Below are 40,861 nucleotides of genomic sequence, written 5' to 3'. Positions count from 1 at the left end.
TCATTTTGAGAATAACCGTTTGGAACATTTGTCCCTTTACTTTGTGGTGGTTTATTTTCTTGTGCAGTACCACCGCTATTCCCTTTATTAGTTGTAGTACCTTTATTAGCGATAGAAGTAATATTTGTGCCAGCTATTGTTACACTGCCACCTGTCGCTTGATCAAGTGTACTAATCACATTTAGCAATGTAGTTTTACCAGATCCAGAAGGACCCATAATCCCTACAAACTCTCCTTCTTTAATACTTAATGAAACACCCCTTAATGCTTTTGACTGATTCTCATTTCTTTTCCCATACGTTTTTTCTACACTTTCTACAGTAACTACATTTGTTGACATCTCTTTCACTCCATCCCTTTTGTATAGTATTAATTTCTCACATATTTCTTATCTTTTTCTCATGTAAATCCTTAATTTTTTTTTAATCTTTCAAACAGAAAGAGATACATAAGTAGCATGAACCTATTTCCTACTTCATATTCTCACTTTTCTAAAACTCGTTCATTCGATTTCCCTTACATTTACCTTACATTTTTGTAAGGTAAAAAAGAAAACAAACCACTTCATAAGAGCATTTCTTTGGAATGCGAAATGCTTTTTATTTTTATCAAAATTAAAAAGATATTTCAAAAACAATAATAACACAACAAAAAAACAATACAATTTTATTGCAAAACGATAAATCACATGATAAAATCATGTTGTTATTACATAAGCGAGGTGCTTTCTATGAAACAAGTTACGACACTCTTTTTAAAGCTAGCTATTATTTTTATAGGAATCCCAGTTTTTGCATTGTGCATATTTTTGGTGCCTAAGATCGGGAATTTTGCTGGAGAATTGTATCCAGATATTGCTTATATGAAATCTCTCGTTTTAATCGATATGTACGCGGCAGCGATACCTTTTTATTTTGCTCTGTATCAAGCTTTTAAACTTTTAAGCTATATCGATAAGAACCAAGCGTTCTCGGAATTATCGATAAAGGCTTTAAAGAATATAAAATACTGTGCCATCACGATCAGTACCTTGTACTTGCTAGGTATGCCACTCTACTATCTCATAGCGAAAAAAGTTGACCCTCCAAGTTTCATACCAATCGGATTGGTCATCATTTTCGCCTCTATGGTGATCGCCGTTTTTGCTGCTGTTCTCCAAAGACTTTTACAAGAAGCTATTAATATAAAATCAGAAAATGATTTAACCGTCTGAGGTGGAAGATATGGCAATTATTATTAATATTGATGTGATGTTAGCAAAACGAAAAATGAGCGTAACGGAGCTTTCGGAGAGAGTCGGGATTACGATGGCGAATCTTTCTATTCTGAAAAATGGGAAAGCAAAAGCGGTTCGTTTTTCAACATTAGAAGCGATATGTAAGACTTTAGATTGTCAACCAGGTGATATTTTGGAGTACAAAAGCGACGAATACACTCAATAAAAACAGACATTAACTCCGTCCTACATTTAGAACGTGGTTATGCTTGTCTGGGTTTTTAAAATTAAATAACTTTATTGTCATTTTATATAACGTTGTTCTTTAAATATTACAGAAACAACGTTATTTCAAAGCAACGTATTTGTCGTTTTGATGAATGTAGTAATAAAAGTGGTAATACAGTGACTGAATGTAGTAATAAAAACCATAAAAAATAGGCGTATCAAGCAAAGTGTTGATACGCCTTAAAACTACTTTGTTAAACAACATGCGTCGTCGTGTAGTATATCTTTAATTACTTTAAATTCAGTATTACATATTAATGGTGTATTTTATTATCAATCTCTATTTCCTATTTTTCATTTCCACTTTCATACTTTCCAAAAACGCATCTAGTTCAACAACTTCTGACTTCTCTTCACCATATTTTCGTACATTTACAGCTTCGCTTTCCATTTCTTTATCCCCAATAACAAGAACATAAGGAACTTTTTGCATTTGCACTTCTCTTATTTTATATCCTAATTTTTCATCTCGCATATCTTGCTCAACACGAATGCCAGCTTGTGCTAATTTATCTACAACCTCATTTGCATATTGTTCATGTACTGCATTTGAAACTGGAATTACTTTCACTTGAACTGGTGCCACCCATGCTGGGAACGCGCCTCCAAAGTGCTCAATTAATATTGCTAAAAAACGGTCTAATGATCCTAAAACTGCTCGGTGAATGACAACTGGTCTTCTTTTTTCATTATTTTCATCTATATAATTTAAATCAAATTTCTCTGGCATTTGGAAATCAAGCTGGATTGTTCCGCACTGATGACTTCTATTTAAAGCATCTTTAATATGGAAATCAATTTTCGGTCCGTAAAATGCACCATCACCTTCATTTAATCTATATTTATAATTTAATGATTGTAATACATTTGCTAATGCTGCTTCTGCTTGCTCCCATAATTTATCATCACCCATTGAATCTTCTGGACGAGTAGAAAGCTCTACTTCATATTGGAATCCAAAAGTTTTATATACGTAATCAATTTGCGCCATTACTGATTTGATTTCATCTTCAATTTGTTCTGGTGTTACAAATAAATGAGCATCATCTTGGCAGAAAGTACGAACTCTTAATAATCCATTTAACGCCCCGCTAAATTCATGTCGATGTACTTGACCGAATTCACACATGCGAATCGGTAATTCGCGATAAGAATGCAATTTATTTTTAAACATAAGCATATGTCCTGGGCAGTTCATCGGTTTTAATGCAAAACTTTTATTATCCACTTCTGAGAAATACATATTATCTTTATAATGTCCCCAATGCCCTGATTTCTCCCATAATTCTTGGTTCATCATGAACGGAGTGCGTACTTCTTGATAATTGTACTCTTTTTGAATTTCTCTTAAAAATGCTTCTAATTCATTGCGAATAATCTGTCCTTTCGGCAAGTAAAACGGCATTCCCGGAGCTTCTTCCGAAAACATAAACAATTCAAGTTCACTACCTAACTTACGATGATTTCTCTTTGCTGCCTCTTCAACAAAATGCAAATACTCTTCTAATTCTTTTTGAGAAGCAAATGCAACGCCATATATACGCTGAAGCACTTGATTATTACTATCACCTCGCCAATATGCACCGGAAACGTTAGTTAATTGAAATGCTTTCAAATAACCTGTTGATGGTAAATGTGGTCCTCTACATAAATCTACAAATTCACCTTGTCTATATAGTGTTACACTTTCCTCATTAGGAATTGCTTCTAAAAGTTCTAATTTCAAACTATCATTCATTTCTTGAAACAGTTTTTTTGCTTCTTCACGAGAGACCTCTACTCGCTCTATATTTATATTTTCATTTATAATATTTTTCATTTCTTTTTCGATTTTCGGTAAGTCCTCTACATTTACACTACTTGCCAGATCCATATCATAATAAAATCCATTTTCAATAACAGGCCCTACACCCAGGTTAATGTCACCATACATTCTTTTTACAGCTTGCGCTAAAATATGTGCAGCGGAGTGTCTTGCAATTTCTACTCCTTCATTTGAGTCTAAAGTAATAATTTCAACTTTCGCACTTTCTTCAATGTTTCGTCGTAAATCAAAAGGCTGATCATTAACTTTTCCTGCGACTGCTTTCTTTTTCAAGCTACTACTAATTGCCCCAGCGATTTCTTCTAAAGTAATTCCTTTCACAAATTCTTTAACGCTACCATCTGGAAATTTAATTTCGATCATCTGTTCTTTCATTTTTCATCTCTCCATTTCATAATAAAAAGCACACTCATCCCTAAAATAGGGACGAGTGTGCTTTTACCCGTGGTTCCACCCAGATTCCCATCGTAAAAATACAATGGCTTCTTTTACGGTAACGTCGTTTACACGGCACTAGATACTTGATTTCCCCAGTGCAGCTCTAAGGTGGTAAGTTATTTTTCTGCGTTAGGAAGTTCTCAGCTTTTCTTCCTTCTCTGTATAACCGTTTAAAATAACTCGTGTCCTTTTCTTCGCTTATTATGAAATAAAATATAAAAAAGCATATTCATCCCTAGTAAATAGGGACGAATATGCTTATATTCGTGGTTCCACCCAGATTCCCATCACAAAAAACATAATGGCTTCTTTTGCGATAACGTCGCTTACACGGCACTAGATACTTGATTTCCCCAGTGCAGCTCTAAGGTGGTAAGTTATTTTTCTGCGTTAGGAAGTTCTCAGCTTTCCTTCCTTCTCTGTATAACCGTTTAAAATAACTCGTGTCCTTTTCTTTGCTTTTATAACAAATCCATTTATTGTTATTTAATATATCCTATTCATTTTATTTTTACAAGTGTTAAAAATATATTTTTTATTCAACAAAAAAAGAAACCAAAAACATTTTTTGGTTTCCCCTTCTCTTTTTTACCAATCTTGTGGTTCGTAATTTAAGTCTGAAAATAGGCGTTTTTTCTCTTTTTTCGATAAATCTCTCCACTGTCCAACCGGCAAATTATTCAATTCAATATTCATAATTCTCGTACGTTTTAACGTATATACTTGATATCCTAAAGCTTCACACATACGGCGAATTTGACGATTCAATCCTTGTGTTAAAATAATTTGGAACTCATATTTTGATAACTGTGTAATCTCACAAGGAAGAGTTTTTGTATCTAAAATTTTAACACCTGCTGCCATTTTCTCTAAAAACTCCGGTGTAATCGGCTTATCTACTGAAACGATATATTCTTTCTCATGCTTGTTTTCAGCACGTAAAATCTCATTAACAATATCGCCATCATTCGTTAACAAAATTAAACCGTCTGAGTCTTTATCGAGACGCCCGATGTGATTAATTCGTAAAGGATGATTCACTAAATCGATAATATTACCTTTTACTGCTTTTTCACTTGTACATGTAATACCTACTGGTTTATTTAAAGCGATATACACATGGTCTCGAGCAATTCGAAGCTGCTCTCCATTTACTCGTACGTCATCACCTGGATTTACTTGGTCACCAATTTTTGCAACCTTACCGTTAATAATTACTTTTCTCTCGTTAATTAACTTATCTGCTCCACGTCGAGACGCTTTTCCAGCTTCACTAATAAATTTATTGATACGCAAGTTAGGCACATCCTTTTCATAAAAAATTTCAAGCTCACACTGCTTCTACCGTACAATACAAAAGGGTAAGCCTCCTATTATAACTTAAATATATTAACATGAAAGGGTATATGACGTCTTCACTTAATTACATGTTTATTAGAAAATAATTGGTTCTCTTTTCCTTTTCACCTTAAACTGTTTAGCAGTCAATAGATTAACCCTTGAATATAACATCATTTATTTACTTTTTTCATAGATAATATACCGATATAAGTTTGATTAATAATGCCTAAATAACTCACAATATGTGAAAAACAAAAAAGAATCCTTTTGAAAATAATCAAAATGGATCCTTCTTCAACTAAACGAATACTAGTTTTTATACAAAAGTGTTCAATAATTATAATCTTTGATATAAAACATCGTTCAACAAACAAAATAATCTCGAACTCCCCTAATTTTTTACGCTTCAATATTTTCTTCACATACTCCAAAAAGAAGCCCTTGATTATCTATACAATAAGCAAAGTAACCCATATTAGGAATAGCAGTTTTAGGTACAACTACTTGTCCACCATTTTCAATAACTTTATTTATGTACTCATCAACTGAAGGTACTTCAATCGAATTAGTCGTCCTAGTAGCACCATCAGGTGATTTCATTAATCCACCATCGATACCAGGTCTATCACTCTCACCTGTAATTATGAACCAATAGTCATGTGGCCCAGGCATTTTTTCAAACTTCCATCCAAAACTATTTGTATAGAATTGAATAGCTTCTTCAGGGTTTGGGACTTGCAATTCAAATCTTAAAACTTTACTCATTTAAATACCCCCTCTTGTTCTTGTACAAAGTAACTATACCAGAACTAACGTTCTGTATCAACTTTATCTAAACCAGCTACTTTAACAAGTTCTAACTTTATTTCGAAGCGGCAACAGACCATTCTTCCTTCCGAATAACTTTCTTTCCATTTATATTTTCAACATACTCATTTACATTTGCTAACTGATATAACTCAGGGAAAATTTCTTTCATATAACGTTCATGTGCTATTTCATCTTGCCAATAAGTTAATACTATATAACGATTTTCAGTCTTTAAAGACTTCCCAACAACTCCACCCAACATCCCTTTTGCATTTTCCATTCCTTTATTCCAAATTGTTTCTTGCGTATGTAAAAAATTCTTTTCTTTTCTTTCTTTCACATCGCAAATTGCAACTCTTACAAATGACCCCTGTGCAATTACGTCTTTCAAAGGGGTTTCTGTTATATCATACAACGTTTGAAACATTTCAATATTACAGGAAACATATGTGCCTTCTTGATTACTATTTAAAAAAATTGTATCATGAGCATCATTCATGAATGATTGATATGCATTTCTATCTTTCCATAAAGTATACACACACGCTTCAGCTTCATTCCACCCACCCAATTGTCCATAGAATCCGTCTAAACACTGTAAATCACGCCATTTTTCTTGCGCATCAGAAAACAATTCCCTTTTCTCTTCTTCCACCTTGCAAAATATTGTTTTTAATAGCATTTCTAATCCCCCTTATGATACGGTTCATTTCCCTCTTGCAATACTTTCTACTTTTCCACCAACGCAAACATTAATTTTACTCTCAAACACCTCTGCTTGTATATGTATTAGAGAATGGCGATTTATCTCATACCCTTGTTCAACACGAATATTTATCTTTTCTGTTCCAAAATAACGATATTTTATAAGATACGCCGCTAAATATCCATTTGAGCTTCCTGTTGCCGCATCCTCTGGGATTCCATAATAATCTGCAAAATCACGGACATTTAGATTATTGATTTCCTAACTAAAAAATTCCTGATTTGCCATAAACACTGCAAGTTGATTACCTGAATACTTGCCTTGCGAGAATACATCCACAATGTAAAAATCCAAATATCTCACCTCTCTTCTTTGCTTCAATATAATCTGTTTACATAATGTAATTATAGTTTATTAAAATTGTATGTTTTTCAAAGGATCCTCTGCCTTTTCTATCAACCAATCACCAAACGTATTTAAAAATGCTAAAATTTCTTCTATATCTTTTATCGGTTCAATTACATATTGTAGTGCTTTCCTCATATTTTTTTCTTGTTCAGGAAAATGCTTACTAAATAACTCATATGCTGGATATAAGTCCCTGGAATAAAGCCCTTCTCTATCAATTGTTAATTGCTAAACCTGCCCTTGCCCTGATTATTATCTTCATAATCCAACGACAACAATCCGCTATATCATCCACGCCTTTATTATGAAGTAACTCTTTACGAGCTTGTCCAATTTGTTTCCGCAATTGAATAAGATGTTCATAGGCTAACTCCTGACTTACTTTATATTTAGGTAAAGACAATTTTACGTCTTCACCAAATATACATACACCATGTGTCTGTATCATAAAGCTTATAAAAGAAAAACAATTGGAATTTATCACTTCTTTTTCACTGTAAAAACTTAACTCCACTCCTGATATACAATTAAACTGTTGTAAACTTTGAACTTCTAGCCTCTTTCGCCAACTTAAGTCTATTAATTTAGGATCCTTTCGCACTAATATAATCTCATCTATATCTGCAATCCCTTCAATTCCAATCCCTCTTGGAATTGAACCCCTTATATAAACACTGTGCAATTCATCCTGTAACATTTCACCACAAGTATTTTTTATTTCTTGTATTACCTCCATAAATATAGGCTGAATTTTATCAATATGTGCATCATTTATAATATATCCATCATCATCTGTAGGACAAAAACGTCCTGTTTTTTTTATACTTGGCAAATTATCAGCTCATTTCCATACTAAATATTATTTTATTCTATACGCATAACAATTATAATTTGAATAATTCAGAATTAAAAATCAAAAAGAGATAGGAAGTAAACAATCCTGCAATATTGTTTACTTCCTATCTCTTTTATTATCAATTATTTTTCAAATATATAATACGTAATTTTTCCCGGATAATGTAATACGGTTACCTTCCGTTTGCCTTAGTAATATGCATTACACTTATATATTTATAATCCTCTTCATTATCATCGTTAATATGTATTGCTGACATTGGTACTGGAAAATCTTCAATTTTAGATTCTTTATTCATAAATATGAATGCAAATAAACCAACTAATAACATAGCCGTTGAAATATTTGAAACTAGTTTTTTCTGTTCATTTCCACTAAAAATCCCCTTTTCTCACATACTCCTTTCATCATTTTACCTTTTTGAATTATTTATGTATATAAAAATTGTAATTCAAATCACTACTGCTTATATTCTCTACCTTTAACAACATTATTGTTATATATTTAATTATAAGATTTTTGATTTTTGGAGGCGTTGCACATTGAAGAAATTGTTTTTTAATAAATGGATAGTTGTAATTTCTATTTTTATCATTTCCATTACGATTTTCTACACAATTAAAGATAAAAATAATAACGAAAAAGGAACCGTAGAAACAGTTGATACAAAAACATTCAAAACTAAATTGCAACCTAAAATTAATGAATTAACTATTAATTATAATGACATAATTGAGAAAGATTGGTTGCCTGCCTGGGAAGAGATTAACACGAACGGAGATTCAGTAGACAGAAATAAACTATTAGTTACAATGAGTGCTGTTTCCAAGCAGTTTGAAACAATTATGAAAGAAATAGACACGATGAAAATTGAAGAAAACATAACAGATATACATATACAAGAACAACTAATCTACTTCACAACTGAGTTTAAAGCTGCATCAAACTTCATGAAAAATGCAGCCGATTTGATTATAGACGGAGCTAATAACTCTACTCCAGCCAATGAAATAATTGAAAATACTAAACATGCTTTAGGACTTGCGGATCAACATATTGTCATCGCTTTATCTACTTTAAATGAAGTTGAAGATAAATTAGGACTTTCTAAAAAATAAAACTGTTTACTATTTTAAAATAAAAAAAGGATTGCAATTCACAATTTGTCTGTCTATAATATTTTTATTGATTTACAATCAATGCGTTTAAGTTATTAATTTTATAATTCGGATGAACCATTCAGGAGAAGATTTATTGATCTACCGACGGGGCAAAAAGTTGCTGAACCAACTTTGAAACTCTCAGGTCTTGTTTACAAGTAGAACTGCATGGGGACGAATCTCTGGAGAGACTCCCTCTCGCTTAATATAGCGCGGAGGAAAACGAGCACCGAAGGAGCAAATCCGCTAATATAGCGGATAATCTCTCAGGTAAAAGGACAGAGACAAGCGAAAGAAAATGCCGATTTGTATCGGTTTATTTTTCTATACCTTGTTTCTCCAGAGACCATTTCATTTCCTTGAAGTGGTTTTTATTTTTTCTAAAAAAGGAGAATACAGATGGAGACAGTAAGTAAAGTATTAGAACAAATTAATCAGTATGTGTGGGGGTTACCAACTTTGTTGCTACTCGTTGGAACTGGTATCATTCTCACAGTGCGCTTAAAAGGTTTACAGTTTCGTAAACTAATATACGCTCACAAACTAGCTTTTAAAAAATCAGAGGAAACATCTTCTTCTGGAGATATTAGTCACTTCCAAGCACTCATGACAGCTATGGCTGCAACGATTGGTATGGGAAATATAGCAGGTGTCGCAACTGCTGTAACAATCGGCGGACCGGGCGCAATCTTTTGGATGTGGATTACTGCTTTATTCGGAATGGCAACAAAGTATGCCGAAGCAATCCTTGCAGTGAAATACCGTGTTAGTAATGAAAATGGTGAATACTCCGGTGGACCAATGTATTATTTAGAACGTGGTTTAGGGAAAAAGTGGCTGGCTGTTTTATTCGCTATATTCGGCACAGCTGCTTCTTTCGGTATCGGTAATATGGTTCAATCTAATTCAGTTGCAGAGGCAATGCGAATCAACTTCTCTTTCCCTCCTGCATTAACTGGTATATTCATGTCATTCTTAATCGCTATTGTTATTTTAGGCGGTGTAAAAAAAATCGGTAAAGTGACTGGATATCTCGTTCCTATTAAGGCATTCTTTTATATAATCGCTGGGCTTATTATTATCTTTTATCACTTTGATCAAATTCCAGAGGCATTTTCACTTATTTTTTCTGGTGCATTTCAAGGTACTGCAGCTGCTGGTGGTTTTATCGGCGCAACAGTTGCATCTGCAATTCAAATAGGAATGGCGCGTGGTGTATTTGCTAACGAGGCTGGTTTAGGAAGTGCTCCTATTGCTGCGGCGGCTGCCAAAACAGATTCACCTGCAAAACAAGCTTTAGTTTCAATGACGGGTACTTTTCTCGATACATTTATCGTATGTACAATTACTGGTCTTGTATTAATTACAACAGGTGCATGGAAATCTGGTAAAACCGGTGTTGAAGCTACAACATTAGCATTCCAATCCGTATTCGGTACTGCTGGTAGTATGATTCTCGGTATCGCCATTATATTATTCGCCTACTCTACTATTTTAGGATGGTCGTATTACGGTGAGAAGTGTGTAGCTTATTTATTTGGACAAGGTGCTGTTCGATATTATAAAGCAATCTTTATCGTTATGATTGCTATTGGTGCAAATTTAAAACTAGGAATCGTCTGGACATTTGCTGATATTGCAAATGGGCTTATGGCCATTCCAAACTTAATTGGTCTTATTGGGTTAAGTAGTGTAGTTATTGCTGAAACAAATTGGTTTTTACAAGCAGAGAAATTGAAAGAAATTCATAATAAACAGGCAAGTTAATTTAAGTTTAAAAAGAATGCTCCTAAACTGACGAGCATTCTTTTTATTTACTTTATTATACGAATCACCTGTTTCTGCAATTCTACTTCTTTATCTGCTTTTACAATTCCTTTTTCTTCAACTACATGTTTATTTATAGTTTTATATTTTACATACGTATAAAATTCCATTTTAAATGGAAACGGTGTAATTCGAATTGTTTCTTTATTCACCCACTCTGCTTGAATAGGTTGCTCCTCCTTACTATTAAATATTTCTGTTCCTTCAAAACCATCTTTAAATAATTCAATTTCATCTTTCTTTTTTACACCAGGTTTATTCATACATACATATAAAGAAAGTTCATCGCAAAACTTTAATAATCTATAATGTTTATCGAACATCGCAAATTGTTCTTTTGTTAACGTTTTCAATATTCTTTTTTGTCGTTCCAATTCCCCTGTATAAAATGACATCATCTCTTCGTCTTCCTCATTTAATGGAAACGATAAAAAATGTTTACTACAAAGTAACGCCCCGTATGGATTTGACTCTTCAATTGCATTCAAACCAATCGTATAAAAAACAAAGCGTAATGAACTTGGACAATCCATAAATGTATATGGAATATTTTTAGCATCATTCAAAATCGGTACTTTATCAAGCTCTATCCATCCTCTATCATGCTCATATATAGCATCAATTGTCTCTTTTAAGTATATTTTATCTTCAAAAAAATCTTCTATTATATGTCTTGCAATTTCACCAGCTAAAAAACCATGATCATGTTGACGAATTAATATACTTTCTTTCTCATTCTTTTCACGAAAAATCATCCGTATACTCCCCCTCATCCTCATATTACAGCTTGTTGTATGCATCAATTCTTAATTAATCCCTAATTATTAGCAGGGATTCAGTCTCTTACAACGAAATTAACATAACTATACAGTATTCTTTCTACTAGCAAAAGTAGCTTATTCTATAACATTCATTATACTAAAACTTTTATTCTAAAATTTTTTTATGAGGTGAAAACATGAACAAAACAGAATTAGTTAAAAATGTGGCACAATCAGCCGATATTTCTCAAAAGGATGCTTCTGCGGCTGTACAATCCGTATTTGACACAATTGCTAATGCATTACAATCTGGCGATAAAGTTCAATTAATTGGCTTTGGAACTTTTGAAGTGCGTGAAAGATCTGCCCGTACAGGACGTAATCCACAAACTGGCGAAGAAATTCAAATCGCTGCTGGTAAAGTTCCAGCATTTAAAGCAGGTAAAGAATTAAAAGAAGCTGTTAAATAAACAAGAAACCAGCCATTTTATAGGCTGGTTTCTTGTTTATTTCTTATTTAAGCAGTTCCTTTATATTCTCTGCATGATAAACTTCACAAATATAAAATATACATTTGCAGTTACTTACAATTTGATATTTTCTAGTCGGATAAACATTCGCTGCTACCGAGCACCCATCAAACAACTCGATAATATTTCCAGAAGGCTGATACCCTTCGTATAATACGTTTCTTCTTACTTCCATCTTTTCTATAAGCTTTTCAACTGGAATATTTCCATCCTCTAATTCTTGCTTTATGGTATCCGGTAAAAACGATGTGTCCGCAAAAATTAGGTTTTCAGATAACACCTTACCTTTATAACTAACATGAGATACGCGGTAAAGAAATGTTCCGTTTTTATCAAAGAAATTCTTTGCTTCTTTCGGAATGTACTGTCTATCAAGTACCTCTTGTTCGAGAACATCAAACTGAACTGTATCATTCAAAAGCTTTTCTAAAGCATGAATAGATGATGTATCTCCAGAAAATAAAATATTCTTAATTGCTTGTACATTATAAGTTAATTCATTTTTTCTATTTTCCGCCACTAACATGAGGAACACCTCTTCTATAAAATATTTTATTAAACTTATTTATAATTTAAAAGCGATACCGCGTCTAACTGCGTAATTTCAGTTACTTCTTTACTAAATATTGCAATGGAAGCCATATAATCTAAACTAGGTCTTACATCTTCCATCATTGTATTTTCTGCTAACTCTTGTCTATCCTTAAAAATTAACAATTTAGGAGGGTCATTTGGAGCTGATACAGTAATTTCTACTGGTGGAATCAATAGTCCTTCACCTGTCGCTTTCAGCACTGCTTCTTTTCGAGTCCAATATGTTAAAAATCCTTCTAGTCGCTGCTCATCACGTAATGTCATAACTTGTGCCACTTCAATGTCTGTTAATACACCCTCAGTCATTTTCATAACATCTACATTTGTATTGATTTGCTCAACATCAATACCAATAGGTGCAGATTTTGTAAATGCAACGACAACCCACTCACCCGAATGTGAAACTGATATTTGCGGCATACCTTTTGGTAATTGCGGCCTACCATGCTGTAACTTACATACCGGGCACATTCGATCAATTGGTACTTGAAATGGCGACATAGAAAGTATCTTTCCGAGTACTAATCTACTAATTACGCAACCTATTATAAAACGTGTACGATCTGCCGAATGATGATATGAATTTGCTTTCTCTCGCTCTACATCATTTAATAAATTGTAATGCCATGATTGTAAATCTGAAATTCTCGCCCACCATATTTGACAACTATTCTCATTAAGAGTTGGTACAGAATCTACAACTTTACTCTCTATCATGTAAACTCTCTCCTTTTAAATGCCAATATCACTTTATTTCAAAAGAGTATCAGCATGCTGCAACTCATTCATTTACAACTTCTTTCTCTTTTTGTAATACAGATAACGGCTTTTTATTCTTTTTTGACATTACCTCTATATCGGAAATACGTAAAGAAAATAGTAATGCTATGAGTAAAAATATTGCTGATCCAATTAATGCCGCTTGATATGGCAAGAAATCTGATTGAGCATTATTCTGTACATTATTACTTCCAAAACCAGATAGTATACTAGCTAAAACAGCAACTCCTATTGCAGATCCTAATCGATTTTGCACATTGAATATAGTAGTTGCTCTTCCCATAGAAGGTGGTGCAATATTGTTAAAAGCAGAAAATTGAACTGCTCCTACAGACTGCCCTAAGAAAATACCTATGCCAAACAATAATGCCCGTATTTGCCATGGATTTGTATTATGATTTACAAAACTTAATAAAACAAATATAACCGCCGTACTTATTAATCCAATAGAGATTACCTTTCGAGCTCCTAATTTCTTATATGACCATGGCACAATCTGTGAAGAAATCATTAATCCAATCGCCTCTGGGAATGTAGTAAGACCCGATTCCAGCGCGGAAACTCCTATTACATTTTGATACATAAGCGGAAAAATAAATAACATTCCTAGTAAACCAGCTGATGAAAACAACGAAATAAGACTCATTTTTCTAAAGACCGGTTCTTTTAATAAGCGTAAATCTAACATCGGTTGCTTTACTTTAAGTTCTACAATAATAAACAATGTAAGTAATACAATCCCAGCTATCCCAGTACTAATTATTTCTGGAGAAATCCAACCTTTTGATGGCCCTTGACTGAGTGCATAGATGAGCATCGCAAATCCTGGTGCTGAAAGAACAAAACCGAGAGAATCAAAGCGACCAGCTGATTTTTCAACATGCTCTGTTAAAAATAGAAGACCAAATAGCAATGCAACGATACCAAACGGTAGATTAATATAAAATGCCCAGCGCCAAGACATTTGATCTACAAAGAAACCGCCAATAATTGGTCCAATCGCTGGTGCCACAGCAATTGGTAATACGATAAAACGTGATATTTTCGGTCTTTCCTCTGGTGAAAATGTTCGGAATAACATCGCCATCCCGACCGGTGTTAAAAGCCCGCCACCAGCACCTTGAATGATACGAAAAATATTCAATGAAGTAATATCATTTGCATACCCGCATAATGCAGATGCAATTGTAAATACGGAAAGAGCAGTTAGAAATACTCTTTTCGTACCAAAGCGATCTCCTAGCCAACCGGAAATCGGAAGGAAAATAGCTAAGCTAACTAAATATCCAACATTTACTGTCCCCATTGCAGAAGGAGGTACTTGTAGTTCTTTACTTATCATTTTCAGTGCTACATTCACAATCGTTGCATCCATCGCAGCCATAAACATCGCTGTTATATAAACGATACTTACAACTACTTTTGGATTTATTTTTGCTTTCATTATTGTTTCCCTACTAATACTTTTTCGCTAATTTGATTTTTTTCCGGCTCTAAATCGTTCCAGTTAACATTAATATATTCTAAGCAAACCTGCCTACCAGCTTCTTCATGCACAACATTCCATCCAATAGGTACATCGAGAAAGGCAGGCCAGAGAGAATACTGGCCCTCCTCATTCATTAATACTTTATATGTGTAATTATCATTTTCAAATGGATTCGTCATACTCTACTTACCCCTTTCTTATTCTGCAAATATTTCGCTAGCACTTGTCCAATTTCTGTAAGCGGACCTGGCTGACATAAATCTTTATGTCTACAATCAATATCATGTTGCACGATATCTCCATCTAAATAATTTAGCCACGTATTTGGAGAAATAGGATCAAACCAGTCTGGTATAACAGTAGATCTGAAAAATAAAATATCCCCGTTATAAACTTTCGGTACGTATTTCCCTAACAACCCTACCGAATTTACATATGTTTCTTTCAAGTTCAAAATAGTCTCTTCTTCAAGACTTGCTAATGCACTTCCATCTTTGCGAAGTATTGCAACCGCACTTTCCATAGTAAGTGGTTTACCATCCATGTTATCTGGATCATATCCACCTAAAGCAAGTAATGCGATTAACGCTTCTTCTTCAGTAGGCGCTTCCGTATTCGGTAAGAAGTGACCAGGATAAGAATCAAGCATAACGAGTAATTCTACTTCTTCTCCTTCATTTTGTAGTTGCGCCGCCATTGCATGAACAACATTTCCTCCAAGCGACCAACCGAGTAAACAATATGGTCCGTGAGGCTGTACTTCACGAACGTGTTTTAAATAATCCGCCGCCATTTCCTCTAAGCTTTTTGGAAGTTCTTCATTTTTAGCGATACCACGTGCTTGTACACCATAGATTGGATAATCTGTTCCTAAAGATTTCATAAGTCCTGCATAGCACCAACTTAATCCACCTGCTGGGTGTACACAATATAGTGGTAATTGGTCTCCGCTTGCTCGTAATGGAAGTAACACATCAAGTGCACTTTGACCATTCCCCATTTCAAGTCTTTCAGCAAGCCCTGCAACAGTAGGTGCTGCAAATAAAGTTCCAATATTCAGTTCAACTCCAAGTGCCTCTTTAATGCGGCTCATAAGCTGTACTGCAAGAAGTGAATGACCACCAAGATCAAAGAATCCGTCATCAATTCCAATTTGAGACACACTTAAAACTTCTGTAAACAAGTCACATAGTATTTCTTCTTGCGGTGTTCTTGGTCCACGGCTAGAAGATGATGCAATAAATTCTGGAGCTGGCAATGCCTTTCTATCTAATTTACCGTTTGGAGTTAAAGGTAACTCATTTACTACTACAACAGCGTATGGAACCATATAATCTGGCAAACTACCTCCAGCATACTGACGCATTTCATTCGTATCAATCGTTTCATTATTTGATGCGACGATATAAGAAACTAATCGTTTATCCCCTGGTTGATCTTCCCGTACAATAACAGCTACTTGTTCAACTTTATTGTGTTTCATCATTACCGCTTCTATTTCTCCTAATTCAATTCGGAATCCACGAATTTTTATTTGGTGATCTGCACGTCCTATATAATCTAACGTCCCATCTTGACGCCAGCGCGCTAAGTCTCCTGTACGATACATTCTTGTACCTGGCTTACCAAATGGATCTGCAATAAAACGTTCAGCAGTTAATCCTGCTCTTCCTAAATATCCACGAGCGAGCCCTGCACCAGCAACATACATTTCTCCAACTACTCCTGGTGGCACTGGTTGTAAATAGCTATCTAACACGTATACTTTAAGGTCGGGTATACTGCACCCAATTAAACTATTTGCTCGTAAAGAGACGATATTTTCATCTAACTCAATATAGCTAACATGTACCGTCGTCTCCGTTATACCGTACATATTAATAAGCTTCGGTGCGTTATGAGGATGACGACTATACCAATCCTCTAATCGACTTAATTCAAGTGCTTCTCCTCCAAAAACAACATATCGTAAAGATAATTTTCGACCAATCTCTTCATTTTCACGATCTGCTTGCATCAATTGATAGAACGCTGATGGAGTTTGGTTTAAAACAGTAACCTTTTCCTTAACAAGAAGGTGTAAAAATTCTTTCGGTGAACGACTTACATTGTGAGGCACGACAACAAGGCGTCCTCCGTATAATAAAGGTCCCCAAATTTCCCAAACCGAGAAATCAAAAGCGTATGAATGGAACATCGTCCACACATCGTCCGCGTCAAATTGGAACCAATGATCTGTTGCTCCTAAAAGTCTTACTACATTTTGATGAGGTATCATAACGCCTTTCGGTCTACCTGTTGAGCCTGACGTATAAATAACATAAGCAATATGTGAAGGAGATAAAGCCTTAATGCGCTCCATATCCTCAATATTGTCTTCACTGTATTTCTCTATTTCTTCTATTACTTTCACATTATCAACTAAAATCTTTAGTTCCTCATCACAATCAATGTCCACATCTGAATTTGTTAAAATACATGATGGTTTCGCATCGTGTAGCATAAATGAAATACGATCTGACGGGTAATCTGGATCTAATGGAAGGTATCCCGCACCAGCTTTAAGAACAGCTAGTAAGCTTACAACCATATTTAAAGATCTCGGCATCGCTAAAGCAACGAGTTGATCAGGACCGACTCCTTTTGCTATTAGCAAACGAGCAATTTTATTCGCTTTTCTATTTAACTCTTCATAACTTAGCGTTGTATCTTCAAAGACGACAGCAATAGAATCTGGACTTACATGGGCTTGCTTTTCAAATAATTGTGGCAATGTCATTTCAGGTACAATTTGAAAACCACCATTCCACTTTTCTAAAACTGTAGTTCGCTCTGCTAAAGTTAATATTTCTAATCTGCCAATTGATTGATCCGGATGTTTTGCCGCATCATCTAATAACAGAATGAATCGTTCTATTAGTTTTTGAACCGTTTCACGTTTATACAAATCAGTACTGAACTCCAATAAACCGTCTAAGCCATTTGGCGTACCATCAGCTCCAGTACTTTCACTAATCTCAAATGTTAAATCAAATTTTGCAGAACCAACGCTTTGAATTTCAAGGTTTGCTTCTAAATCTGGTACATCAAACGTTGCTTCTGGCGTATTTTGGAAAGCTAACATAACTTGAAACAGCGGATGACTATTTCGAGTACGTACTGGGTTTAACATTTCAACGAGTCGTTCAAATGGAACATCTTGATTTTCATAAGCAGCAAGGTTTGCCTGCTTCACTCTATTTAATAATTCTTTAAAACTTGGATCTCCTGAAGTATTTGTACGTAACACTAATGTATTTACAAATAAACCGACTATATCCGAGAGTGCATCGTCGTTTCTTCCAGCGATCGGACTGCCAATTGGTATATCAGTTCCAGCACCTAATCTTGTAAATAGCGCACTTAGTCCCGCTTGCAACACCATAAACAAACTAACCCCGTTTTTACGTGCAAGCTCTACTAACCTACGATGCATATTTTCATCTACATGAAAATGAATTGTCTCACCACGATAACTCATTTCAATTGGACGCTGAAAATCTGTAGGTAACTCCATTTGATCTGGTAAACCTTTTAGTTCCTCTTTCCAAAAATCTAATTGTGTTGAAATAAGACTCTCTGGTGTAGCTTCATCACCTAATAACTGTTGTTGCCATAGTGAATAATCTGCGTATTGTACTGGAAGTGTCTCCAGCTGAACTTTGTCACCTTGACATCGTGCTTTATAAGCCGCTGTAAAGTCTCTCGTTAACGGTTGTAATGACCATCCATCTCCTACAATATGATGTAAAAGAATTAGTAATACATGTTCGTTTTCACTCACTTTAAAAAGTTGCAAACGAATTGCTGGTTCGATATCAAGATTAAAACTATATCTTACAGCTTCAGACAGTGTACTTTCTAATTCATCCTTACATGTATTTGTTATAATCATTTTTAAATTCAATTTATCCATTTCTAGAATTTTTTGATATGAACTGCCAAGTGAATTCGGGAAAATCGTTCTAAGTGTTTCATGTTTCTCAACTACATCATAAAAGGCACCTTGCATTGCTTCCTCGTTCAAATTTCCAGACATACGAATGACTAACGGAATATTATAAGTAGGACTTGGACCTTCTAAACAATTTAAGAACCATAATCTGCGCTGTGCAAATGAGAGTGGAACTTCATTTGGTCTACTTACTTTCTTAATAGCTGGTCTTGCGCTTTTTGCACGATCCAATTGTTTCGCTAATTCAGCAACAGTTGGCGATTCAAATAGTTTCCCTATTCCTAATTCCACACTTAACGTTTCACGAATTCTTGTCATTAAACGAGATGCAAGAAGCGAATGACCACCCATTTCAAAGAAATTATCATCAATGCTAATTCGCGAAACACCAAGTATTTCTGCAAATAAATCACATAATATTTCTTCTTTCGGATTTCTAGCAACTCTCTCATTGTTCATTCCATTAAAATCAGGAGCAGGTAATCTCTTTCTATCAAGCTTACCATTTGGCGTTAACAGTAATTCTTCTAGCACAACAAATGCTGATGGTACCATATAATTCGCTAAACTTTCTGAAACATAAGAACGAATTTCTGAAAGATTAATCGTTTCCTTCTCCTCGGCAACGATATACGCAATGATTCGTTTATCATTTGGACGATTTTCTCGTACCATTACTACCGCTTGTTGTATATTTTCATGTCGTTGTAATACCGTTTCAATTTCAGCTAATTCAATTCGGAAACCGCGAATTTTAATTTGATGATCTGCACGACTAATGTACTCTAGCACACCATCGTTACGCCATTTCACAAGATCACCTGTGCGGTACATACGTGCTCCTGGTTCTCCATAAGGATTTGCAACAAACCGTTCAGCTGTTAACTCAGGTTTTCCTAAATATCCGTTCGCAAGCCCTTTGCCTGCAATATATAATTCACCGATAACTCCAGGTGGAACTGGTTGTAACCCTGCATCCAATACATACAATTCTGTATTCCAAATTGGCTTTCCAATAGGAGGTATACCACTTTCACTTTCATCAATGTTCATGAAAGTAGACCAAATTGTCGTTTCAGTTGGTCCATATAAGTTTGTAATAGAGCAACCTAATTCTATTAATTTATGTGCTAAATGTGCTGGAAGTGCTTCACCACCAACGAGCACGTTTAACCCTTGTAACCTCTCTGGAGATTCAGTTACTAACGCCTGCCACAACGTCGGTGTAGCTTGCATAATTGTCGCTCTTTCTTCTTGTAAAAGTGTCGCTAACGCCGAAGGCTCTTGGATTACCTCTTTTTGAGCAATTGTTATACTTGCACCACTAATAAGAGGTAAATAAATTTCTAAAGCAGAAATATCAAACGCAAACGTGGTAACTGCTAATAAATGATCGTTTTCATTAAATGAAAGCGTATGTTGCATAGCTAATAAGAAGTTACTTAAACCTTTCATAGGAACAATTACACCTTTTGGCTTCCCTGTTGATCCTGAAGTGTAAATTGTATACGCTGGGTTTAAAAGTGATTCATCATTTTTAAATGGTATATTCATATGAGAATATGTTTTTAACGCTATTTTCGTTTCTTCGCTATCTAATATGATTTTTTTAATATCATTTTCTATAACTAAAGTAGATGAAACAGATGAATGTGTTATGATACAAACCGGATTTGCATCATTTACTATATAATTAGTTCGCTCGGCTGGGTATTCTGGATCTATCGGTAAATACGCTGCACCCGTCTTTAGAACTGCTAGCATACTAACTACCATTTCTATTGATCTTGGAAATACTAAGGCTACAAACTGATTTGCTTGTATTCCTTCTTCTACTAAATAGGTTGCTAATTCATTCGCTCGTTCATTTAGCTCTTTATACGTAAGTTTTATCCCGTTACAAGTAACTGCTATTTTATTTGGATTTTTTTGTACTTGTTTTTCAAATAATATAGGTAGATTAATTAGCTCTTCAGCTTTCTTAGTTTCATTCCATTCCAATAAAACTTTATGATTTTCTTCAGGAAGAGTAATGTTTATTTTTCCAATCGGCTCGTCTTTGTGATAATTATTTATCACTAATTCTAATAAATTCATAAATCTTTCTTTATGCAATGCTAGTTCCGTATCGCTATATACTTCCGGATTCGCATCAAAATGAATCATTAACTCATTTTCATCGAAGCGCTTATATACATTTATCGATAAATCATCGACAGGTCCTGCTGATAAATTATGTGTAATACCACGATTCCCAGCAAAGTTAAGCCCGTAATCAAAAGGCATAACATTCACTAACGGCCCAAACAACCTTTGATTTTCACCTAGTAACTTTAAGTCTCTTCTTAATTCCTCATGACGATATTTATGATGACGACGTATATCTCGAATTTCTTCAGAAACTTGCTGTATTAATTCTGCAAAAGTTATATTTGGAGTTAACTTTAGACGAAGTGGAACTAAATTCATTACCATGCTAGGTGTATGAATAGATACAGAACCTAGACGCCCCATCATCGGTAAACCTAAAACAATATCATTTGCACCTGTTAATTTATGCATATAAATACTTGTTACGGCTACAACAAATTCGGGCCAACTCGTTAACGAAATATTGATATCTTCTAGTAAAGTTTTCGTACTAGCATTTGATAAATAAGCAGTTTCTCGTAAAAATCCATTTGATGTTCTCGGCGCTCGTTCTGCTAAACTTACAACTTCCGGTTCATCTGCAAACTTTTCTAGCCAAAAAGTACGATCTTCCTGAAATTGTTTAGATTCACGATACTCATTATCTTCTTGTACAATTTTTGCAAGAGAACCAAATGGCTTTTCATTCTTGTTTATTTCTTCTATAAGTGATGTATACTCATTCGCTACCTTTTGGCTAAGAAGTGAAAATCCATAGCCATCCATCACAATGTGATGGATGCGCTGATACCAAAAGAAACGATTATTTTCAACTTGAATAAGTACTTCAGTAAATAATTTATCCTCTTTTAAATCCACAGGCATAGATAAATCATTTTCCATCCATACCTTAGCAACTTCTTCAGGGTTTTTTTCTTTACGAACGTCAATAAAATGCATATGAAACTTTGACGATTCCTCAATAACTTGCCATGGGCCAATTTCATCCTCTTCGAAACGAACATGAAGTGCTTCTGCTTCTGTTACAACTTTACGTACAGCTAATTCGAAAATTTCTTGATTAATCGTTCCGTTTATTTCTACATATTCCCCAGTATTATAAATCGGATTAAGCGGATCTAATTGTTGCGCAAACCACATACCAGACTGCGCAGATGATAACGAATGACGAATCTTTTGACTGTTAGGCATTCTTTACTACCCCTTTATTATGTAGTCTATTTGTTACAGCACCTGTGCTGCTTGTGAAGATAATACACGGTACCAATCGGCAACTGTTGGACGTTCTGCTAAATCTGCAAAAGTGATTTCTTTCCCTTCGCGACGCCACTTCTCTACTAAACTCATAATTCTGACCGAATCAAGTCCTCTATTTAATAAATCTTCATCCACTTCAATACTCTCTACTGGCTCACGGAGTAGTTGTGCAACTAGTTCATGCACTTCCTGTAAAGTGATTCCTTCACTCTCAGCACCTTTTAAACTTTGTAAATCTTTTAATAGTAAGTTTGTTGATGTCGTTACTGCACATCTATTAGATGCATACTGCAATGCTTGTCTATGATGCTCTAGTGAAAAATCAGCAACTGCATCTGCTACAAAGAATGGCTGGATACCATCCATAAACGCTTCACAAGCTGTTAAAAGGCAGCCAATATGCGCATAAATACCGCAAATGATGAGTTGATCTCGTCCTTGTTCATTTAAAATTTCTAATAGATTCGTCTTTTTAAATGCACTATATCTCCATTTTGTTAGGAATATATCATCCTCATCAGGAGTAAGTTCATCGACAATTTTCTTTTTATCCGGTCCAGCAGGAATACCGTCACCCCAAAAATCTTGTAATAACCCTCGTTGTTCTAACGTTTGTCCACCAGGTTGTGCAGTATAAACAACTGGTATACCAAGTTCCTTACATCTTTCTCTTATCACCTTAATATTTGAAATTAGTTCTACCTTTGGCGATTTTTTATCGCTATATGCATCAAGAAAATACTCTTGCATGTCATGGATTAGAAGAACTGCACGTTTCGGATCCGGTGTCCAATTTACTTTATTTTTTGGTAGTTCTGATTCAACTGGCATTTTATATACTGAAATAGATGGGATAGCCATCTAATCACTTCCTTCCGATTTTCATTATTGTTTTACTATAATAAGTTTTTCAGCAATGACTTTACGTAATTCTTTTTTACTTACTTTTCCAACACCCGTTTGCGGGAATGATTCAATAAATTCGATTCGATCGGGAATCTTATAAGCCGCAATGCCTCGTTCTCTTAAGAAGATTTTTAATTCATTTGCAGTTAGGGCTTGTCCACGAGCGATAACAAAAGCACAAGTACGCTCTCCTAAATAATCATCAGGCATAGATACAATAGCTACATCATGTACTGCATCGTGTGCTAACAGATGATTTTCAACTTCTTCCGCAGCAACCTTCTCACCACCACGGTTAATTTGATCTTTATCTCTTCCTTCTACAATGATGTAACCTTGTTCATTTACTTTCACAAGGTCACCTGTGCGATAAAAACCATCTTCTGTAAATGATCTTGCATTATGCTCTTCCGCTTTATAATAGCCACGAATTGTGTATGGCCCTCGTGTTAATAAACTACCTACTTCACCAGACTTAACATCCTTATCATTTTCATCAACAACTCTTACTTCATCGAATGTAGACATCGGTCTACCTTGTGTATGAATAATAATTTCTTCTGGATCATCTAACCTTGTATAGTTTACTAATCCTTCTGCCATACCGAACACTTGTTGTAACGTACATCCGAATGTAGGGCGTATTCGTTTTGCAACTTCAGCGCTAAATTTCGCTCCACCTACTTGAAGTACTTGTAGGCTCGATAAATCTTTGGTACGCGAATCAACTGCATCAAGCCAAATCATTGCTAATGGTGGTACGAGAGCGGTAATCGTAACTTTTTCTTTTTCGATAAGAGCAAATGCCTCATCTGGACTACCTCCAGTTGCCAACACTACTTTTCCACCCGCATAGAAAGTTCCAAACGTTCCAGGAGAACTCAGCGGATAATTGTGTGCTACTGGAAGAACTGCCATATAGACACTTTCTGCATTTAAATTACAAATTTCAGCGCTAACACGTAAACTATAAATATAGTCATCATGTGTTCTAGGAATTAATTTTGAAAGTCCTGTTGTCCCTCCTGATAATTGGAGAAACGCAACATCACTCGGATGAACTTCTGGTAATGAAACCGGATCCATGTAAAGTTCATTTATGTTCACAAATTCTTCTTTTTCCCCTACTACGATTACATGTTGTACAGTAGGAACTTTTTCTTTCACTTCTCTTGCTAATTTTCGGTAATCAAACCCAAGTACCTTATCTGAAATAACGTAAGCGCTCGCCTCACCAAACTCGCAAAAATAACTAATTTCACTGCTTCGATGTGAAGGTAGTGCAAAAACAGGAAGCGCTCCAATTCGAAATAGTGCAAAACATATTTCGAAAAACTCTATAATGTTAGGTAATTGGATTACAACTCGATCCTCTTGCTTTATTCCTAAATTCAGTAAACCTGCAGCTAAGCGATCTACTTTTTTATCAAGTTCACTATAGGTTATTTGTGTATTACTACTTACAATCGCAATTTGATCTCCATGTTTTTCAGCGCGTTCTCTTAACATCGAACCAAATGTTTCTCCAAGCCAACATCCTTCTTCTCGATAAAGATCTGCAAATTCTTTTGGCCATTCCGTATAACCTGCTAACATTCTTTCTTCCCCCCTACTTTTCATTCACTGAGCTATCACTTAACCCTAAAGCTTTCAACATTGTTTGGAATTTAGCTGATGTTTCTGCTAACTCTTCTTCTGGCTTTGATTCAGCAACAACTCCAGCACCTGCATATAAACGAAGTGTATTCTCTTGCACTTCAGCACATCGAATTGTAACAATCCATTCGCCATCTCCATTTAAATCGCTCCATCCTAGCATTCCTGTAAAGAATTCACGGTCAAATGGCTCAATTTTTTGAATAGCCTCTCTCGCTTCTTCCATTGAAGTTCCGCAAACTGCTGGCGTAGGATGAAGAGCAATTGCTAATTCTAAAGAAGAAGTATTTGGATCCTTAAGTTCACCTTTCACTTCTGTAGACAAATGCCACATGGCTTCACTATGAATAACTGATGGTCTATCTGGAACGTGTAATGTATGACAGTACGGACGAAGCGCAGCGGCAACCGCTTCAACTACTACCGCATGTTCATGTAAATCTTTTGGAGAAGAAAGTAATTCCTCTACTCTTCTTTTATCTTCTACTGGGTCCTCGCTTCGTGGTCTTGAACCAGCTAATGGATTAGAAACGACTTGCATACCCCTACGTGAAACGAGCAATTCAGGGCTTGCTCCAATTAACGTCTTACTTTTCTCGTTTTCATCTTTCGGTAAATTAACAGCAAATGTGTAGCCGTGCTTATTATGCTCTGCTAATTTTCGAAGAAGTTTTTGCTTATCAATCTTTTCGGAAGATTTAACATCTAACGATCTAGATAGAACGATTTTCTTTAAATTTCCGTCCTGAATTTTTTCAATCCCTTGCTTCACACCATTCATATAAGCTTCAGGCTCTGGAACGGGTGTCATTTCAAATGTCAATTCCTCATTTGGTTCAATCTGATTAGTTACCTCTAATTGTAAACAATCGGAAATTCTGCTATATTCCGGTACGATAAGTTGAACTTCTTTTCTACGATCAAATGGCAAAGCACCTACAACGATAGGATTTGGATTTCCATCTTGTTTGGCATTACTTAATACCGCCTTTACAAGCTCTGGAAAGCTTTCGATTTCACTATGTTTTACTGTAGTAAACGCTCCTTCTGTCAATATCGTTCGATTTGGTGAAGCGAAAAAGAATGAAGATTCAGTCTTATATGCTTCTAAAAGTTTTTCTGACAGTTCCTTTACGGCTGTAAGTTCATTCATAGTATAATAACCTCCTGAATTTTTTATTAAGCTCCTAATGTAGCTCCGCCATCGACACATAAATTGTGCATTGTAATATGACTCGCTTTATCTGAAGCTAAAAACAATACTGCTTCAGCAATTTCTGAAGGTTGTGCAATTTTTTGTAACGGAATTCCGAGTCTATATGTATTTTGAGAACCAGCAATTATATTTTCAGCTCCATTCTCATCAGCCCATAGTAATCTTTGCATTTCAGTTTCAGTAGAACCAGGAGAAACTATGTTACAGCGAACATTGTATGCTGCAAGTTCTAACCCTAAACATTTCATAAACATCGTCGTTGCAGCTTTTGATGCAGCATACGCAGCCATCTCCATTCTCGGAGTATTTGCCGCATTTGAACCTACTGTAACAATTGCCCCTGACTTCCTTAACATCATATGTTTACTTATTGCTCGGGACATATAGAAAACGCCTGTAGTATTTACAGAGAATGTTTTATTCCAATCTTCGTCACTTAAAGAGTAAATTGGTCCCATACGTAATACCCCTGCAACATTTATTAATATATCTATAGGACCTAGGTCATTTTCAATATGATTGACTAGCTCTTCAACAGCAACGCTATCACTCACATCTAAATGAAATGTCTTAATACGCAGTTCATTTATTTTATAATCATCTAAAAGCATATTAAGTCCTTTTTCATTTTGGTCAACTGCAATAACTGTAGCTCCTTTTTCTAAAAACATTTTTGCTACAACACTACCTATACCTTGGGCTGCACCTGTTACTAAAACGGTTTTCCCTTCAAATTCCTCTAAGTTCATCTCCTCTATCCTTTCATATAAAAATTATCTAATCAAACAACATAAATGATAACAATTTTCATTATCACTGATGATGTAAAAAATAATACACTTACTAAACTAATTGGTCAAGTATGTTTTTTATTACATAATCATAGAAAAGAAAACAAATTCACCAATTGATAATGATTTTCATTTTCTTTATCCGCACCGAAATGATAATGTTTCTCAATATACTTGTCAATCTTTTTTTATTTTTCAGATAAAGTATTTTTACGTTTCTATATAAGATTGCATCTATAATCTTTAAAAAGTGCTTTAATTAAAAATTAAATCCATAATTCCTTCGCATCTTTTTTGAAATTCAAAAAGAAAAACTGCAGATTTCTTCATCTACAGTTTTTCTTTTCTCAATATTTTTCTGAAAATATCTCATTTTACATCTTGCATTTCTCAATGAATGTCATGTATATAATCTAAGATTTAGTAAAAGTTTCATATATTATGTATCACTTTATAATATTCCAGTATAATCCAACGAGATGTTTTACTCGCTTTTTTCATCAGGAAAATTCCGAAAATTATAAAGACTAGGTAGAGAAAATCAATTAAAAAATAGTTCATAAAGAAAAAAGGAAGTAGTTTGTCAGCCACTTCCCTTTCATAATTTTATAATATACCGTAAAAAAAGCACCCTATTTAATAGGGTACTTTTTAGTTATAGTAGTGTAATAGAAGATTTAAACACTTATGCTACGCTGCGATACTCTTCTTCTTTTTCTTTTTTCTCATTAGGTGCTTGAATTAAAATTGCGATAATAAATGACACGACACATAATACGCCGATCACCATGAAAGTTGGTTTGAATCCACCTAGAATTGCACCGATAAAGGAACCTGCGAGCGCTCCAAATCCAAAGCCTTGATACACGATTCCGTAGTTCTTACTATGGTTTTTCATACCGAAGAAATCACCAACAATAGCTGGGAAAATAGTGATATTTCCACCAAAGCAAAACGCTACACTTGCTACACAGACGAAGTAGATACCATAATTTAAATCTACGAAACTTAGAACCAAGACTGAAGTCGCCATAGCAACAAAAGTACCAGTAACGATTTTTAAACGGCCGATTTTATCTGATAACGGTCCTAGAATGATACGACCTAATGTATTGAAGATTGCAACCATAGCCACCGCATTAGCTGCTGTTGCTGCGCTAAGCCCTACAAGTTGAACACCGATGTCTTTTACCATGCCAATTAAGTATAAGCCACTCATACATGATGTAAATAACATAATAAATAATAAGTATACTTGTTTTGTGCCTAACATTTCTTTTGTTGTATATTCCTTAGTTTTTGTTTCATGAACTGCACCTTGATCAGCGGCTTGATGGATTAAACAAGCGCCAATCACAATCATAGCTGTAACAATTAAGCCCCAGTATATAAACGCTTGCGATACACCAACTGAATCAATTAACTTTGCGTTTATGTATTTAAAAATTAGGCTACCTGTACCATATGCAGAGACAGATATACCGGCGATTAAACCTTTACGCTCTGGAAACCACTTTATTAAATTGGATAGTGAAGTAATATATGCTGTACCATCTGCGTAACCTACAACAACTCCTGCTAGTACATAAAGTAATATTAATGAGGAAGCTTGTGAACTAAGCACTAATCCCATTCCTAATGCTAGTCCAGCTATCATAATAAGTTTACGAAGTCCCCATTTTTCTTGCAATTTACTCGCAAACAAAGTTGAAAACGCTAAAGAAAGGCTAGTAATTGAGAAAGTTATAGCAACAGCGTTAAGACTCCAACCGTATTTACTAACTAAAGGCTGATTGAATAAGCTCCATGTATATATCGTTCCAAGCCCCATTTGTACTATGACTGTGCCAAGAACAACAAGCCATGGATTAACCGATGCTTTTTTCATACCGTCTCTCCTCCTCTTTCTATTTCAATGCTATTCGCTAAATATGCTTTTTTCATTTTCATTTTCGCCACCTCATTCGATTTAACAACTTCATTGTATAGGATGTTACCGATTATGTAAGCACTTACAAGACGGAGCGTCAAATATATGGAACCAGTTACATAAAACGAAGGGTGAAATACAAAAAACTGCTTGTTAAATACGTAGCAGCTTTTATAATGTTTTGCATCAGTACGACTTACGGTGGCTTTTACATCCTCTTTTACAAAAAAATTTTATCGAATTATACCATGGCTGGACTTCAATATTTTGCTTATCCTATACAAACAAAAAACATCCTAGTCTTATTTAACTCTTCAGCGTTTATAACATGTTGCGTCTGTATTTCTTGATACAAATCATTTAATAGTCTTGTAATCTGGCTTCTCGTTACAATGCTTGTAATCAAAAATCCCATCATTTCTACTTCCGTATATCTTGTTTTTCTAACGAAACATACAGAATTACAACGTTTTTACAATTTTCTACATAAAAACAGAAAATATATAATTCATTTACATAATGTTGCACTTTAATTTTTATTAAACAACAAATATTTTATTGATAAATAAAATTAAACATTCACTAATATATCTATACGTGGTTTAATATATATAATAAACAAACATTTCTGTCTTTTATAAGGAGGTACTATGAAAGCAAACGTAGGGGATACTATACTATTTCAACGAAATAACTTAAAGATCACAGCATCTGTACTAAAACTATACACTGAATCGGTCTTAGTTGAAGTTACAGATGTAAGCGGTGGTACTTTTGAATTTGAGCGAACAATTGTAAATCATAAAAACTATAAAATTTTAAATGCAAATAAATAAAACAATACAAAATAGCCCCTGCTTAACAGCGGAGGCTATTTTGTATAATAACACTTCATTAATTTACATATCCTAAAACACTAACAATCTTGCTTGCTTTTAAATTATTAATGTAATAATAAATTTCTAATCCTCTTCTTTCAGCTCTTAGCACTTTACCTTTCATTTTTGATAAATGCTGTGAAACAGTCGATTGAGGAATATTTAATATTTCTGTTAATTGTGTTACATTACAAGTTTTGCGTGCACTTAATTCATTTACAATTTGTAATCGTATTGGATGCGCCATTATTTTTAAAATGTCCACATCTTCTTCAGTAACTAAACTTTTTTTTATCTCGCTCGTATATGTTGTCATAAGACATTCCCCTTTTATTTGAATTCCTTTTTATTAAAATCTGCTTCTAAATAAAATATTATCTCAAATATACAACCCTTATATAGAAATAATAGGATTTTGATTATTTAAAAACAGCAATGCTATATAATTTTATTTATTTGGTACATATACATAATACAATTTCAATTTGTGCTGCATGTGAAGTTAGCGTAAATTTAGGATGAAGATTTTTCAAATAATTGAAACTCTTTTTGATACTATAAGATTCATTTAACTTTCTATAATTTTTTATTATAAAACAAAAAACAACTAGATGATTCTACATATAACTATCCAGCTTTTTTAACACATGTTAGGCATTTGTATATACTATTACAAAACACATTATTATTGAGGGGGAATTTATATGCCAACACCGTCACAAGAACAAGTTGAAGAAGCTCGTGAAACGTATGTCAGTCGTATCATATTGGTTGGCGGATCAACTTTATTTTTAGTAGGTGGTGTAATATCGGCAATTTCAGCTTTTAAAACTTATAATCGCTTGGAAAATACGCCACCTTCTCCAAATGATTCATAATTGCATCGTTCATTCCTTTATATAATAAAAATGCCGCCTCTACTATAGAGACGGCTTTATATAAAAACATTATTAAATTCATTTGAACTTTATTGAAAAAACGTTATACCGATTTGGTACAATGTTCAAAGTAATGATAGATACTTTCAATTTGACAAGCTTATTTCACCACAAACCTCGTCTGACTACACCCATCCTTCTGCTTCGTGACCTCTAATACAGCTGGCATTGCGTTTTTCAGTTCTTGCACGTGTGAAATGACACCGATAAAGCGACCTGATTTTTGCAAGTCGATTAGGGCGTCAACTGCTTTCGTTAATGACTCTTCATCTAATGAGCCGAATCCTTCATCGATAAACATCGTTTCGATGGAAATACCACCCTCATACGCTTGAATTACATCTGCCATTCCAAGTGCTAAGCAAAGTGATGCGTTAAATTTCTCACCGCCAGATAATGTTTTTACATCTCGGGTTTGATCTGTATATGCATCGTATACATCTAAGCCTAATCCACTCTGTCGATTCCTCTTTTCAACTCGTTCGCTTCGTTTTAAATAAAATTGTCCATTTGATAATTTACGTAGTCGTTCGTTCGCAATTTGAACAATTTGTTCTAAATACTCAATTAAGATGTAACGTTCAAAGGATATACGACTATCGTTATCCCCTTTCATTACTTCATATAAATCAACAAGTTCTTGGAATGCTTTTTCTTCCTCATGAATTTGTTCATCAATTCGTTTAATATTTTCATGTAAATCCGTAATATATGATACGGCATTTTGAGCACGTTGTCGTTTTTCTTTAATAATATCAAGGTTAATTTCCAATTCTTTCACTTGCTCATCTAATGAAGAAATGTCCATATACTCTTTATCTTTTAAGTCTGCCTTTAATTCTTCAATTTGTTTTGTAAGTACTTCTAGAGATGAGTAATAACTTTGGATTTCTTGTTGTAACTTATCCATCTCAGCATCATTTAATTTAGATTCTGTATATGTTAATTGATCTGTAAATCCGCTTTGTTCTAGCTCTTTCATAAAGCGTGTGAAAGTCTCTTCTTTCTTCTCTTTTGCACTATTAAATTGATTAGAAGCACTATCATGTTCTACTTGAATACGTATATTTTCATTTTGCAAATGTTGATACGCTTCTTGTACTTTCTCCCATTCATCTTCCATTAACCTGAGTTCTTGCAGAGCTTGGTCAAACTGTACTTTCCAAGCTTGTACCGTTTGCAAGCTTTCCGGAATATTTTGCTTATCATGTTCATATGACGTACGAAGCTGCATACACTCCATTTCAGTACGGTGCTGTATTGTTTCTACTTCACGCTTTTGTTTCTGGAGTTCTTCCACTTTTTCTTCTACGCTTTTTATATTCACAGCAATTTTCTTACGTGTTTCTTCACTTGCTTTTAACGTATTAACTTCTGCTGCTAATTGCTTTCCTTTTTGAACGAGCGCACTATATGTTTCTACTAATTCTTCTGAGCGATACCCTCGCTTTAGCACTTCTTCTATCACTTGTTCATATTGAACTCGATAAAAATTCCACTTTTCTTCTAATTGAACATGCGATTTTTCCGCAACGTTTTTCTTTTCTCTTAGCTCATTTAACGCTTTTTCATCAATTGCATTACTTTGCTCTGTAGCTTTTTTCGGGTGATCCATACTACCACATACTGGACAAGATTCACCATCATGTAAATGAAGAGCTAATATACCAGCTTGTTCACTTAACCAGCGGCGTTCCATATTTTCATATGCACTAACTGCCTGTTGCATCTTATGAAACGCAATTTCTTTTTCTTGCTCGTATTTTTGTTTTTCTTGCCATACATCATATGCCTGCTTTAATACTTTTGCATCTTCTCGCATATTCGTTAGTTCTTCTACTTTAGCTACATATTGTTCAAGCGCTACTTCTAATTGCTGTAATTCGCCAGACATTCTTTGTTTTTCATTTGTATGCACTTCTAGTTGTTCATCTAACTTTTGCATACCTTCTTTTAATTTTCCTATTTGAATTTCAGCATTTTGCAAATTCAACTTTTTCTCAGCTAATGATGCAATAATTGGTTGTAACTCTTCTAGTCTTTGAACTTGTTTTTTAGCATTTTCTCGCTCAGATGCCTTATTCTTTAATGCTTCATATTTCTCCTGGGCAAGTTCAAAACTGTTCATTATAAGTTCTTTTTTTGTGATTATCTGTTTTAACAAACTTTCAGACTGCTGTTCATGTTGCATCGCTTCCTCATACCATTGCTCAAATGGTAATAATCGCTTCGCCTGCTCCGCATGTTTAAAAGATTTTTCTTTCATTTCGATTACGGCACGATTTTCTTGTAAAGTACTGTATTTCTCATTCTTTTGTTCTAAATCTTTGAATTTCTCATTTACAGCTTTTGCTGCATGAAAACGTGCCTCTGCTTCTTTTAATTGTTTCGTTTTGTCATTTTGTTCTACGTGTAATTGCTCAACCTCTGCATTGTACCAAATTGTTTCTTGTTCTAATGCCTCTACTACTTGATGTGTATTTACATGCTCTTGCTCCACTAATGTCTCTAATAATGCTCCATCACGTATTGGTAATTTAAATACATTACGGAAATATAGCTCACGTTCTTTTTGTTTTTCTTGTAAGACGTCTTTCCATTGTTTACGCTTTTGATCTAATAACTCTCGCATTAATTTATAACGATCTGTTTTAAAAATGCGGCGTAATATTTCTTCTTTATTTTCCGTTTCAGATGTTAATAATTTTCGGAACTCTCCTTGCGGTAACATGACAATTTGGCTAAATTGATGTTTACTTAATCCAATTAAATCTTCAACTTTTTTATTTACATCCGTTACATGAAAACGATCGACACATGGAACTTTTTCCTCATCAATTACTTCATATAATTCGACTGCATGTCCTGTAATTGTTTTATTCCCTTGTTTTTTATGGCCCAGTTGTCGTTTTATTTCATAACTTTTCCCTTTTAACTGAAAAGTTAATTCCACACTTGTATAAACATTATCATCAGCAAATTGGCTACGAAGCATGTTTGTATCACTGCGCTCTTCTCCACTAGCCTCTCCATATAATACATAACAAATCGCATCAAAAATCGTTGTCTTTCCAGCTCCTGTATTTCCAGAAATAGCGAAAATACGATGCTCACCAAGATCTTTAAAATCGATTACTTCTTTCTGTTTATATGGACCAAATGCGGTCATTATAAGCTGAATCGGTCTCATCCACGCTCACCTTCCCGTTCTTGCACTGTTTGCAAAACATCTAAAAATAGACGTTCTTTCTCTTCTGATAAATCTAGCCCTTTCATTTCTTTATAAAATGCTTTTAAAAGAGATAAATCATCCGTTTTATGTCTTGAAACAGTTACTTCATTTTCATCTGTGAACTCTCGTCTTTGAATAGATCTTTCAACATGCATTGCATTTGGGTATACAGAACGTATTTTTTCCATTGGCTGCAAGACAGGATTTTCATCTAATAATTTCACAAATACATAATCTTCATTTACTGGATGAAGCAATAAATCGTCTATTTTCGCTTCTACTGTACGCATTTTACGACGTGGTGTAAGTAAACGTTTTTCAATTGTTGTTTCACCTTTTTCATCCAGTTCCACAATATAATATCCTTTTTTATGCTTTTCTTCAGAAATAGAATATGCAAGTGGTGAACCTGAATAACGAATTGTCTCATTACGTACAAAATGCGCTTGATGTAAATGGCCGAGCGCCGTGTAATGGAACTTATCAAAATAATGGCTATTTACATATTCAGCACCACCAATTGAAAGTGGTCGTTCTGCATCACTCGTATTTTCCTCTGCCTCTCCTGAAGAAGTTACAAATGCATGTCCTACAAATATGTGTCTCGCTTCTTTATCCATTGTTTCAGAGAGTTCGTTCATAAAAATACGCATCGCATCATCATGAGAACGAACATCTTCATTTTTCAATATATGTCTAACAATACTTGGATCTGCATACGGAACGAGATGGAAATGAACCTCTCCGTATTCATCATTTAAAACAACAGGATTGTATGGAAACTGGAATTGTCCAACAATATGTAATCCTTGTTTTTTCATTAAATTGCTACCAAAATGTATGCGGTCTGGACTATCGTGGTTTCCTGCAACTGCGATTACTGGTGTTTGTAAATCAATAACTATCTTTTGTAATACATCATTTAATAAGTCTACTGCTTCTGTAGGTGGAATTGCTCGGTCATATAAATCTCCTGCAATAATTACAGCATCCGGTTTTTCTTCTTCAACAGCTTGTACAAACTGATCTAACACAATTTTTTGATCTTCAGTCATATATACACCATGAACAAGCTTACCTAAATGCCAATCCGCTGTATGAAAAAACTTCATATTACCCTTCTCCTTTTAGTTTACTGATTGTAGTGAAACAAGCTGATAGTTTAGTGTAGTTTTTCCGTTCTCCCATTCTAACTTTTGGACAATTGCACTACCGATTCTTTCTTCGTTTGATTTATATAAAGGTAATATTTCTTGAATAGTAAATAGATGATAACCATCTAAAATTAATTGAAATAAATTATCTTCTATATGTAATCTTACTTCTTTTTCATTTGAAATAATTTTTGTATGCATCTCAAATTTCATGCTAGATACAACCCCTTTTTTCTAATCTCTACATTTTAATAGTATAGTGGTCATGCAAGATTGACAAGTAAATACACCGCGATGTACATACTTTTTTAATTATAAATATTTTATGTTTTTTTACATAAAATACGGTATGTGAAATTATTAATCTATAAAAATAAAAATGCCATTCAGGCATCCTTATTTTTGTAAGTACTCTTTCATAACGTAGTACAATACAGTTATTAAGACAATCGCTACAAAAAACGCGAATACGGCCACAACATACCCATCTTTATTTAATAAAAAACATATGGAAATAGATATTATAAAAATCGGAAACACGAGACGTACCTTAGCCTTCACTTCTTCTGTCGTATCTGTATGATGAAAATACTGTGTAATTCCTACCATAAGAGATGACAAAATAATAACCGACAATAGTAAAGGTCCTGGCATTCCGATCTCTCCTTTCTCTATTTCTAATTATATACAAACCCCACGCCCTTTAAAAGTTAGATAATTCAGCCTTTTAATCTTTTCTACATCCACTCTTTAATGTATTGTTACGCCACGTATACTAACTCAATATAAGTTATACATATAATAGCGCCTTCAACACGACATTTTCAAATAATAGCACTTACAGTAATGTTGTAATATTCCTCTTCATTCTCTGAAATCCTGCAAATATAACTCGTCAAAATATGCGATAAATAATAACACTAAGCACCTAATTTAGACAAAAATTATAGAGGACATTTCAGCATGTATCCAGAAATAAGAATAGGAAGATATATAAGGGAGGATTTATAATGACTGAACACGTTTTATTTTCTGTTAGCGAAAACGGCGTTGCATCTATTACTTTAAACCGTCCAAAAGCACTTAATTCTTTATCCTATGACATGTTACAACCAATTGGGCAAAAACTTAAAGAATGGGAGCAAGATGAGCGTATTGAACTCATCGTTTTAAAAGGAGCTGGGACGAAAGGTTTTTGTGCAGGTGGTGATATTAAAACGCTATACGAAGCACGTTCTAACGAAGTTGCATTACAACATGCAGAGCAGTTTTTTGAAGAAGAATATGAAATTGATACACTTATTTATCAATACAAAAAACCAATTATCGCTTGTTTAGATGGAATCGTAATGGGCGGTGGTGTCGGTCTGACAAATGGAGCTACGTATCGAATTGTAACAGAGCGTACGAAGTGGGCAATGCCTGAAATGAACATCGGTTTCTTCCCTGATGTCGGTGCTGCTTATTTCTTAAATAAAGCACCTGGATATACTGGTCGATATGTTGCTTTAACAGCATCCATTTTAAAAGCTCCTGATGTATTATATATTAACGCTGCTGATTACTTTATGACATCAGATTCATTACCAAATTTCCTTACCGCACTTGAAAATGTAAATTGGAAAAAAGAAGATGTACATACGCATTTAAAAGAAGTTATTCGTACATTGGCAACTGCTCCAAACTTAGATGGCAATCTTTCTTCTTCATTAGAAGAAATTAATTCGCATTTTGCATTCGATACAATTGAGGGAATCATTCAATCGTTAGAGAAAGATCAAAGTCCATTTGCCCAAACAACGAAAGAAAAGCTATTATCCAAATCCCCTGTTTCATTAAAGGTAACATTAAAACAGTTTATCGATGGCCAAGAAAAGTCAGTTGAAGAATGTTTCGCGACAGATCTTATACTCGCTAAAAACTTCTTGCGACATGAAGATTTCTTTGAAGGAGTACGCTCCGTTGTAGTTGATAAAGACCAAAATCCAAATTATAAATATAAACAATTAAGTGATGTTTCAGAAGAAGATGTAAATCGATTCTTTAACTTACTTAACGCCTAAACAAAAAGGCCATATAGAGTAGCTCACTCTCAGCTACTCTATATGGCCTCTTCTTTTCAGTTAAATAATTTTAAATATAATTTAATTTTATTTAACTAAAATATATGTTAAACTAACGTTAATCGAATTTTCTAAAAGCAACGAAGGAAGGCGGATAACATTTTGGAAAATTTTTTTCTGTTTATTATTATGTCTATATGTCTTATTATTCTACCCGGTCCTGATACAGCAATGGCTACGAAAAACACATTGGTTGCTGGCAAAATCGGTGGCGTAAAAACTGTTTTTGGTACTTGTGTTGCGCTTTTAATTCACACTTTAGCTGCTGTAATTGGTCTTTCAGCACTTATTGTGAAGTCTGCTCTTTTATTTTCTATTTTTAAATATGTTGGTGCTGTATATTTAGTCTATATTGGTATTAAAGCCCTTTTAGCAGTAAGAAACACAGAAGACTTAAATACAAATGACGTTCCAATAAATAATGACAATAAACATACTTCTTGCTTTCGCCAAGGGTTTCTTACAAATTTACTAAACCCTAAGGTTGCAGTCTTCTTTTTAACTTTTTTACCACAGTTTTTAAATCCAAATCATAATACATTTATACAACTTCTCGTTATGGGACTTACTTATCTCATTTTAACAGTCATTTGGTTTGCTTTTTATATATTTTTAATTGATAAAATTAGTGCTTTTATGAAAAAACCGAAGACACAGCGTTATATTCAAGGAATTACAGGAATCGTCTTAATTGGGTTTGGTATTAAATTAGCCTTTGAAAGAAATAGTTAACATAATACAAACGAAAATACACTACTCCATTATGAGTAGTGTATTTTCGTTTGTATTATGTTTATAATGAGTGGGAATGCACCCCACTCATTATCATTTCACTTTATTAAAACCAGCGCTCAGTTACAACTTTTTTACGTGTATAAAATTGAACGCCATCCGTACCATTTGTACCAAGATCTCCAAAGAATGAAGCTTTATTTCCTGCAAATGCGAAGAATGCCATTGGTGCTGGAACATTAACGTTTACACCAATCATACCAGCATCAATATTGTCTCGGAATGTTTGTGCATGTTTTCCATTTGATGTATAAATAACAGCACCATTCGCAAATTTCGATTGATTTGTCAGCTTAATACCTTCTTCTAAATCTTTTACTCTTACAATACTTAATACCGGAGCGAAAATTTCATCTTGCCAAATTTTCATTTCTTGATTTACGCCATCAAAGATTGTTGCACCAACAAAGTAGCCTTCTCCAACTTCTTCATTGATTTTACGGCCATCTACTAGTAAAGTTGCTCCATCTGCTACACCGCTATTAATATAGCCTAAAACACGTTCTTTATGAGATTCACGGATTAATGGTCCAACATAATTATCTTCGTTGAAACCGTCACCTACTTTTAGTTTTTTCGTCTCTGCTACTAGTACGTCGATGAACTCATCAGCAATTTCATCTACTACTGCTACTACTGAACATGCCATGCAGCGCTCTCCACTACTTGCAAACGCAGACCCAATTACACCTTGTACTGTTTTCTCAAGGTTGCAATCTGACATAACAACCGCATGGTTTTTCGCACCTGCTAACGCTTGTACACGTTTACCATTTTTTGTACCAGTTTCATATACGTAGCGTGCCACTGGCTCAGAGCCAACAAACGAAACTGCTTGAATATCTTTATTTTCTAAAATACTATTTACAACATCTTTTCCGCCTTGTACTAAATTTAATACCCCTTTTGGAAAACCAGCTTCATAGAATAACTCTACAAGTCGCTCAGCTAAAAGTGGTGTTCTTTCAGATGTTTTTAATACGAATGTATTACCGCAAGCAATTGCAAGTGGGAACATCCATAATGGAATCATCATCGGGAAGTTAAACGGTGTGATACCAGCAACAACTCCGATTGGGTAGCGCCAAATCGATCCATCAATTCCGCTAGCAATATTCGGAAGAGCTTGTCCCATCATTAAATTTGGTGCTGATGTTGCAAGTTCTACCGCTTCAATACCACGCTGTACTTCACCTGTTGCATCCGTTAGCGTTTTACCGTTTTCTAGCGTAATGATTTTTGCAAGCCCATCTTTATTTTCTTGTAACAGTTGTAGATATTTGTATAGTTGTCTTGAACGATTTGGAACTGGCACTTTAGACCATGTTTTGTATGCCGCTTTTGCCGCTTCAACAGCTTTTTCAACATCTTCTTTTGGAGAAAGTGGAACGTAAGCGATGATTTTTCCAGTTGCCGGATTTGGAACCGCTTCTACTTCCGTACCAGTAGATTCTACCCATTCGCCATTAATATGATTTTTCACTCGTTTAATTTCAGTTGTAATCATTATATTCTCTCCTTTTTTATCATGATTTTTATAAGTGCACTATTTTTGATTAGAAATTAATTGTTCGCTAACTTTCTTATATAAAGCAGCCATATCGTTTTCACCATATCCTGCCTCACTCGCTTCTTCATATACGTTTAATAGCATCTCACTTACTGGTAAGTGAAGTTCACTTTCTTTAGCTAAATCTACCGCAAATCCTAAATCTTTCTTTAATAAATTTACAGTAAAGCCCGGCTCATAATTTTCTGATGCAATGAAACTTTTATAATTACGCTCATAAATTCTACTTTGACCGTAACTTACATTTAAAATATCAAACATTTTATCTAAATCCATATTGTTCTTTTTCGCTAATGTTAAAGCTTCACTCACACCAGCTGTATAAAAACCAATTAATAGATTGTTAATTAATTTAACAGTTGTACCACTATCAATCTGCTCACTAACATGGAAAACATTCGCTCCAAGTACTTCCATGACAGATTCAGTTTTTTCATATACTTCTTTCGATCCACCAACCATAAACGTTAATGTACGGTTTTCTGCACCAATTACCCCACCACTAACAGGTGCTGCTAAAAAGTCTACTTTCTTTTTCTTCGCAGCCTCTTCTAACTGTTTGTTTAACTGTGGAGATACTGTACTTGTATCAATTAAAACTACATTTGAGTGGCTATTTTCAAATAACCCTTCTGCTCCAAAATATACTGCTTCAACAGCACGAGGTGACGGTAAACTTGTAAAAATCACATCACATGTCTCTGCTAGTTTCGAAATTGATAAACCGATAATTCCGCCTTCTTTTTCAAAGGAAGCTTCAGCTTCTTTATTCAAGTCCACTCCGTATACTGTGTAACTTGATTTAACTAAATTTTTAGACATTGGAAGACCCATGTTACCTAAACCGATAAAGCCAATCTTTTTCATATCGCTTTCCTCCTATTTACACAATATATTTCCCGCGATTTATAATAGCTTTCGCAATATCTCTCTTTTTCGTAAATAAGTTCGTGTATAAAGGCACTAATAATTGACGGATTTCAGCTAAAACTACACTTCTATCTTGTTCTTCTGTGACAGCTGCTGAAAGAATGGAAATCGCAGCTTCTTCTACTTTACGATATCCTTCTTCACAAATAACATCTGTTATCATTTGCTTCGTACGCTCTTTTTCCTCACCATTTTTACTAACTGCTTTCCTCGTACGTAAAAATGCTGATTCCATGACGTACACGTCCGTCAACATATTTGATAATACGCGTGAATATTCTTGCTCCTGATCAATTTTTAAGTCCGGAGTTTT

Annotated in this window: 34 protein-coding genes, 2 pseudogenes, 1 riboswitch and 2 other annotated features (1 of these 39 running past the window's edge); of the genes and pseudogenes, 9 read left to right on the top strand and 27 right to left on the bottom strand. The window is 34.5% G+C overall.

The features are described 5' to 3' along the window. On the bottom strand, positions 1-350 hold a 350-nt coding region (locus tag MR071_RS14200; protein ID WP_242236532.1), incomplete at its 3' end, for an ATP-binding cassette domain-containing protein. A gap of 381 nt (positions 351-731) precedes the next feature. On the opposite strand from MR071_RS14200, the gene MR071_RS14195 reads away from it, so the two are divergent. Continuing rightward, the gene (locus MR071_RS14195; protein WP_242236531.1) at positions 732-1,214 is read left to right on the top strand and encodes a DUF2975 domain-containing protein; all 483 of its coding nucleotides are present in this window, start codon (positions 732-734) and stop codon (positions 1,212-1,214) included. Positions 1,215-1,224: 10 nt separating this feature from the next. Further along, entirely contained in the window at positions 1,225-1,443 is a 219-nt protein-coding gene (locus MR071_RS14190; protein WP_002168434.1) for a helix-turn-helix domain-containing protein, read from the top strand. 342 nt (positions 1,444-1,785) lie between these two features. Here the strand turns inward: MR071_RS14190 and thrS are convergent, their stop codons facing one another. The 7 genes and pseudogenes from thrS to MR071_RS14150 all read right to left on the bottom strand — a co-directional run bounded on the left by thrS (position 1,786) and on the right by MR071_RS14150 (position 8,300). Continuing rightward, entirely contained in the window at positions 1,786-3,705 is a 1,920-nt protein-coding gene (gene thrS / locus MR071_RS14185) for a threonine--tRNA ligase (protein WP_242236528.1), read from the bottom strand. Between the two features lie 44 nt (positions 3,706-3,749). Next, positions 3,750-3,972 (bottom strand) — a binding site (T-box leader). A 37-nt stretch (positions 3,973-4,009) separates the two neighbouring features. Then, positions 4,010-4,233, bottom strand: a binding site (T-box leader). A gap of 123 nt (positions 4,234-4,356) precedes the next feature. Then, positions 4,357-5,064, bottom strand: a complete 708-nt coding sequence (locus tag MR071_RS14180; RefSeq protein ID WP_002200551.1) for a pseudouridine synthase — start codon at positions 5,062-5,064, stop codon at positions 4,357-4,359. A gap of 444 nt (positions 5,065-5,508) precedes the next feature. Then, entirely contained in the window at positions 5,509-5,874 is a 366-nt protein-coding gene (locus MR071_RS14170; protein ID WP_097905340.1) for a VOC family protein, read from the bottom strand. 97 nt (positions 5,875-5,971) lie between these two features. Beyond that, positions 5,972-6,601, bottom strand: coding sequence for a YdbC family protein (locus MR071_RS14165; protein ID WP_242236526.1), 630 nt, complete (start codon positions 6,599-6,601; stop codon positions 5,972-5,974). A 24-nt stretch (positions 6,602-6,625) separates the two neighbouring features. Further along, the gene (locus MR071_RS14160) at positions 6,626-6,883 is read right to left on the bottom strand and encodes a PhzF family phenazine biosynthesis protein (protein ID WP_105587130.1); all 258 of its coding nucleotides are present in this window, start codon (positions 6,881-6,883) and stop codon (positions 6,626-6,628) included. A 156-nt stretch (positions 6,884-7,039) separates the two neighbouring features. Further along, positions 7,040-7,865 (bottom strand): annotated as a pseudogene (locus tag MR071_RS14155) (nucleotidyltransferase). 146 nt (positions 7,866-8,011) lie between these two features. Further along, a pseudogene (locus MR071_RS14150) lies at positions 8,012-8,300 on the bottom strand (hypothetical protein). Between the two features lie 131 nt (positions 8,301-8,431). Between MR071_RS14150 and MR071_RS14145 the strand changes: the two are divergent. Together MR071_RS14145 and MR071_RS14140 are read left to right on the top strand one after the other, a co-directional pair. Next, positions 8,432-9,007, top strand: coding sequence for a hypothetical protein (locus tag MR071_RS14145; protein WP_242236525.1), 576 nt, complete (start codon positions 8,432-8,434; stop codon positions 9,005-9,007). A 214-nt stretch (positions 9,008-9,221) separates the two neighbouring features. Next, positions 9,222-9,341, top strand: a riboswitch (glycine riboswitch). Between the two features lie 107 nt (positions 9,342-9,448). Further along, positions 9,449-10,816, top strand: coding sequence for an alanine/glycine:cation symporter family protein (locus MR071_RS14140; protein WP_242236523.1), 1,368 nt, complete (start codon positions 9,449-9,451; stop codon positions 10,814-10,816). Between the two features lie 47 nt (positions 10,817-10,863). Here MR071_RS14140 and MR071_RS14135 read toward each other — a convergent pair whose 3' ends face one another. Then, on the bottom strand, positions 10,864-11,631 hold the full coding sequence (locus tag MR071_RS14135; RefSeq protein WP_242236521.1) for a DUF3891 family protein: 768 nt from the start codon (positions 11,629-11,631) through the stop codon (positions 10,864-10,866). Positions 11,632-11,834: 203 nt separating this feature from the next. Here MR071_RS14135 and MR071_RS14130 point away from each other — a divergent pair, with 203 nt between their 5' ends. Next, positions 11,835-12,107, top strand: a complete 273-nt coding sequence (locus MR071_RS14130) for an HU family DNA-binding protein (protein WP_002012780.1) — start codon at positions 11,835-11,837, stop codon at positions 12,105-12,107. Between the two features lie 43 nt (positions 12,108-12,150). Here MR071_RS14130 and MR071_RS14125 read toward each other — a convergent pair whose 3' ends face one another. From MR071_RS14125 to MR071_RS14080, 10 genes are all read right to left on the bottom strand, one after another. Continuing rightward, entirely contained in the window at positions 12,151-12,693 is a 543-nt protein-coding gene (locus tag MR071_RS14125; protein ID WP_242236519.1) for a chorismate pyruvate-lyase family protein, read from the bottom strand. A 35-nt stretch (positions 12,694-12,728) separates the two neighbouring features. After that, complete coding sequence (gene sfp, locus MR071_RS14120; protein WP_242236517.1) at positions 12,729-13,478, bottom strand: 4'-phosphopantetheinyl transferase Sfp; 750 nt, start codon at positions 13,476-13,478, stop codon at positions 12,729-12,731. 64 nt (positions 13,479-13,542) lie between these two features. Beyond that, positions 13,543-14,985, bottom strand: a complete 1,443-nt coding sequence (locus tag MR071_RS14115) for an MDR family MFS transporter (protein ID WP_242236515.1) — start codon at positions 14,983-14,985, stop codon at positions 13,543-13,545. After that, the gene (locus tag MR071_RS14110) at positions 14,985-15,209 is read right to left on the bottom strand and encodes an MbtH family protein (RefSeq protein WP_242236513.1); all 225 of its coding nucleotides are present in this window, start codon (positions 15,207-15,209) and stop codon (positions 14,985-14,987) included. The genes MR071_RS14115 and MR071_RS14110 overlap by 1 nt, the downstream gene beginning before the upstream one ends. Then, complete coding sequence (locus MR071_RS14105) at positions 15,206-22,366, bottom strand: amino acid adenylation domain-containing protein (protein WP_242236511.1); 7,161 nt, start codon at positions 22,364-22,366, stop codon at positions 15,206-15,208. The genes MR071_RS14110 and MR071_RS14105 overlap by 4 nt, the downstream gene beginning before the upstream one ends. A gap of 33 nt (positions 22,367-22,399) precedes the next feature. Then, a complete protein-coding gene (locus tag MR071_RS14100; protein ID WP_242236509.1) occupies positions 22,400-23,293 on the bottom strand; it encodes an isochorismatase family protein in 894 nt (297 codons plus the stop codon). 24 nt (positions 23,294-23,317) lie between these two features. After that, the gene (locus MR071_RS14095) at positions 23,318-24,934 is read right to left on the bottom strand and encodes a (2,3-dihydroxybenzoyl)adenylate synthase (protein ID WP_242236506.1); all 1,617 of its coding nucleotides are present in this window, start codon (positions 24,932-24,934) and stop codon (positions 23,318-23,320) included. A gap of 13 nt (positions 24,935-24,947) precedes the next feature. Then, positions 24,948-26,147, bottom strand: coding sequence for an isochorismate synthase DhbC (gene dhbC, locus MR071_RS14090; protein WP_242236504.1), 1,200 nt, complete (start codon positions 26,145-26,147; stop codon positions 24,948-24,950). Between the two features lie 26 nt (positions 26,148-26,173). Continuing rightward, positions 26,174-26,959 carry a 2,3-dihydro-2,3-dihydroxybenzoate dehydrogenase gene (dhbA, locus tag MR071_RS14085; RefSeq protein WP_242236503.1) on the bottom strand — a complete coding sequence of 262 codons (786 nt, stop codon included), beginning with the start codon at positions 26,957-26,959 and terminating at the stop codon, positions 26,174-26,176. Positions 26,960-27,686: 727 nt separating this feature from the next. Beyond that, entirely contained in the window at positions 27,687-28,889 is a 1,203-nt protein-coding gene (locus MR071_RS14080) for an L-lactate MFS transporter (protein ID WP_242236501.1), read from the bottom strand. 692 nt (positions 28,890-29,581) lie between these two features. On the opposite strand from MR071_RS14080, the gene MR071_RS14075 reads away from it, so the two are divergent. Next, positions 29,582-29,767 (top strand): YkvS family protein, encoded by a 186-nt coding sequence (locus MR071_RS14075; RefSeq protein ID WP_242236499.1) that lies wholly within the window; start codon positions 29,582-29,584, stop codon positions 29,765-29,767. A gap of 58 nt (positions 29,768-29,825) precedes the next feature. On the opposite strand, the gene MR071_RS14070 is transcribed toward MR071_RS14075, so the two are convergent. Next, positions 29,826-30,125: an ArsR/SmtB family transcription factor gene (locus MR071_RS14070; RefSeq protein WP_002012759.1), complete on the bottom strand. Its 300-nt coding sequence runs from the start codon at positions 30,123-30,125 to the stop codon at positions 29,826-29,828. A gap of 388 nt (positions 30,126-30,513) precedes the next feature. Between MR071_RS14070 and MR071_RS14065 the strand changes: the two genes are divergently transcribed. Then, positions 30,514-30,687 carry a hypothetical protein gene (locus MR071_RS14065; RefSeq protein ID WP_105587078.1) on the top strand — a complete coding sequence of 58 codons (174 nt, stop codon included), beginning with the start codon at positions 30,514-30,516 and terminating at the stop codon, positions 30,685-30,687. A gap of 160 nt (positions 30,688-30,847) precedes the next feature. On the opposite strand, the gene MR071_RS14060 is transcribed toward MR071_RS14065, so the two are convergent. The 4 genes from MR071_RS14060 to MR071_RS14045 all read right to left on the bottom strand — a co-directional run bounded on the left by MR071_RS14060 (position 30,848) and on the right by MR071_RS14045 (position 35,787). Continuing rightward, positions 30,848-33,937: an AAA family ATPase gene (locus MR071_RS14060; protein ID WP_242236497.1), complete on the bottom strand. Its 3,090-nt coding sequence runs from the start codon at positions 33,935-33,937 to the stop codon at positions 30,848-30,850. Beyond that, positions 33,934-35,091, bottom strand: coding sequence for an exonuclease SbcCD subunit D (locus MR071_RS14055; protein ID WP_242236495.1), 1,158 nt, complete (start codon positions 35,089-35,091; stop codon positions 33,934-33,936). Before MR071_RS14055 ends, MR071_RS14060 begins: the two co-directional genes overlap by 4 nt. A 15-nt stretch (positions 35,092-35,106) precedes the next feature. Further along, positions 35,107-35,346, bottom strand: coding sequence for a DUF2584 family protein (locus tag MR071_RS14050; protein ID WP_002085739.1), 240 nt, complete (start codon positions 35,344-35,346; stop codon positions 35,107-35,109). Between the two features lie 183 nt (positions 35,347-35,529). Beyond that, positions 35,530-35,787: a hypothetical protein gene (locus tag MR071_RS14045; RefSeq protein WP_002012747.1), complete on the bottom strand. Its 258-nt coding sequence runs from the start codon at positions 35,785-35,787 to the stop codon at positions 35,530-35,532. A 356-nt stretch (positions 35,788-36,143) separates the two neighbouring features. Here MR071_RS14045 and MR071_RS14040 point away from each other — a divergent pair, with 356 nt between their 5' ends. Further along, a complete protein-coding gene (locus MR071_RS14040; RefSeq protein WP_242236493.1) occupies positions 36,144-37,196 on the top strand; it encodes an enoyl-CoA hydratase/isomerase family protein in 1,053 nt (350 codons plus the stop codon). Between the two features lie 159 nt (positions 37,197-37,355). Next, on the top strand, positions 37,356-37,988 hold the full coding sequence (locus tag MR071_RS14035) for a LysE family translocator (protein WP_242236536.1): 633 nt from the start codon (positions 37,356-37,358) through the stop codon (positions 37,986-37,988). A gap of 106 nt (positions 37,989-38,094) precedes the next feature. Here the strand turns inward: MR071_RS14035 and MR071_RS14030 are convergent, their stop codons facing one another. The 3 genes in view from MR071_RS14030 to MR071_RS14020 are tightly spaced (at most 39 nt apart) and all read right to left on the bottom strand, a layout consistent with a single transcriptional unit that may run on beyond the window. Next, positions 38,095-39,555, bottom strand: a complete 1,461-nt coding sequence (locus MR071_RS14030) for a CoA-acylating methylmalonate-semialdehyde dehydrogenase (RefSeq protein WP_105587083.1) — start codon at positions 39,553-39,555, stop codon at positions 38,095-38,097. A gap of 39 nt (positions 39,556-39,594) precedes the next feature. Beyond that, complete coding sequence (locus tag MR071_RS14025) at positions 39,595-40,485, bottom strand: NAD(P)-dependent oxidoreductase (protein ID WP_105587084.1); 891 nt, start codon at positions 40,483-40,485, stop codon at positions 39,595-39,597. Positions 40,486-40,501: 16 nt separating this feature from the next. Next, positions 40,502-40,861, bottom strand: the final stretch of a protein-coding gene (locus tag MR071_RS14020) for an acyl-CoA dehydrogenase family protein (protein WP_242236491.1). The gene runs 1,350 nt beyond the window's last position; 360 of the gene's 1,710 nt are visible here — the last part of the coding sequence; the start codon falls outside the window, past its right edge; its stop codon occupies positions 40,502-40,504.

It is taken from the genome of Bacillus cereus group sp. BfR-BA-01316, from assembly GCF_022664195.1.
In the GTDB taxonomy this organism is placed as follows: Bacteria; Bacillota; Bacilli; order Bacillales; family Bacillaceae_G; genus Bacillus_A.
The sequence above is the reverse complement of the archived record's forward strand: the minus strand, read 5'-3'. Positions and strand labels throughout refer to the sequence as shown.

What these genes read in the sequence shown, in the direction of transcription:
- MR071_RS14110 (WP_242236513.1), bottom strand. Translation starts at nt 15,209, where the DNA reads ATGACGAATCCATTTGAAAATGATAATTACACATATAAAGTATTAATG.
- MR071_RS14115 (WP_242236515.1), bottom strand. Translation starts at nt 14,985, where the DNA reads ATGAAAGCAAAAATAAATCCAAAAGTAGTTGTAAGTATCGTTTATATA.
- MR071_RS14105 (WP_242236511.1), bottom strand. Translation starts at nt 22,366, where the DNA reads ATGCCTAACAGTCAAAAGATTCGTCATTCGTTATCATCTGCGCAGTCT.
- MR071_RS14165 (WP_242236526.1), bottom strand. Translation starts at nt 6,601, where the DNA reads ATGCTATTAAAAACAATATTTTGCAAGGTGGAAGAAGAGAAAAGGGAA.
- MR071_RS14065 (WP_105587078.1), top strand. Translation starts at nt 30,514, where the DNA reads ATGCCAACACCGTCACAAGAACAAGTTGAAGAAGCTCGTGAAACGTAT.
- MR071_RS14075 (WP_242236499.1), top strand. Translation starts at nt 29,582, where the DNA reads ATGAAAGCAAACGTAGGGGATACTATACTATTTCAACGAAATAACTTA.
- MR071_RS14055 (WP_242236495.1), bottom strand. Translation starts at nt 35,091, where the DNA reads ATGAAGTTTTTTCATACAGCGGATTGGCATTTAGGTAAGCTTGTTCAT.
- MR071_RS14190 (WP_002168434.1), top strand. Translation starts at nt 1,225, where the DNA reads ATGGCAATTATTATTAATATTGATGTGATGTTAGCAAAACGAAAAATG.
- MR071_RS14195 (WP_242236531.1), top strand. Translation starts at nt 732, where the DNA reads ATGAAACAAGTTACGACACTCTTTTTAAAGCTAGCTATTATTTTTATA.
- MR071_RS14100 (WP_242236509.1), bottom strand. Translation starts at nt 23,293, where the DNA reads ATGGCTATCCCATCTATTTCAGTATATAAAATGCCAGTTGAATCAGAA.
- MR071_RS14135 (WP_242236521.1), bottom strand. Translation starts at nt 11,631, where the DNA reads ATGATTTTTCGTGAAAAGAATGAGAAAGAAAGTATATTAATTCGTCAA.
- MR071_RS14070 (WP_002012759.1), bottom strand. Translation starts at nt 30,125, where the DNA reads ATGACAACATATACGAGCGAGATAAAAAAAAGTTTAGTTACTGAAGAA.
- sfp (WP_242236517.1), bottom strand. Translation starts at nt 13,478, where the DNA reads ATGATAGAGAGTAAAGTTGTAGATTCTGTACCAACTCTTAATGAGAAT.
- MR071_RS14125 (WP_242236519.1), bottom strand. Translation starts at nt 12,693, where the DNA reads ATGTTAGTGGCGGAAAATAGAAAAAATGAATTAACTTATAATGTACAA.
- MR071_RS14060 (WP_242236497.1), bottom strand. Translation starts at nt 33,937, where the DNA reads ATGAGACCGATTCAGCTTATAATGACCGCATTTGGTCCATATAAACAG.
- thrS (WP_242236528.1), bottom strand. Translation starts at nt 3,705, where the DNA reads ATGAAAGAACAGATGATCGAAATTAAATTTCCAGATGGTAGCGTTAAA.
- MR071_RS14030 (WP_105587083.1), bottom strand. Translation starts at nt 39,555, where the DNA reads ATGATTACAACTGAAATTAAACGAGTGAAAAATCATATTAATGGCGAA.
- MR071_RS14170 (WP_097905340.1), bottom strand. Translation starts at nt 5,874, where the DNA reads ATGAGTAAAGTTTTAAGATTTGAATTGCAAGTCCCAAACCCTGAAGAA.
- MR071_RS14025 (WP_105587084.1), bottom strand. Translation starts at nt 40,485, where the DNA reads ATGAAAAAGATTGGCTTTATCGGTTTAGGTAACATGGGTCTTCCAATG.
- MR071_RS14140 (WP_242236523.1), top strand. Translation starts at nt 9,449, where the DNA reads ATGGAGACAGTAAGTAAAGTATTAGAACAAATTAATCAGTATGTGTGG.
- MR071_RS14130 (WP_002012780.1), top strand. Translation starts at nt 11,835, where the DNA reads ATGAACAAAACAGAATTAGTTAAAAATGTGGCACAATCAGCCGATATT.
- MR071_RS14045 (WP_002012747.1), bottom strand. Translation starts at nt 35,787, where the DNA reads ATGCCAGGACCTTTACTATTGTCGGTTATTATTTTGTCATCTCTTATG.
- MR071_RS14080 (WP_242236501.1), bottom strand. Translation starts at nt 28,889, where the DNA reads ATGAAAAAAGCATCGGTTAATCCATGGCTTGTTGTTCTTGGCACAGTC.
- dhbC (WP_242236504.1), bottom strand. Translation starts at nt 26,147, where the DNA reads ATGAATGAACTTACAGCCGTAAAGGAACTGTCAGAAAAACTTTTAGAA.
- dhbA (WP_242236503.1), bottom strand. Translation starts at nt 26,959, where the DNA reads ATGAACTTAGAGGAATTTGAAGGGAAAACCGTTTTAGTAACAGGTGCA.
- MR071_RS14050 (WP_002085739.1), bottom strand. Translation starts at nt 35,346, where the DNA reads ATGAAATTTGAGATGCATACAAAAATTATTTCAAATGAAAAAGAAGTA.
- MR071_RS14095 (WP_242236506.1), bottom strand. Translation starts at nt 24,934, where the DNA reads ATGTTAGCAGGTTATACGGAATGGCCAAAAGAATTTGCAGATCTTTAT.
- MR071_RS14040 (WP_242236493.1), top strand. Translation starts at nt 36,144, where the DNA reads ATGACTGAACACGTTTTATTTTCTGTTAGCGAAAACGGCGTTGCATCT.